This window comes from Ferruginibacter sp. HRS2-29 (genome assembly GCF_024343615.1).
Taxonomy (GTDB): Bacteria; Bacteroidota; Bacteroidia; order Chitinophagales; family Chitinophagaceae; genus Ferruginibacter.
Genome location: NZ_RJUB01000005.1, coordinates 57,672 through 115,342, shown reverse-complemented (window position 1 = coordinate 115,342; position 57,671 = coordinate 57,672). Strand labels below are relative to the sequence as shown.

53 protein-coding genes and 2 tRNA genes (1 of these 55 only partly in view) are annotated in these 57,671 nt (G+C 44.1%); 14 read left to right on the top strand and 41 right to left on the bottom strand.

Going from position 1 to position 57,671, the window contains the following annotated elements:
• The first annotated feature begins 761 nt into the window (after positions 1 to 761).
• The 4 genes from EGI32_RS03230 (at position 762) to EGI32_RS03215 (ending at position 5,553) form a co-directional block, all read left to right on the top strand.
• On the top strand, positions 762 to 2,051 hold the full coding sequence (locus tag EGI32_RS03230; RefSeq protein ID WP_255153928.1) for a DUF6538 domain-containing protein: 1,290 nt from the start codon (positions 762 to 764) through the stop codon (positions 2,049 to 2,051).
• Positions 2,015 to 3,202 (top strand): ABC-three component system protein, encoded by a 1,188-nt coding sequence (locus tag EGI32_RS03225; protein WP_255153927.1) that lies wholly within the window; start codon positions 2,015 to 2,017, stop codon positions 3,200 to 3,202. Before EGI32_RS03230 ends, EGI32_RS03225 begins: the two co-directional genes overlap by 37 nt.
• Positions 3,199 to 3,684 carry an ABC-three component system middle component 2 gene (locus EGI32_RS03220; RefSeq protein ID WP_255153926.1) on the top strand — a complete coding sequence of 162 codons (486 nt, stop codon included), beginning with the start codon at positions 3,199 to 3,201 and terminating at the stop codon, positions 3,682 to 3,684. The genes EGI32_RS03225 and EGI32_RS03220 overlap by 4 nt, the downstream gene beginning before the upstream one ends.
• Before the next feature lie 84 nt (positions 3,685 to 3,768).
• A complete protein-coding gene (locus EGI32_RS03215; protein ID WP_369681615.1) occupies positions 3,769 to 5,553 on the top strand; it encodes a hypothetical protein in 1,785 nt (594 codons plus the stop codon).
• 66 nt (positions 5,554 to 5,619) lie between these two features.
• On the opposite strand, the gene EGI32_RS03210 is transcribed toward EGI32_RS03215, so the two are convergent.
• From EGI32_RS03210 to EGI32_RS03165, 10 genes are all read right to left on the bottom strand, one after another.
• Positions 5,620 to 5,693, bottom strand: a tRNA-Lys gene (locus EGI32_RS03210).
• A 161-nt stretch (positions 5,694 to 5,854) separates the two neighbouring features.
• Entirely contained in the window at positions 5,855 to 6,241 is a 387-nt protein-coding gene (locus tag EGI32_RS03205) for a hypothetical protein (RefSeq protein WP_255153925.1), read from the bottom strand.
• Between the two features lie 5 nt (positions 6,242 to 6,246).
• Positions 6,247 to 6,549: a hypothetical protein gene (locus tag EGI32_RS03200; protein ID WP_255153924.1), complete on the bottom strand. Its 303-nt coding sequence runs from the start codon at positions 6,547 to 6,549 to the stop codon at positions 6,247 to 6,249.
• An 11-nt stretch (positions 6,550 to 6,560) separates the two neighbouring features.
• Positions 6,561 to 7,481: a transporter gene (locus EGI32_RS03195; RefSeq protein ID WP_255153923.1), complete on the bottom strand. Its 921-nt coding sequence runs from the start codon at positions 7,479 to 7,481 to the stop codon at positions 6,561 to 6,563.
• Between the two features lie 9 nt (positions 7,482 to 7,490).
• Entirely contained in the window at positions 7,491 to 8,522 is a 1,032-nt protein-coding gene (locus EGI32_RS03190; RefSeq protein ID WP_255153922.1) for a cytochrome-c peroxidase, read from the bottom strand.
• Positions 8,523 to 8,527: 5 nt separating this feature from the next.
• Positions 8,528 to 9,325, bottom strand: coding sequence for an MbnP family protein (locus EGI32_RS03185; protein WP_255153921.1), 798 nt, complete (start codon positions 9,323 to 9,325; stop codon positions 8,528 to 8,530).
• 45 nt (positions 9,326 to 9,370) lie between these two features.
• On the bottom strand, positions 9,371 to 10,441 hold the full coding sequence (locus tag EGI32_RS03180) for a cytochrome-c peroxidase (protein ID WP_255153920.1): 1,071 nt from the start codon (positions 10,439 to 10,441) through the stop codon (positions 9,371 to 9,373).
• Between the two features lie 9 nt (positions 10,442 to 10,450).
• On the bottom strand, positions 10,451 to 11,233 hold the full coding sequence (locus tag EGI32_RS03175; RefSeq protein WP_255153919.1) for an MbnP family protein: 783 nt from the start codon (positions 11,231 to 11,233) through the stop codon (positions 10,451 to 10,453).
• Positions 11,234 to 11,256: 23 nt separating this feature from the next.
• A complete protein-coding gene (locus EGI32_RS03170) occupies positions 11,257 to 11,406 on the bottom strand; it encodes a hypothetical protein (protein ID WP_255153918.1) in 150 nt (49 codons plus the stop codon).
• An 83-nt stretch (positions 11,407 to 11,489) separates the two neighbouring features.
• A complete protein-coding gene (locus tag EGI32_RS03165) occupies positions 11,490 to 11,939 on the bottom strand; it encodes a hypothetical protein (protein WP_255153917.1) in 450 nt (149 codons plus the stop codon).
• 41 nt (positions 11,940 to 11,980) lie between these two features.
• Here EGI32_RS03165 and EGI32_RS03160 point away from each other — a divergent pair, with 41 nt between their 5' ends.
• The 3 genes from EGI32_RS03160 to EGI32_RS03150 are packed head-to-tail and all read left to right on the top strand — an operon-like array spanning position 11,981 to position 14,839.
• Positions 11,981 to 13,339 carry an APC family permease gene (locus EGI32_RS03160; protein WP_255153916.1) on the top strand — a complete coding sequence of 453 codons (1,359 nt, stop codon included), beginning with the start codon at positions 11,981 to 11,983 and terminating at the stop codon, positions 13,337 to 13,339.
• Entirely contained in the window at positions 13,308 to 13,655 is a 348-nt protein-coding gene (locus tag EGI32_RS03155; RefSeq protein ID WP_255153915.1) for a VOC family protein, read from the top strand. The genes EGI32_RS03160 and EGI32_RS03155 overlap by 32 nt, the downstream gene beginning before the upstream one ends.
• Positions 13,656 to 13,669: 14 nt before the next feature.
• Positions 13,670 to 14,839, top strand: a complete 1,170-nt coding sequence (locus EGI32_RS03150) for a PLP-dependent aspartate aminotransferase family protein (RefSeq protein WP_255153914.1) — start codon at positions 13,670 to 13,672, stop codon at positions 14,837 to 14,839.
• A 189-nt stretch (positions 14,840 to 15,028) separates the two neighbouring features.
• On the opposite strand, the gene EGI32_RS03145 is transcribed toward EGI32_RS03150, so the two are convergent.
• Together EGI32_RS03145 and EGI32_RS03140 are read right to left on the bottom strand one after the other, a co-directional pair.
• A complete protein-coding gene (locus EGI32_RS03145) occupies positions 15,029 to 16,930 on the bottom strand; it encodes a DUF3857 domain-containing protein (RefSeq protein ID WP_255153913.1) in 1,902 nt (633 codons plus the stop codon).
• Positions 16,931 to 16,951: 21 nt separating this feature from the next.
• Positions 16,952 to 18,889, bottom strand: a complete 1,938-nt coding sequence (locus EGI32_RS03140) for a DUF3857 domain-containing protein (RefSeq protein WP_255153912.1) — start codon at positions 18,887 to 18,889, stop codon at positions 16,952 to 16,954.
• Positions 18,890 to 19,089: 200 nt separating this feature from the next.
• Between EGI32_RS03140 and EGI32_RS03135 the strand changes: the two genes are divergently transcribed.
• The 3 genes from EGI32_RS03135 (at position 19,090) to EGI32_RS03125 (ending at position 24,454) form a co-directional block, all read left to right on the top strand.
• Positions 19,090 to 20,520: a TolC family protein gene (locus tag EGI32_RS03135; RefSeq protein WP_255153911.1), complete on the top strand. Its 1,431-nt coding sequence runs from the start codon at positions 19,090 to 19,092 to the stop codon at positions 20,518 to 20,520.
• A gap of 116 nt (positions 20,521 to 20,636) precedes the next feature.
• The gene (locus EGI32_RS03130; RefSeq protein ID WP_255153910.1) at positions 20,637 to 21,977 is read left to right on the top strand and encodes an efflux RND transporter periplasmic adaptor subunit; all 1,341 of its coding nucleotides are present in this window, start codon (positions 20,637 to 20,639) and stop codon (positions 21,975 to 21,977) included.
• 74 nt (positions 21,978 to 22,051) lie between these two features.
• Positions 22,052 to 24,454 (top strand): outer membrane beta-barrel protein, encoded by a 2,403-nt coding sequence (locus tag EGI32_RS03125; RefSeq protein ID WP_255153909.1) that lies wholly within the window; start codon positions 22,052 to 22,054, stop codon positions 24,452 to 24,454.
• A 144-nt stretch (positions 24,455 to 24,598) separates the two neighbouring features.
• On the opposite strand, the gene EGI32_RS03120 is transcribed toward EGI32_RS03125, so the two are convergent.
• The 14 genes from EGI32_RS03120 to EGI32_RS03055 all read right to left on the bottom strand — a co-directional run bounded on the left by EGI32_RS03120 (position 24,599) and on the right by EGI32_RS03055 (position 39,199).
• Positions 24,599 to 25,372: a sugar phosphate nucleotidyltransferase gene (locus EGI32_RS03120; RefSeq protein WP_255153908.1), complete on the bottom strand. Its 774-nt coding sequence runs from the start codon at positions 25,370 to 25,372 to the stop codon at positions 24,599 to 24,601.
• Positions 25,373 to 25,428: 56 nt separating this feature from the next.
• Entirely contained in the window at positions 25,429 to 26,874 is a 1,446-nt protein-coding gene (locus tag EGI32_RS03115) for an RNase adapter RapZ (protein ID WP_255153907.1), read from the bottom strand.
• Positions 26,875 to 27,021: 147 nt separating this feature from the next.
• The gene (locus tag EGI32_RS03110; RefSeq protein ID WP_255153906.1) at positions 27,022 to 28,458 is read right to left on the bottom strand and encodes an RtcB family protein; all 1,437 of its coding nucleotides are present in this window, start codon (positions 28,456 to 28,458) and stop codon (positions 27,022 to 27,024) included.
• Between the two features lie 134 nt (positions 28,459 to 28,592).
• Positions 28,593 to 29,111, bottom strand: coding sequence for a 3'-5' exoribonuclease (locus tag EGI32_RS03105; protein WP_255153905.1), 519 nt, complete (start codon positions 29,109 to 29,111; stop codon positions 28,593 to 28,595).
• A gap of 134 nt (positions 29,112 to 29,245) precedes the next feature.
• Positions 29,246 to 30,340, bottom strand: a complete 1,095-nt coding sequence (locus tag EGI32_RS03100; protein WP_255153904.1) for a slipin family protein — start codon at positions 30,338 to 30,340, stop codon at positions 29,246 to 29,248.
• 660 nt (positions 30,341 to 31,000) lie between these two features.
• Entirely contained in the window at positions 31,001 to 32,152 is a 1,152-nt protein-coding gene (locus EGI32_RS03095) for an AAA family ATPase (protein WP_255153903.1), read from the bottom strand.
• 28 nt (positions 32,153 to 32,180) lie between these two features.
• Positions 32,181 to 32,666, bottom strand: coding sequence for a ribonuclease H-like YkuK family protein (locus EGI32_RS03090; protein WP_255153902.1), 486 nt, complete (start codon positions 32,664 to 32,666; stop codon positions 32,181 to 32,183).
• Between the two features lie 24 nt (positions 32,667 to 32,690).
• Positions 32,691 to 32,761: transfer RNA gene (locus EGI32_RS03085), tRNA-Phe, on the bottom strand.
• An 801-nt stretch (positions 32,762 to 33,562) separates the two neighbouring features.
• A complete protein-coding gene (locus EGI32_RS03080; protein ID WP_255153901.1) occupies positions 33,563 to 34,384 on the bottom strand; it encodes a hypothetical protein in 822 nt (273 codons plus the stop codon).
• A gap of 327 nt (positions 34,385 to 34,711) precedes the next feature.
• Positions 34,712 to 35,473 carry a TIGR03915 family putative DNA repair protein gene (locus EGI32_RS03075; protein WP_255153900.1) on the bottom strand — a complete coding sequence of 254 codons (762 nt, stop codon included), beginning with the start codon at positions 35,471 to 35,473 and terminating at the stop codon, positions 34,712 to 34,714.
• Positions 35,473 to 36,726, bottom strand: coding sequence for a putative DNA modification/repair radical SAM protein (locus tag EGI32_RS03070; protein ID WP_255153899.1), 1,254 nt, complete (start codon positions 36,724 to 36,726; stop codon positions 35,473 to 35,475). Before EGI32_RS03070 ends, EGI32_RS03075 begins: the two co-directional genes overlap by 1 nt.
• A gap of 160 nt (positions 36,727 to 36,886) precedes the next feature.
• On the bottom strand, positions 36,887 to 37,255 hold the full coding sequence (locus EGI32_RS03065) for a hypothetical protein (protein ID WP_255153898.1): 369 nt from the start codon (positions 37,253 to 37,255) through the stop codon (positions 36,887 to 36,889).
• Between the two features lie 40 nt (positions 37,256 to 37,295).
• Entirely contained in the window at positions 37,296 to 38,405 is a 1,110-nt protein-coding gene (locus EGI32_RS03060) for a PA0069 family radical SAM protein (protein WP_255153897.1), read from the bottom strand.
• Positions 38,406 to 38,584: 179 nt separating this feature from the next.
• The gene (locus EGI32_RS03055) at positions 38,585 to 39,199 is read right to left on the bottom strand and encodes a 2'-5' RNA ligase family protein (protein WP_255153896.1); all 615 of its coding nucleotides are present in this window, start codon (positions 39,197 to 39,199) and stop codon (positions 38,585 to 38,587) included.
• 79 nt (positions 39,200 to 39,278) lie between these two features.
• On the opposite strand from EGI32_RS03055, the gene EGI32_RS03050 reads away from it, so the two are divergent.
• The 4 genes from EGI32_RS03050 (at position 39,279) to EGI32_RS03035 (ending at position 42,151) form a co-directional block, all read left to right on the top strand.
• Positions 39,279 to 39,758, top strand: a complete 480-nt coding sequence (locus EGI32_RS03050) for a LexA family transcriptional regulator (protein WP_255153895.1) — start codon at positions 39,279 to 39,281, stop codon at positions 39,756 to 39,758.
• 165 nt (positions 39,759 to 39,923) lie between these two features.
• Complete coding sequence (locus EGI32_RS03045) at positions 39,924 to 41,216, top strand: Y-family DNA polymerase (RefSeq protein ID WP_255153894.1); 1,293 nt, start codon at positions 39,924 to 39,926, stop codon at positions 41,214 to 41,216.
• A gap of 87 nt (positions 41,217 to 41,303) precedes the next feature.
• Entirely contained in the window at positions 41,304 to 41,708 is a 405-nt protein-coding gene (locus tag EGI32_RS03040) for a hypothetical protein (protein ID WP_255153893.1), read from the top strand.
• 35 nt (positions 41,709 to 41,743) lie between these two features.
• Positions 41,744 to 42,151 (top strand): hypothetical protein, encoded by a 408-nt coding sequence (locus tag EGI32_RS03035; RefSeq protein WP_255153892.1) that lies wholly within the window; start codon positions 41,744 to 41,746, stop codon positions 42,149 to 42,151.
• An 88-nt stretch (positions 42,152 to 42,239) separates the two neighbouring features.
• Here the strand turns inward: EGI32_RS03035 and EGI32_RS03030 are convergent, their stop codons facing one another.
• From EGI32_RS03030 to kdpB, 15 genes are all read right to left on the bottom strand, one after another.
• Entirely contained in the window at positions 42,240 to 43,148 is a 909-nt protein-coding gene (locus EGI32_RS03030) for a DUF72 domain-containing protein (RefSeq protein ID WP_255153891.1), read from the bottom strand.
• A 17-nt stretch (positions 43,149 to 43,165) separates the two neighbouring features.
• Positions 43,166 to 43,858, bottom strand: a complete 693-nt coding sequence (locus EGI32_RS03025) for a lycopene cyclase domain-containing protein (RefSeq protein WP_255153890.1) — start codon at positions 43,856 to 43,858, stop codon at positions 43,166 to 43,168.
• A 166-nt stretch (positions 43,859 to 44,024) separates the two neighbouring features.
• Complete coding sequence (locus tag EGI32_RS03020) at positions 44,025 to 44,501, bottom strand: sterol desaturase family protein (RefSeq protein ID WP_255153889.1); 477 nt, start codon at positions 44,499 to 44,501, stop codon at positions 44,025 to 44,027.
• Positions 44,498 to 45,175 (bottom strand): carotenoid biosynthesis protein, encoded by a 678-nt coding sequence (locus tag EGI32_RS03015; RefSeq protein WP_255153888.1) that lies wholly within the window; start codon positions 45,173 to 45,175, stop codon positions 44,498 to 44,500. Before EGI32_RS03015 ends, EGI32_RS03020 begins: the two co-directional genes overlap by 4 nt.
• Before the next feature lie 105 nt (positions 45,176 to 45,280).
• Complete coding sequence (gene crtD / locus EGI32_RS03010) at positions 45,281 to 46,801, bottom strand: 1-hydroxycarotenoid 3,4-desaturase CrtD (protein ID WP_255153887.1); 1,521 nt, start codon at positions 46,799 to 46,801, stop codon at positions 45,281 to 45,283.
• Positions 46,798 to 47,328, bottom strand: a complete 531-nt coding sequence (idi, locus tag EGI32_RS03005; RefSeq protein WP_255153886.1) for an isopentenyl-diphosphate Delta-isomerase — start codon at positions 47,326 to 47,328, stop codon at positions 46,798 to 46,800. The genes crtD and idi overlap by 4 nt, the downstream gene beginning before the upstream one ends.
• 20 nt (positions 47,329 to 47,348) lie before the next feature.
• A complete protein-coding gene (locus EGI32_RS03000; protein ID WP_255153885.1) occupies positions 47,349 to 48,185 on the bottom strand; it encodes a phytoene/squalene synthase family protein in 837 nt (278 codons plus the stop codon).
• Complete coding sequence (locus EGI32_RS02995) at positions 48,182 to 49,672, bottom strand: phytoene desaturase family protein (protein WP_255153884.1); 1,491 nt, start codon at positions 49,670 to 49,672, stop codon at positions 48,182 to 48,184. The genes EGI32_RS03000 and EGI32_RS02995 overlap by 4 nt, the downstream gene beginning before the upstream one ends.
• A gap of 96 nt (positions 49,673 to 49,768) precedes the next feature.
• The gene (locus tag EGI32_RS02990; RefSeq protein WP_255153883.1) at positions 49,769 to 50,275 is read right to left on the bottom strand and encodes an RNA polymerase sigma factor; all 507 of its coding nucleotides are present in this window, start codon (positions 50,273 to 50,275) and stop codon (positions 49,769 to 49,771) included.
• A gap of 199 nt (positions 50,276 to 50,474) precedes the next feature.
• Entirely contained in the window at positions 50,475 to 51,353 is an 879-nt protein-coding gene (locus tag EGI32_RS02985) for a MerR family transcriptional regulator (RefSeq protein WP_255153882.1), read from the bottom strand.
• Positions 51,354 to 51,466: 113 nt separating this feature from the next.
• Complete coding sequence (locus EGI32_RS02980) at positions 51,467 to 53,155, bottom strand: ATP-binding protein (RefSeq protein ID WP_255153881.1); 1,689 nt, start codon at positions 53,153 to 53,155, stop codon at positions 51,467 to 51,469.
• Positions 53,156 to 53,215: 60 nt separating this feature from the next.
• Positions 53,216 to 54,331: a sensor protein KdpD gene (locus tag EGI32_RS02975; RefSeq protein ID WP_255153880.1), complete on the bottom strand. Its 1,116-nt coding sequence runs from the start codon at positions 54,329 to 54,331 to the stop codon at positions 53,216 to 53,218.
• A gap of 17 nt (positions 54,332 to 54,348) precedes the next feature.
• On the bottom strand, positions 54,349 to 55,437 hold the full coding sequence (locus EGI32_RS02970) for a porin (RefSeq protein ID WP_255153878.1): 1,089 nt from the start codon (positions 55,435 to 55,437) through the stop codon (positions 54,349 to 54,351).
• Between the two features lie 78 nt (positions 55,438 to 55,515).
• Entirely contained in the window at positions 55,516 to 56,070 is a 555-nt protein-coding gene (locus EGI32_RS02965) for a K(+)-transporting ATPase subunit C (protein ID WP_255153877.1), read from the bottom strand.
• A gap of 18 nt (positions 56,071 to 56,088) precedes the next feature.
• Positions 56,089 to 57,671: the 3' portion of a potassium-transporting ATPase subunit KdpB gene (gene kdpB, locus EGI32_RS02960; RefSeq protein ID WP_255153876.1), read on the bottom strand. It continues 457 nt past the right edge of the window; the window shows 1,583 of its 2,040 coding nt (coding positions 458–2,040); the start codon falls outside the window, past its right edge; it ends in the stop codon at positions 56,089 to 56,091.

Here is a 57,671-nt window from a genome sequence, read left to right as displayed (position 1 = left end):
ATATTTTAAGATGACAATATCTTTTTAGTGAATCGTATCGATGTGATGATTGCTGGTAATTCTTTAAGTCTGTGATCGGATGTTCTTTGATAGAAACATCCAGAGTGTCCAGACAATGAAATCGATCTTTAAAATATTCTTTAGCGTAAGGAAGATTGACGGTGTATGTTAGAGACTTTAATTTTTCTGTCTCCATAATAAAATTGATTTCCATTTTTAAAATTACAAATTTTAAAAAGATTAATAAGTCGAATGTTGTTGTTTTCGACATCTCAATCTGATATTCAACCTGCTCAATTTAGCAGGGGGTATAAATGAATAGCTATTCTTACGATGATATTTTTAAGAGAATAAAAATAGTTGCGAAGATTATTACTTTATATGGCGATAAGTATTTACCAATTTTCGAGCGTTTACAAAATGAACTCGAGAAAGCGAAAGAAAGAAAAAGAATTCTTGACTTGGCCAATGATCTTGCGGTAGATTAAATATGCGAATAGATAATGGGTTACAAAGTGCGATACATTTCTGCGCAACTGTTCAGTGTGTAATGAATCATTTTTCTATTAAGTTCAACCAATTGCCTAAAAATTAAGAAACAAGCAGATACGTTCCTTGGGGACGCCAAGACAGACCTACTATCGTATGCCTTGGCTCATTTAAATCGTTAATAACACGATTTTTATGTTTTTTCATAAGTAACGTAATTAAACCAGTCCGCTTGTTTCGCAATTTTGGCACACAAGTGAGGCTACAGTTTGATGAATTACATCGTAAAAAGACAAAAGACTTACTATTACTATCGCCGTACTCCCAGCTCCCTAAAGGCCTATGATCCGCGGCCTTTCATTAGAATATCGCTACGAACTGATTCCCCTGCATTAGCGGCGAAGCTTGCGCATGCCCGCAATCAAGAGATAGAGAACTATTGGCAGCAGTTAATAAAAACTGGCTCATTCCATAGCCTGGACAAGTTTAACGTGGCCGTCAAAACAGCCAGACTTTTTGGGTTTGGATATTACCCTGCGGCTGAATTGGCAAACATGCCCCTTTCCGAAATTTTCGTGCGTTTGGATCGCATCGAAAAATCTATAAAGGCGCCGCGACAGGTAGAGGCTTTGGCGGGTGGTGTTGCCAAGCCGTTAATTCTCTTAAGTGATTGTTTTTCTAAATATCTGGCCTGCTCCAAAAACCTTGTCATGAATAAAACCGGTGCTCAAATCCGAAAATGGCAAAACCCTCGCAAAAAAGCCATGCGAAACTTTATTGCCGTTGTAGGTGATAAGCCGCTCCACGAATTGACACGTTCAGATACTATAAAGGTTAAGGATGCTTTGATCGAAAGAGTGCAGCACGGAAAGATTATTCCTGTTTCTGCAAACAAAGAAATTGTTTTTGCGAAAACAATTATCGAAACGGTGTCAGATAATTTTCATCTTAATTTGGATATAAAACATTTGTTCAGAAAATTGATCCTCGACAAAGGCGAAGAAGGTAAACGACCGCCTTTTGAAACCAATTATATCATTAATACCCTTTTAAATGAAAAGAACCTTTCTGGCTTAAATGCTGAAGCAAAAGCCGCATTATTTGCCTTAGCTGAAACCGGCGCAGGGTTTTCTGAATTAACAGGTTTTCGAAAAGAAGATATCATAATCGATCACGACATTCCTCACATCATTATCACATCGCGAGAAAAGCATACTTTAAAAACGAAATATCGTCGGCGTGTCATTCCCCTTGTGGGCTTCGCGTTAGAAGCTTTTACGGCGTTTCCAAATGGATTTACATCTTACTTTGAAAAGCCTGATAATCTTTCGGCCACGGTGAATAAATATCTGAACGAACACAAACTTCTTCCTACAAAAAAACATACGGCTTACTCATTGCGCCATAGCTTTCAAGATCGGTTGTTAAGTGTTAATGCGCCGGATCGATTGCAAGCAGATTTAATGGGGCACAAATTGGGGAGACCATCGTATGGTGACGGTTCAAGCTTGCAGCAAAAATTAGAATGGTTGAAGAAAATAACCTTAAAGTGTATATTATAGTTACTTTCAATAAATGCACTAATATTTATATCTTTGATTACCTGAACTTCTGCATGAACAATTCCGAACCCATAAAATTTGTTGATATCGCTATTCCCAGCGATACTAAGACTTATACTTCTTCGCGAATATCTACTGGCCTTTTATTTTTACCGCAGCAGTTAATTCTTCTCTACCCTCCAGATGAATGGGAAAGATTTATTCAAGAATGGGTAACCGAACAACGATCTCAATACAAAAGTGTTGTGAGATTTTCAGGAGCAAATGATCTTGGTATTGATATTGCGGGTTTTGTTGATGACAAAAACCTAGAAGGTGTCTGGGATAATTTTCAATGTAAAAATTATGATGATCCCATTACCCCAAGCACCGCGGTTCTAGAGGTTGGTAAAATTCTTTGGTACTCTTTCAACAAACTTTATGCAGCACCGCGCAAATACTTTTTTATTGCACCGAAAGATTGTGGGATGAAGTTAAAAAAGCAGTTGCTGAATAAAACATTACTGAAAGATTACTTATTTGAGAACTGGGATAACTATTGCAAGACTGGAATAACGGCTTCTCAAGAAATTGATATGTCCGGCGAATTCAAAACCTATTGTGAAAATTTTGATTATTCAATTTTTACTATGCGACCTTGCATCGAAATAATAAATGAACATCGAAAAACTCCTTGGCACGCTATAAGGTTCGGGGGAGGTTTACCTGATAGACCAAATTCAGCTTCTCCTCCACTTGAAATTGCCGAAAATGAAAGTCGATATATTACCCAACTTTTTGAAGCTTATAGTGACGACAAAAAAATTGAGATTCAAAAGTTTGAAGATTTAGCACCATTGGCCAATCTTGAAGATCATTATAAACGCCAACGCGAGATGTTTTACCATGCTGAATCGTTGAGAAATTTTGCTCGTGATACTGTCCCGCCAGGAACTTTTGAAGATTTGCAAAATGAGTTATACGAAGGGGTTATTGATATTGCAGCAGCTAATCACAATAGTGCTTTGGATCGCTTAAATTCAGTAACGCAAGGAGCATCAATGCTTCAGCTGACATCCAATCCATTGATAACTGTAACCAAAATTCAAGATAGAAAAGGAATATGCCATCAGTTAGCGAATGAAGATAAATTAGTTTGGAAGAAACCATGAATAGTCAAATAACATTTACATTTAATAGTCCACTTGAATCCGGAATCAGATCTCTGGGGATTCTAACGCATGCTTATCCTGCAATGCTTGATATTCAGAGATTGGTAATATTTGATCATTTTGTTGTTCATACTGGCGATATTGGGGGGCCGGTAAGTTTACATCCTAAATTGCCATTAAGGTCTACAGAAATTTTAGTAAGAAGAAATTTGGTTGAAAGAGGCCTCATGCTTATGATGAGTCGTAATCTCATAAAACAAATAATAGATGTAAATGGAATTTTTTATCAAGCGGGAGAATTTTCGGAAACCTTCCTAAATTCATTAAGTGCTCCCTATCTTAAATCTTTGAGAGAAAGATCAGATTGGGTAGTGAATAATTATTCTAATACAGGTGATGATGTGCTTATGGAAATAATTGCAAAGAATTTTGGTGAATGGATTGAAGAATTTCATTCTATACAAAAAAGTCTAGGGAATTAAAATGAATAATAAAACGATTTTTTACGGCATCTGTCTTTTAGCGGTACAACAAAAGCACCGGCGACCCTAGAATTCACCAGTGGATTGAATGTTGTGTATGGGGCATCGGATACAGGAAAATCTTTTGTTGTAGAAGCTTTAGATTTTATGCTCGGTGGAAACACACAATTAAGAGATATTCCTGAAAGAATAGGATATGACAGAGTATTTCTTGGGTTAGAAATCGGGGGCGAACTAATTACATTGGTTAGGTCAACAAGTGGTGGAGCAATAAACAAATACGATGGGCTTATTACAGAAATTCCAACTTCCCTTAAACCGACAACACTAGCAGCTCGGCATAGTTCAAAGACCGATGATAATCTTTCCGCTTTCCTTTTAACTAAATTAGGATTAAACGATAAACTCGTAAAAACAAATGCACAGGGAAAATTACGTCCAATAAGTTTTAGGGATATTGCCCATTTATGCATCATTGATGAAACTAAAATTCAATCAAAAGTTTCTCCTATTGAAAGTGGACAATTTACACTAAAAACCAGCGAATATTCTGTTTTCAAACTTTTGTTAACAGGAATGGATGATTCCGCTTTTATCCCTGAAGTCAAAAAAGGCAAGAAGCAACAAAACCAAAATCCAAAAATAGAATTACTCGAAGAACTTTTGGTAACGTATAATAAACAACTTCCAAACAATTCCACAAAAGAAGAATTAGAAGATCAATTAGGGAAAATTGATGTGACATTAAATGGATTTCAGGGCGAATTGGAAACCATTGAAACATCTTATCAGGATCTATTAATTGCGCAAAACGCACTGATAAAGAAAATCGACGAAGCAACCACGAGGCGCAGTGAAATAGACGAAATAAAGGCAAGATTTACACTCTTGAATGGACACTATATATCTGACCTACAAAGATTAGAGGGCATAAGGGAAGCTGGCTCATTACTTGGTGCACTGGAGCCAAAATCTTGTCCACTATGTGGTGCGTCACCCGATCACCAACACCCTGAAGATTCTTCAGATAATTTAGAATTAATTGTTTCTGCTTGCCTTTCAGAGGAGAAAAAAATCAAAAAATTACAAGAAGAACTTTTATTGACCATTGATCAGTTAAATAAAGAATCAGTATTATTTGATAAAAGCATTCCTGAACTTGTTCAACATAAAACTTCTTCAGAAAATAATATCAATTCGCTGAGGACAAAATTATCAACTCAACGAAATGATTACTCTGAATTGGTTGAGAAACGTTCAGAAATTCGTCAAACAATTAACCTTCTTCGACAAATATCAGAACTTACAGTTTTAAAGATTGCAATAGAAAACGAAAGCAAAACAACTAAAAAAGATAACAAAGAAATTGAAAAAGTAGTCGATTTTTCAACTACCACTCTTACAGAATTTGAAATTGAAATTGAGAAAATTCTTAAAGATTGGAACTTCCCAGATAGTGATCGAGTGAAATTTGATGAAGGTACTAGAGATTTAATCATTTCTGGTAAGCATAGAGCAAGTAGAGGAAAAGGTATGCGTTCTATTACCAACTCAGCGTTTATCATAGGAATTTTGGAATTTTGCAAACTTAAGTCTCTCGTACATCCAGGGTTTATAGTTCTTGATTCTCCGTTGCTCGCATATAGAGAGCCTGAAGATGATAACCAGCCTGAAGAAGGTGACACAGATCTTGTGCGTGCAAACGTTCAAGATAAATTCTATGAATATTTATCAAAATGGGATGATCGACAAATAATAGTGATTGAAAACGTAACTCCCCCTATGAGCATTACTGACAAACCCTTCAGTGTAATGTTTAGCAAAAATGATAAAGTTGGCCGATATGGATATTTTCCATTCGTAAAATGACGTGCAAATTGCGTGCAAATAAAAAAGGGCTTCAAACGAAATCGCTGAAAACCCTTGTCTAGACTGTGACCCCTCAGGGACTCGAACCCTGGACCTACTGATTAAGAGTCAGTAGCTCTAACCAGCTGAGCTAAGGAGTCATCCTTTAAATGGGTTGCAAATATACAGTGCCTGTAGGTTTTGAGCAAAAAAAACATCAATATTTGCTTTTGCCGGTTCAAATCACCATAAAAATGCTGATAAAAGAATACATACTGCCGGCATATAAGCCTGTCTAATTCAGGTTACACCCCCGGAATAGCTATTCTTTCTTCCTGCACTCGCCGGAAATTTTGTGAAAGGTGTCGTGCGCTGAACTAATGATCTTTTTTAAATGATCATCCGGCATTTTTTCTTTTACCGCCATCCTGATGTGATCACATTGTTTGAGAAGTTCTTTTAAAGCAGCTTTTGTTTCAGCCTCTTTAAATCCCGGGGGGATCGGGGATTGCTTCCACAACTTAGCAGCTTTATAGAGACTATCGGCTTTTTGTTTCAAAGGTACCAGGTTGCCCTCTTCTGCAGGGTGAAATGTAGCAGACATCAGCGCATGGAAGTTATCCATTTGCACCCATGTGATTTTTGTTTGTCCCCATGTTAATAACGACATGAATACAAATACAACGGTCATTAAATGAACTTTTTTCATTGCTTTTATTTTTTTGAGTTTAGTGCCGCAAGGGGCGATTTTATAAATTCAGCTTTGCATTCGGGGCTGCAAAATCCATATATTTTGTTCCTGTAATGTGCCGTATCCGAAACCCCCGCTGTTACAGGCATTCCACAGATAAGGTCGTACTTATCGTCAAATACTACATTCTTATAAAGGTCCTCTGCAGCAGGCTTCCTGGCCATTGAAGTATCCACGCTCTTAGAGATGGCGGCTTCTTTTGCATTATTATTGCAGGCAGTAAAGCACAACAGTGCAAATACCAGCATTTTTGTATTGATTTTCATGTTTTAATTTTTTACAATAAAAAAGATAAGTGGATCATTGCCCTGTTACCGGACTTAACAATTCCCCTGGCAAGATCCTGTGACAAAGGTTTTTGAAAATTCCCCCCAAGGGTTATTTTCCTGAACGAAACTTCCAATCCTGCAGTACCCGATAAAACATTACCACCCGATATGTCCACAGGGATTTCGCCATCAACATCCTTCTTTGAATTTTCATACAAAACACCGGCATTGGGGGCAATCATCACCTTGTTGTTGATCCGGAACTTATAGTAAGCCTGGGCATTAATACTCGCTTTATTGCCGTAAGCGTAGTCGTATTTATTAGTGGTATTTAGCTTATAACTGGCGGCTACGTTTATACCGGCATCCTGCAAACGTATATCATACATGGCGTTCAAAGTAAAATCGGTGCTGGCCGTTCCCAGTTGAAACAAATTGGTATTTTGCGTCAGGCTTGTTTTGTCTGCAGGATTATATTTTCCTGTAGGTAATTTTACCCCTGCGCCAATCCAAAGGCTTTGTACCAACAGCTTTGAAGCACCAACGGGGTGTTTATTATTTACCAGCTGATAATACCCGGATACCGAAACATCGCCGATCCCGTTCTTACTGTTTGTGTTACCCTGGTTGACCCTTTCATTAAAACTGTAAGGGATGGAAGCCATTACCCTGAAATTTTTTCCCAGGTTCCAGCCTCCCCACAATTCTGCAGTGCGGTACACTTCTTTTGTGGTAAGATAGGTTATTGCCCCACCGGATCCTATATGTGTCTGCAAAGCATTGTAGCGGTAACGGATGCCCATAATATGACGATTGAATTCAGGCAGTATACCAATATAATTGCTTCCCACACCACAGCCACAGATATCACAGGCGTTTGCCTGGCCCATGATGAAAATCATCGAAAGGATGAATACTATTTTTTTCATTGGATGTAATTATTGTTCAGAAAATCTTTTGTCGGTCAAAAAAGAATGATCATTCAATGTTTGCAAAAATGCAATGAGCTTTACTCTTTCATCCGTTGTTAAAGGAATCCCGGGGCTGCTGCCTTGTTGCAATACCGGATCCAGGTTAGGAGTATACTGTACCTGCGAGGCATAATGGTCCAGCACAGCATCTACAGTAAAAAACCTGCCATCGTGCATGTATGGCGCCGTAAAAGAAAGATTCCGCAAACTGGGCACTTTGAATTTATATTTATCGGCATTATTTTGTGTGATCAGATAACGGCCTTCATCATTTACGCTGCTGATACTGATCCCGTTGTTGCGGAACGAATAATCGGTAAACATCGGTTCTTTATGGCAGGTATTGCATTTTTGTTTAAATATATCATAGCCTTGCTGCTCCTGTGTTGTAAACATTTTTCCCGGTTCGTTACGCATGATGCTGTCATACCGGCTGTTGCTGCTTACACACATCACCATAAATTGTGAAAGTGCTTTCAGGAAATCGCTGGTAGTGATCTCGTCGGAACCAAAGGCCTTTTTGAACAAGGCAGGATATTGGGATGAGTTGCGCAATTTGCTCAGGACATTTGGCATAGTTTCATCCATCTCCACATGGTTGGTAATGGGGGCGATGGATTGCAGATCAAGGTCCGCAATTCCTCCGTCCCACATAAAGCTGGTATTCCAGGCGAGGTTCATGATAGGTGGTGAATTGCGGGTACCCAACCTGTCGAGAATTCCATGACTGACCGTATGCCCATGATGCGTGAAAGCTGATGTCTGGATATGGCAACTTCCACAACTGATGGTATTATTGGCAGAAAGCAGGGTTTCATAAAATAATTTTCTCCCTAATTCGAACCCATCCTTTGATATCGTATTTGTGGAGAAATGATACACCGGCTGGGGGAAATTGGCCGGTTTCTCGAAGCTGACAAAAGTCTCTATCACTTCTTTTTCGCAGGCGTATAACCCTCCCACCAAAATAATAACCGCTATCCAATATTTTCTGTTCATTTTTATTAGTTTTCTGTGTGATCGTGCCTGAACATATTCGCATAATTATTAGCCAGCGGCACTCCGGGCAATGGGGAATGTATCATGGCTACAGCGGCAAAACTCATGTTGGTGCTGCCATTGAGAACCTTTAAGGCATCCACCATCAGGTGAATATTAGTGGTCTTATTCTGTTTTACTTTTGGGGTTCCCCTGGCAGTAAGATCAAGCGTGATCGTTTTAAGGTTGTTGGGAGTGGGAGTGCTATATCCACCAAAACCACCGGAATGATACATGAATACATGGTCGGCGGCAGCTACAGATGGAGATGTGCCTTCGAGCTTTAAGAAAATATACCCGCTGTTCCACCCCCAATACATATCGGCGGCAGCTCCTGCCGGGTCAAGCACTCCCGTACGCCTGCTGATATCCATGGTATTCCTCAGGCTATCTACGCCTACCACGAAGCTGATGGCGGTATATTCGCCTTCTGGAACATTCAGGATCGCTTCGTCATCCACGCCTTCTTCGATTAAAAAATAACTGCTGTCCTGCGGTACGGTGTAAATGGTTCCATCTGTTTTTGTAAGCTTAAAATTGCTCACATAGTATTTCATTTTTGTCACCTTAAAAGACTCTCCCACTGCATTGGTGTAAGTAGCTGTATTCAGCTGCAGGTCGGCCCCGCCAACGATGTTGTCAAATTCTACCGACAATTCAGCTTTTGCCGCACTATTGTAGGCAATGGGGCCATCCTTTTTACAGGAAGCGAACAGTAAAGCAAGCCCTATAGCTGCCCATACTTTTATTATATTTTTTTTCATGATTTTTATTTTAGCCGCATTCCTGCGGCGGATTTTTAATTTAATTTATGGCCCTGCCAATTGTGTATCATTTATAAACGTAGAATCGGTTAAGGCATGTAAAAAGGCCGTTATATCAGCTTTTTGCTGTGGCGTCAGGCTGATTCCGGGCAAGCCACCCGGATTTTGCTTTACCAGCGGATCCGTTGTGGCAGATACTTTGATGCCGTCAGAATAATGATCAAGTACCTGGCTGATAGTACTGAATCTGCCATCGTGCATATAAGGGCTTGTTAGCAGGATATTGCGAAGCGTGGGGGTTTTAAATTTCCCGAGATCGGCATTGTTGAATGTAACCCTTGCTCTTCCGAGGAATATCCCATCAAATGCCGTGTTACTAAAATCATCATCGATACCATTATTATGAAAGTCATTGTCAGTAAAAAGATCCCCCTGATGGCAGCTCTGGCATTTTTGCCGCACCAGTTGAAGGCCGTTTAATTCCGACGCCGAAAGTGTACCGCCCGTCTCGTGCCGGATGTATTTGTCATAACGGCTGTTTGCGGATATTAATGTTCGCTGGAATTGTGCCAGCGCTTTTACAATATTTGCAGAACTTATCCCGTCTTTAAAAATGAAATTGAACCTGCTTACATAATCAGGAACCGCCATTAATTCATCATTCAGCTGAAATAGATTCTGGTGCATTTCGTCTTCACTTGTCAACGGGCCAAAAGCCTGCGACTCAAGATTGGTCGAACCTCCGTCCCAGAACAGGCCATTATTTGCCCATGCCAGGTTAATCAGTGTCGGCGCAGAACGATGTAATAAATTCCCTGATGCCCCTATATTATTCAAGGCAACCCCATCACTGAAAGCAAGTTCCTGTTTATGGCAACTGCCGCACGACAACTGGTTATTTCCGGAAAGCCGTTTGTCGTAAAAAAGCCTTCGGCCCAGTTCTATCCCTTCTTTTGTCAGGGGATTCCCGGTATCAAATACAGGTATGGGAAAATTAGCGGGAACCAGCAGGCTGGCCACCTGTGGTTCCCGCATACGTACGTCATTCTTTTCACAGGAAACAACGATGCTTACCGTGATGAAAAATAGCAATGTTATTATAAAGGATTTCTTCAATGGATGCAGCTATTTGATTCCCATTACAGAAAATGCCTTGGTACCATAATTGGTGGCCAGTGTCGCCATTAGTGTCGACTGGGAAGCGCCCACCGTTGGATTGGCAAACAGATCGATACCATCCACTACTTTCGCTATATCCACTTTCACATTAACGCCTGTGGCTTTTGCAGAACTGATATGTATGGCCGAAGGAAGCTCAAGTGTAACTGTTTTATAATTAGTATTTAAACCTGTTTCGGCCTTGACATTTTTAGTAACTCCGCCATTGATTACTGTGCCTTGTATGCTGGTAAAAATGTAACTGGTGAGCCACATCCACGAAGAGTTGGTCATTCCGCTTAACTGAGAGAGTTCACCAGCCTGAAGGCTAAGGTTGTTATTGTGTGTTTCATCCACACCTACAGAAAACCGGATGCTCTTATAATCCCCTACGGGTATCCCTTTTATTACCACATCTTCTCTTTTTTTGGCAGGATAGGTAAAAGTTCCTTCCTGCACGTCTACCGCTTTGGTTTCTTCCACTAAATAATAAGAATTAGCAACCTTATATTCTGTGCCTTTGCTATCAATCAATGATACCCCGCTTATCCAGTAACGGAAATTAGAAAACTTAAACGTGTTTGCACCAATGGTAAAATTCTGGTCCAGGGCAAAATCATTTTCCCCGACTTTAGCATCAAAAGTAATGGTTGTCTGCCCTTCCGTTTCAGGAGTGACAATTACCTCATCTTTTTTACAGGAAGTGAAAAGTAGTGCGGCCGATATCGTTAAGAAAAATATATGTTTCATGATTGTTTTAGTTTTAGTAATGTTCAATTGTTTATTATATAGTTAAATCCTTTGATAAGCCATGCATGGTTCATGTACAGCAATAGGATCAGTATACCCCATAGAGCTACTGTGACACCTGTGCGCACACTGTTAAGCATGGATGGCTCGTCCATTTTTTTTTGGCGTACCATACATACCGTTTTTAATCGCTAATAAATAGTTGTAACGGGCACACCCTCTGCAAGGATGTGAAACTGTAGTTTAAATAGAAAACTCAGAAGGAGGGCGGGTGGAAAACCGAACGGGGCATTTGTATTTCATCCTTCCCGCTGAGAGAAGAGTATTGTTTGGCTATAGGCTCAAAAAAATCCACGATAATACCGGTAGCATAAAAAGACCTGGAAGAGAGCACCTCAACTTTACTTCCCATTTTACGCTCCTGTTCTTCCTGCTCTTTCTTTTCTTCGGCCTGGATCTTTTTCATCACCTGGCACTTACCATTACAATGCAGCATCGGGCGGGCTTTGTTCACGCAATTCCTTGCATAATCTGCCTGGTTGAAAAAGTAGTCCAGGCGTATGAACGGTGCACTGAACGTTTGGGCTACAAACGCCATCAATAGTACCGTTGCTGTTAATTTCCTGAACATCGCGGCAAAGATAATGGATAATGGATAATTAAATAATGGATAATAGTAGAAATCTACAGCGCCCGATATACTCATTATTTAATTATCCATTATAAATTGCTTCGTATCTTTTCATTATGCAAACAAAAAACCGGCTCAACCTTTTTTCTTTCACTATGATCGTGATCGGACTGGTAATTGGCATGGGCATTTTTCGCACGGCGGCTACCAGCGCAAAAGACGCGATAGACCCTTCCGTTTATTTCAATGCATGGATCATCGGCGGGTTAGTAGCATTGTGTGGCGCACTCACCTATGCGGAGATCGGCAGCCGCTATCCCGTTACGGGCGGCTATTACAAAGTGTTTGCAAAAGCTTATCATCCCAGCATCGCGTTTGCCATCAACTGCATCATCCTGGTGAGTAATGCCGCAAGCCTGAGCGGCGTAGCGCTGATCGGCAGCGGTTATCTCCTGAAATTATTTCCGGGAAATTTCAGCGACATCCACAAAGCATTGGTCAGCTGCGGCGCTATCGTGCTGTTTTATATCATCAACCTGATGGGGTTGAAAATGAGCTCGAAAACACAAAATGTGCTTATGCTGATCAAGATCGGCATGTTGCTTTTATTGATTGTGGCTTTATTCTTTCCGGAGAAATATGCGGTGCAAACGGATGTAGCGCCGGTTGATTCCGCTTTTACCTGGAGCGATTGGGTGAAGAGCCTGGGTGTAAGCCTGATCGCTGTATCCTTTACCTATGGCGGTTACCAGCAGACCATCAACTTTGGCAACGAAGTAAAACAGCCTTCCAAAAATATCCCGCGGGGCATTTTCATCGGCATCATTATCATCATCGCGGTATATCTTTTGGTCAATCTCAGCTATTATAAACTAATAGGGTTTCAACAGATGAAGGGGGAACGTGAGATCGCCTATGTGGTCGTCGATAAGATCTTCGGAAAGACCGGCGCCACTATCTTTTCAGGCTTTTTATTTCTGGGCGTGCTGGCTTATGTAAATGGATTGTTGCTCAGCAATCCGAGAGTGATGTATGCCATGGGCGATGACGGTGGCTTACCGAAAGTTTTTGCGCAGCAAAACCCAAAGACCGATGTGCTCACATTTTCACTTACTACCTTCGCCATCATCTGCATCATCATCCTTTTCTTTTCGCAGCAATTTGAGCGCATACTCACGTTCAGCATCTTCCTCGATTGTTTCGGGATGGTGCTCAGCAGCGCCACAATATTCTGGTTCCGCAAAAAAACGAAAGCCCTGGACAACACCGGTATCTATAAGATGAAATTGTTTCCGTTGCTACCCATCATCTTCATGCTCGCATATATTTTTGTAGGCTACAGCATTGCGGTAGCAGACCCCACAGCAGCACTCACCGGGCTCATAGTGCTGATCGCATTCATACTGATCTATTTTTTATTTCACAGAAAAAAACAATTACAGAATGTTACAGAAACTGAGAACGGTAATTTATAAAGTCGCCGATCTGCAAAAAGCAAAAGAGTGGTATACGGCATTGGCAGGTGCTGAACCCTATTTTGATGAACCATTTTATGTCGGGTTCAATATCGGCGGCTCCGAACTCGGGCTCGACCCGGATATGGAAAACACCACACCCGGCAACCAGAGTACGGCTTACTGGGCGGTAGCGGATATACACCAGGCGGTAGAAAAATCCTTGGCGCTCGGTGGCCAACTGGCGTCGCCCATCACCAATGTCGGCGGACCTATAGAAGTGGCAATCATTGCCGACCCGTTTGGTAATTTCATTGGCCTCATTGCAGGCGCTTAATCTTTCATTTCATCATGGACATTTCATACATCATCAACGAACTGGCGGAGGACCGCGAAAATTACTTCAATGCCGTTGCACCGCCGATTATGCAGAGCAGCAATTTTGCTTTCAAAAAAGTGAACGACATGCGACAGGCTTTTGCCGATGAATATTCTGCTTTTTTGTACAGCCGCGGACTGAACCCTACGGTGGATATCCTGCGAAAAAAGCTGGCAGCATTGGATGCCGCCGAAGATTGCCTGGTGTTCAACAGTGGCGTTGCAGCCATTTTTGCGGCCGTGCTGGCCAATGTAAAAGCCGGCGATCATATTGTGAGTGTAGACAAACCTTATGCGTGGGCGCAAAAAATGTTCAACGTGATATTGCCCCGCTTTGGCGTAACAACTTCGTATATCGATGGCCGTGAGATCGAAAATTTTGAGCGGGCGATATTGCCAAATACCACCGTGATCTATCTCGAAAGCCCCAACAGCTGGGATTATGCGTTGCAGGATCTGAGCGCCGTGGCAGAACTGGCCAGATCAAAAAACATCATCACCATTTGCGACAATAGTTATTGTACACCCATTTATCAGCGCCCGGTTGAAATGGGAATAGACCTTGTGCTGCAATCCGCCACAAAGTATATCAGCGGTCACAGCGATGTGGTAGCGGGCGTGCTCAGTGGCAGGAAAGAAATGATTACCAAGATATTCAACAGCGAATACATGAACATCGGCAGCGGTATACAGCCTTTCAATGCATGGCTGCTCATCCGCGGGCTCCGCACATTGCCGGTGAGGCTGGAGCATATCACCAAAACTACCCATACCGTTCTTTCATTTTTAAAAAAGCATCCACAGGTAGAATCAGTGATCTTTCCTTTTGATGAAGATTTTCCGCAGCTGGAACTGGCGAAAAAACAAATGAACGGCGTATGTGGATTGCTCACTTTTGTGATCAAAGCCGATAACGTATTGCAGGTAGAAAGATTTTGCGAAAACCTGCGGCACATCTTAATGGCGGTGAGTTGGGGCGGGCACGAAAGCCTGATCATTCCAAAATGTTCGGGAATGCAACGCTCTTTTTTTAAAGCAGAAAACCCCGATCATAGGATGTTGCGCCTATACGTGGGGCTGGAAGATGCAGACTACCTGATAAAAGATCTTGAAAGAGGTTTTGACTCAATGAATAACAGTTGATGTTTTTATAAACCCCGGAGGTTTTAAAAACCTCCGGGGTTTGCTGTTTGAAAAACTCCGGGATTTTTATTGAGTTACAATGTGTGAAAGAAGGTTTCATTTACCGCAGAGTACGGGAGAAAACAGAGTCTCGCAGAGAATGCTTCGCTCCCATTAAATAAACCCACAACCCGTCACCCGCACCCCCTATCATCCTTCTTTTTTCACTACTATTTTCTGGCTGATATCGTCGTCCACTTCTTTTTTGAAATTCATCAACCGCTCGTAGTCTTTGGCTTCTACCAGGTGCTTGATGATCTCGATGCTGGCATACACCGTTACTTTTCCGGTAACTTTATCCCATTCGTACCGGGAATTATATTTCGCAAAACCGTTGCTGATAGACTTTCCTTTCGGCAATTCTTCAACAAGGTATCCTTTGGGTAATGCAAAACTTACCGTATCCGTTTTTGTATAAGGAAAAGAAAAGAAATAATCCTGTTTGCGTTTTGTATTATCATTGATGGTTTCATCAAAGAAATTATATACCCTCGTCGGCAAAAACATTTTACTTCCCGCCTTAAAAATATAGAACTGGTTGTACTGCATTTTAGCGGTAGTGATGTACGGGGTTTCTTCGCGGTTACCAGCGGTGATCTCCGAGCGATCGGGTGTTTTCCAATCCAGGTCTTTGATAAAATATTTGCGCATTTCATCCGCACTTTTCTGATGGAGGTAATGCAGTTGTTCCTGCTTGAATTCTCCCGAACCTTTCAATATGGTAGCGAGGCTACCCGATCCGTCTTCTGAAACTTCCACATCGGTATGGCTCGAAAATATATTGGCCGAAGGACGGCTGGCCGGTGTAGACACCAGCACACCACCGTTTTCCGTTACCAGCAAGGCTTTCCTGTTTTCGGTAAAATCTCCCAGCACGCCAAAATCAGCTGTGTTGCTGGTACATTCCAGCCAGATGGTGTCGTTCTTTTGCGGAACGCATAAAATAGCATGATTGAAAGGGCTCGAAGGAAAATCTTCCATGGCAGGTGTGGCATTCGCATCTGCGTTGATGATGGCATAATAACTTTTTATACCCACTGTTTGCAAAGCGGCCTGCATGTAATTACTCAATGCCTTGCAATCGCCGTATTTTTTTTCCTGAACAAAATCTGCACTGAAAGGTTTCCACCCACCGATGCCGAGCTGTATGCTTACGTAACGCATATTCCGCTGCATGTAACGGTAGAGTATGCGCATTTTTTCTTCATCGCTTGTGGCATTCTTTACCAGGTCGCGGATGATAGCGGCAGATTTTTCCGACAACTGGTTATCCTTACCGATCAGGTTGTAAGACCACTGGCCAAAATTTTTCCAGCTTGTCATATCGCCATCATAACCCGCCATGCTGAACTTGTTGGGCGCCACACGGATGATGGGATAATAACGGTCTGTTGGCCCGCTATTGGCTTCACGCTTGATAGCTTTCAGATTTTTGATATCCCATGTATAAAGCGAAATATCCTTTTGCACTTCTTTGACAGGAGCGGCTGTGTAGTTCAAAACTTTATAACGCAAGCCCAGTTCTGTAGGCACTTCCACGCTGTATAAAAAATGTTCGGTGGCTACCCCGGGGCTCAATATGGAATTGTCCGGGTAATCCAGCAGGCCTTTGAACTTGATGGTATAAGTCTGTTCGATTGTGATTGGATAAACCGGTGCAGTTACGGTAAAATATGTAAGCTTGCCATCTTCTACCAATCCATCGCCATAAGCCACCGTACGCATTTCTTTTTTGCTGTACTTATTGAGTTCTTTGCCCATGGCATTGTAGACTTTTACTTCAGCATCGTCGAGCACGTGAAATTTATCGGACCATTCATAAAATGTCTGGTGCTCGCTGGCATTCTCGTTGAAGATCGTCACAACGGTATGCACTTCCATGGACGCATTGTCAATGCTTTTCACTTTGAATTTTCTATAGTCTTCCCTGATCACCGCGTCTGCATCTTTGCGCAGCGAATCGGGAATCGTGAAAGCACTATAGGAACCAAACTGGGCATTGGCGGCTCCGGAGAGCAGCAGCAGGCCGCTTAAAAGGATATTCGATCTCATGCCAGGATTTTATCGGTTAAATTATTTTTTCTTCTTTTTGATCACCACATGTTCGTTGAGGAATGCGAAGATCCTTTTGTACACTTCCTTTACATCCGGGTATTCTTCCGCGGTATAAACAGAACGCTGAAAATCGATGGTCACTTTAAAGTTTAAAATGTTGTCATTTTTCTGGATCAGCCTCGTCATCATGATGCTGCTATCCGGCAATATCATACGGATATTCTTGGGTAATTCTTCATATTCAAAATCAACCGGGATGGTGTAATTACCGATGATCGTGAACGACTGGTTGAATCCGAAATCGATGTCGGAAGAACGCTCTTCCGCAACAAAAGGATTTTTTGCCAGCCCGGTGAAAAGATTGTACGGAATGAACCCGTATTCGCCGGACTGCTGTATGTTGCCCGAGAAATAAACTTTTTGCAGAAGTGGAAGGCTGTCTTTCTGCTGATTTTGCACTTCCATAGAATCCACCGTTATTTTGATGCCTTCGTTATCTGCAAAGAATTTCCCCAGGTTATTATCATCATAGGTTTTCCTGCGGATATTTTTACCATATTCAAAACTGTTTACTGTAGCATTCCCTTCGATCTTGCCAGCTTCGTCTATCTGCATAAAAAGATTCACCACGTGTTTCAGCTTCTTCGACGGATCTTCAATCGATACTATCTGGGTGATATCTTTTCCAACCACCAGGGCAGAGGTCAACTGCACATCGTAAGGGTACATATCCGACGGGTTGTATTTATCCGCGGCATTCATCACCATCGGCTGCATGCCATCTCCCGGCTCTGCATATACATACACGCCATTGAACTGATCGAGGAACGGCAGCAGAGGATTTATTCTTCCGTTGTCGCGGGTGCTGATCAGAATCGGGTAAGCCTTGATCTTATTATCCAGCAAAAGGTTCAGCAATATCAGGTTGATATCGCCAGTACTGCCGCTTTTTTTATCCCACGCATCCTTTACCCCATCGAGAGATCCGTATGAGTTGTGACCATTCCAGCTCATGTTTGTCTGAACGAATTTATAGACCGCATCTATCTTTTGTTTTTGTGTACGGGCATTGGCCAGCAACGCTTTCAAAGGTGCCCCGGTGCCGGAGATGTTCTTTTTGAACTGCAGCCCAAACCATTCTCTCTCGAGAAGGTCTTCACCGAGTTTTTTCCAGGTACTCCTGAAATCGATCGTCATACTGTTTGGCGGGGTGATGGTAGATAATTGAAAATCTACCCGTTGCAGGTAATCCCTGAAACCGCTCATATAGGGTTCTTCTTTCAGGTGAGGGATATTGTGCATGATGAACCACTGGCCATCTTCGGGGCGCCTGGATTTATGAATATCGATCTCCTGCCTGCGGGTAACCTGGTATTGAAAATCGAAATACTCTGGCACCCTCAGGTTGTAAGCGCTGTAACGTACAGGAATATCCGATTGGAAATACCAGTCTTCAATATCGCTGACGCCATTCTTTTTGGTAACCCTGTACTTATATTCTATCACGCTACCCACTTTTACTTCCGGTATCGCAAAAGATACTTCCGAAAAACGGCTGTCTACTTTTTTATCATAGATCAGGTTCTTCTCCAGCTTTGTGGTGAGGATATTTCCGGCATCATCGAGATTATAGACATAAGCCCCTATATTGGTCACTTCCTCATAATTTTCCTTGCTGTAATAACGGATCTTGATATCGGCTTTTTTGTTGCCATCTTCCTTCAATATCTTGATGCGCTTGCGGAAATTGGTCTCTACATTTACTCCGCCGGGAGTGAAGTTGTAAGACACTTCGCCAAGGTCTATCAGGCAATAGGCAGATGCATCGGGGTCAAAATCGCAGGTTTTTAGTTCGAGGTCGGCTTTAGTGATCTTACCAAAATTGTCCAGTTTGTCCTGCGCTTGCAGACATGGCATTGCCATCATACAGGCAATTCCCAAAAGAATTGTTCTCATGCGTTATACGGTAGTTAGTTTTGAAAAATAAAGATATAGGATTTCTGTTGATACTCCCTAATCCGTCGCCGAAAATCAAAGCTGCGGACAGATATGAGAAATTTTTTTTATTATATTTATTTGAAATATAATATCGCAGGATAATACTACCATTCATAACTTTGTGGCACAACTTACCAATACAAATAATACATTTGCTCATGCGTATTGTAATATTGATTATAGGATTAACTGCAGCCTGTACCTCTGCCAATGCCCAGCAAAAATGGAATTTGCGTACAATCGTGGATTATGCCATGGCAAATAATATTACCGTCAGGCTTACAGATGTACAGACCAGACAGGCCGAACTTACCTACAAACAAAGTAAGATGTCGCGCTGGCCTTCACTGATCTTCAGCACCAATGGAGCGCTGAACAATGGTAGTTATCAGTCCCCTACCGATTTCAGCCGCGTTACGCAAACGAGTTTTACTTCTTCCACACAGCTTCAGAGCAGCGCCGACATATTCAATTTTTACAGTAAACGCAACACCATTGCCGCTAATGAATGGGAAGTGGAAGCAGCTAAAGCCAATGTAGACAAGGTAAAGAACGACATAGCCCTCACTGCCGCCAATGCTTACCTGCAGATCTTATTATCGGTAGAGCAGCAAAAGATCACCGTGGTACAGATACAGCAGACGCAGGCTCAACTGACCAACACATTAAAACTGGTGAAAGCCGGCTCACTGCCTGAACTCAATGCCACGCAACTGGAAGCACAGCTGGCGCTCGACAGTGTAAACTACATCACAGCAAAAGGGGCGGTAACACAGAATATTCTTACGTTGAAGTCTTACATGAACATCGATGCGGCCGCCGACTTCCAGGTGGATACACCACCGGTGGAAAGCATCCCGCTAGAATCCCTTGCCGACCTTGTGCCCGAAATGGTGTATGCCATGGCACTTCAGAATATGCCTTTGCAGCGCTACAACGAACTGAAGCTGAAAGCAGCTGAAAAAAATATTGCAGCCAATAAAGGTGCTATGTATCCCACATTATCCGCGTTTGGAAACCTGGGTACCAACTACCTTGATTCCCGAACGCCAGGCGTGGTTATTTCCGGCTACCAGAACAGCGCTGCAGTGGTAAATGTAGGTGGTACAAACTATCCGGTACTTACTCCGGAATTTGTGAAAGGCGGACCGGATGTAAGATCCGCCGCATTTGGAACACAGCTGAATGACAACTTCCGCCAAACGATAGGATTGAACCTGAGTGTGCCTATTTTCAGCGGGGGAACCTTACGTGCCAATTACCAACGCAGCAAACTCAACAGGGAAAGCCTGCTGATACAGAAAGAACAAGACAATCAAAAACTGAAACAGGATATATTTTCGGCGTACAACTCTGTGCTGATCGCTTTGGAAAAATTCAACGCCAGCGCCAAGTCTGTAGCCATGAATGAAAAGACATTCGGTTACGCACAAAAAAGATTTGATGTAGGCATGCTCAATACTTATGACCTCATCACCACGCAAAACAACCTGCTGAGGGCAAAACTGGAATACACCCTCAACCAGTTTGATTACGTGTTTAAAATGAAAGTGCTGGAATTTTATAAAGGGCTGGGATTGAAATTGTAATGGGTGAAAAGTGAATAGTGAAGGGGTAAACCTTCGAAGTGCTCACTTAAACTAAACTCCTAAACCTTCTAAACCTCCTAAACTTTCTAAACCATCAAACTCTCTAAACTTATACCATGAAGAAATCAACAAAATGGATCCTTATCATTCTTGGGATACTTGTAGTGCTCCTGATCGCCTTGAGCAAGATGGGTGTTTTTGGCAAGAATGAAGGCATCAAGGTTACGGCTGAAAAAGCGGAGAACCGTACCATCATTGAAGTTGTAAACGCCAGCGGAAAGATATATCCCGAAATTGAAGTGAAAATCAGTCCCGATATATCCGGTGAGATCACCGAGCTGACCGTTGCCGAAGGCGACACTGTAAAAAAAGGCCAATTGCTGGCGCGTATCTACGCCGACGTATATAATATACAAAAGAACCAGGCTGCAAGTGGCGTTGTGCAAAGCCAGGCACAGTCTGCCAATTCGATTGCCGCATTGGGTGCACTGAAAGCACAGATGGAGCAGGCAAAACGTACCTACGATATGCAGAAAAGCCTGTACGACGATAAGGTGATAAGCCTGAATGAATTTAATGTGGCCGATGCGAATTACAAAAGCGCCCTGGCAAATTATAATGCTGCCAATGCCGGATTGAAAGGCAACCAGGCTTCCATACAAAGTGCGCAGGCCAATCTTGCCAAAGCGAATACCGATCTTGGACGTACCTCTATCGTTGCACCGATGGATGGTGTGGTAAGTTTGTTAAGCGTGAAAAAAGGTGAAAAAGTAGCGGGCAACAGTTTCAATGTGGGAACAGAAATGTTGCGTATTGCCGATATGGATAAGATTGAGATACGCGTGGATGTGGGCGAAAACGATATCCCCAAAGTGAAGCTGGGAGACAGTGCCATTGTAAACATTGATGCCTATAGCGATCGTAAGTTCAAAGGGATCGTAACACAGATCGCCAGCAGTAACAACGGGGCGTCCGCACAAAGTTCACTGACGGGAACGAGCACCGATGTTACACAATATAAAGTGTATGTACGTTTGCTGCCTGAAAGTTATACCGATCTGCTTGGAAAAGGAACCTTCCCTTTCCGCCCGGGAATGAGCGCCAATGCAGATATCCAGACACGCACACAGGTGAATGTGCTGAGCGTACCGATCAACGCGGTAACCACCCGTGAAAAGCCCGACAGCCTGAAGCCTAAGACAGGCAACGATGGCGGAGCTGCTACCATGGATGACCTCGATATCCTGGTATTTGTAAAAAATGCTGAAAACAAAGTGAAGAAAGTAAAAGTGAAGATAGGAATACAGGACACAAAATACATCGAGATCACAAGCGGCCTCAAACCAGGCGAAGAAGTAATCACCGGGCCATACGACATAGTGAGCAAGACATTGAAAGAAGATGACAAAGTGAAGGTGGTAGATAAAAAAGAGCTCTTTGAGAAAAAGAAGGATTAAACTTTTATAGGCGAATTAACATCTATTGAAGGCACAGGATTCTGTGCCTTTATAATTTTACACAAATAAATATTTTGAAAACAAGACTGGCTGCACTTTTCCTGCTATATTTTTTATGCAACACGGCCATTGGCCAGGCGCCTCTGCAGCCGAAGGCGGAAGTAAAAGTAACATTGATCATACTGAATGAAAGGCAGGAACCGGTAACGGATGCAACCGTCACTATCAGTTCTGAATGGAAAGACAGCCTGGTAAGAAAGAAAGCAGCCAGCCAGGAAATATATTTTTGGCTCCCGGAAAATACCACTTACCGGTTTGAGATCAGCGCTGTTACTATTGTACCTTTTAAGGCATCGGTCAATATTGGAAATAATGATACTACCCTTTCATTTACCGTACGCACTTCGTCAAAAGAACTTACCAATGTAGTGGTGGTTTCCCGCAAACCTTTGATAAAACAGGATGATGATAAAACCGTGGTAGATGCTGAACTGCTTGCCAACAGCAGCACCAATGCTTATGAAGTGCTGGAGAAAACCCCGGGTGCCGTGGTCGATCAGGACGGCAATGTATACCTCAACAGCGCTACGCCGGCCCAGATACAGATCAACGGAAAGGAAGTGAAACTGAGTACTGCCGATGTGGCCTCGCTGCTTAAGAGCCTGCCTGCCAACAGTGTGGTGAAGATTGAAGTACTGAGATCACCTTCGGCAAAATACGATGCATCGGGCAGTGGCGGCATCATCAACATCGTGTTGAAAAAAGGCGTGAAGATCGGCACCAATGGAAATGTAAATGCCAGTTTTTTCCAGGGAAGGTTCAACACCAAAAGCATCGGCTTCAATCTTAACAGCAATGCCGGCAAAACGAGTTCGTATATTTCCTATCAATTTACAGATCGCAATAATTACGAAGAACTCAACAGCAACAGGTTCTTCAAAGACACCCTGGTGGCTCAGAGAGCTTATACCCGCTACCCGTCGTCCAACCATTACGCCAGCGGCGGTATAGAATACGAGGCTTCAAAAAAATGGATGCTGGGCTTCGATACAAGGTTATCGCTCAACAATAACAACAGCTATGCCACCAATGATGCGGATATTATTACCGTGCCCACAAGCACCATCACCACACAAACAAATTCGTTGATCACCAACAATGGCAGCTCCACTTATTTTGGTAACAGCATCAATGCAAAATACAAGATAGATTCCGCGGGCAGTGTATGGACTGCTTCAATGGATTATGACCGCTTCTCTAATAAGAACACACAACTGTACAACAATGCTTTTGTATTGCCCAGCCTGCCAACGATCAGCGGCGATGGAAAACTGAATAATAAAAAGAACATATTTGTAGCACAAACGGATCTTTTATTAAAAACAAAAAGCGGTTACATAGTAGAGTCTGGCGCCAAGTTCATTTACAGTGCCAGTAAAAACAATGCACTGTATTTCGTCGACAGCAGCCGGGGCCGCCAACAGGATAACAGGCAGACCAATCGGTTTCAATACAAAGAACAGATCGCTTCGGCTTACCTGCAGGTATCAAAAACGTTTTTCGGGCTTACCGTCAAACCTGGTCTGCGTATAGAAAATACCGATATCAACGGACGACAATTGTTTCCGCAAGACACTACGTTGAGCATCCGGCGCACCAATCTCTTTCCTTATGTGTACCTGCGTCACGATATCGCGAGGATCTTTGGCTTCATGCTCACAGGTAATGCTATCTACCGGCGCAGCATTACGAGGCCTTATTACGAAGCGTTGAACCCGTATCCCAAATATGTTGATCAATTCCTGTATGATATAGGAAATCCGCAGCTTCAGCCGCAATTCACCACCAACTACGAGTTCAATATCATGGCCGATCAGTTCCCCATTTTTTCTATCGGCCTCAATGATATAAAAGATATTTTTACCAATGTGACTTACCAGGATAGCACTACCAAGATCGCGTTCCGTACCTACGACAATCTTGGTCGTAACAAAGAGATGTACATGCGTGTAATTGGCGGCATCCCTCCCGGGAAAAAATATTTTTTCTACGCAGGGGCACAATACAATCATGTGGATTATACCGGTTTTTATCAGAATGGCACGTTGAATTACAAACGCGGCACCTGGACTTTTTTCATGTACCACAATTACAAGCCCACACAAAGTTTCAACATTGGTATAAATGCGTTTATGCGTTTACGCGGGTTACAAAATTTTTACGAGTTAAAATCCTTCGGGCAGTTGAACATCACCGCCAATCAGGCCATCCTGAAAAAGAAAATGAATGTGATACTTTCTGTAAACGACCTGCTGCGCACCAACAAATATTCGTTCGCATTGCAACAGGCTGATATCCGTGCCAATGGTTCCAGGGTAAATGATACACGCCGCATAGGGCTTACGTTGCGCTATAATTTTGGAATAAAACCGAAGGAAGAGAAGGCGGCTTTTGAAGCACCAAAAGACATTAATTAATTACGAATGGGCAATTACGAATTACGAATGGGTTCATTCAATGCAAAAGTTCTTACCGTCGGAAAACCTTAACTTGCAAATCCGAATATTTGTTCGTAATTCGTAATTCGTAATTCGTAATTCGTAATTCGTAATTCGTAATTGTCAATTGAAAAGCTGTTCCGCCTTTTCCACGCTTTCCGGTTTCCCCACATCCACAAACCTATCCCCGGTATGATCATATCCGGCAATAACATTATCAGCCGCCAGAGAAAGATAAGTATCTACGAGTGAGAATTTTCCGCGTTGCGGGATGAGCGCAAATACCGAAGGCTCAAACACTACCACACAGCTATACGACTTAGGTACCAGGTTTTCTTTTTGAATCGAGATCCTTTTTTCTCCTGAAACATTATTCTGCCATCCGCAAAGACGCTCGTGTTCGTCAAATAGAAAATTGCGGGACGATGGGCGATCTGTTACCCCAAAAGAGATCAGCGATTTTTTTTCGCGGTGATAGTTGATGAGATCGGTGATATTTAAGTCAGTGAGTATATCGGCATTGAGAGTGATGAAAGAATTTCCGTTGCTCAGCAATTCCTGTGCTTTCAACAATCCCCCGCCGGTTTCCAGCACTTCGTCTCGTTCGTCGCTGATAAGGATATTGCTTCCCCAGCCATCATTCTTTTCAATCGCCCGAATGATCTGATCAGGAAAATGATGCACATTCACCACTACATCGGTGATACCATATTGCTGCAGGTATTCAACATTGCGTTGCAACAACGATTTGCCATTTACCATCGCCAAAGCCTTGGGATGCTTGTCTGTCCAGGGTTTGAAACGGGTACCCAATCCTGCGCAAAAGATCATCGCGTTCATGTTGCCTTCGCCAACAGGAGGCTGTTCCAATTCTTCGGGATCTATATTTTCTTCCATACTTTTTAATTTATAAAGAATTTTCACTCTTTGACCTATTCACCCATTGACCTGATCTATTTCACCCAATTCTCTTTATTATTATGCCCCAGCTCAATCTTCACTCCAAACTTATTTTTCAAATGCCTTGCCAAAGCATCTGCCGCATACACACTGCGATGCTGGCCACCGGTACAACCAAAGTTGATCGACAGGTTTTCAAAACCCCGTTTGATATAATCTTCCACAGAAATATCTACCAGGTTGTAAACGCTGTTTAGAAAATCCGGCATTTTTGTCTGCTGCTCGAGGAAATCCTTTACGCGTTTATCCTGGCCGGATAATTTTTTATACTCGTCAAACCTCCCGGGATTCAATATTCCACGGCAATCGAATACAAATCCGCCACCGTTTTTAGTCTCGTCTTTCGGGTAGCCGGTTTTGAGGTAAGAGAAACTATTGATCCGCACCACCAGCGGTGTGTCCCCGGTTGCACGCACGTTGGTAAATTCCTGCACTACTTCATCGCTTACGCAAAGCTCCAGCACCTTTTTAAACTCCGGAACAGCAATGCCGATATTCTGATTCTGTAAAAAGCCGCGAAGATTCTGCAATGCCAACGGGATGCTGGTAAGAAAATGTGCTTTACGCTCAAACAATCCACGAAAGCCATAAGCGCCCAGCACCTGCAACATGCGTATCAGAACATATCCATTATATTGGCTCCGGAAGGCATCGCGATCGATCTGTTTTCCTACGATCTTTTCAAAATTATCCATGTAATCCTCCAGCAGCCGTTGTTTCCAGTCTTCTGTAAGATTGGCCCTCGCCTGCGACAACAGTGATGCCACGTCATATTGCGGAGCGCCTTTCATGCCGCCCTGGTAGTCGATGAAATGTACGTTGTTATCGGGTGTTACCATAATGTTCCTGCTTTGAAAATCGCGGAACATGAAATATTTATATTCGGTATGAGAAAGGTAATTACTGAGCGCTTCAAAATCGTCGATCAGTTTTTGCTTATCATATGGCCTGCGTAAGGCATCCAGGAAATAATATTTAAAATAAAGCAGGTCCGCCATGATGGCCTGTTTGCCAAATACCGCATTGGTAAGGCATTTGCTGTAATCCAATCCTTCATCACCTTTTATCTGCAGCAAAGCGATCTTCTCCAGGCTTTGTTTGTAAAGTGCATACACTTCTTCGGTAAACCCTTTCGATTCCAGGTGATCGAGTAATGATACATCACCAAAGTCGTCCTGTATATATATCTTCTTATCCCCGCTGATGTAAAATATTTCTGCCGTAGGCAAATTCTTTTTCCGGAAGTGTTCGGAAAAATAAATGAATGCTTCATTTTCCGGCACATTGGCGCCGTACGTAGCAATATACGTACGCTCTTCTGTACCGATGCGGTAATAATGGCGCTCGCTGCCCGCCTGTGGAAGCTTATCGAAAGAGGTGATCTTTTCCTTATTATGCTGCTGGAACACCCGCCTGATTTCGTCGATTTCGGACTGCATAGTTATTAATTAGTGGCGGTAAAAATACAAATAATAGGGTAATGGATAATGGTATAATGGATAATGGATAATAATACAATGGATAATGTTTTCAAACCGCCGGTCTTTCACTAATTCAAAAACACCTTCGGTTAGAAACATTATCCATTACCTTTTTTTGTTCCTCCAATCCTTATGTTTCGCCCCGTCCATCTGTACGATCTTTGGCAAAAATTTACCCAGCACATCCACCAATGCGGTCTGTCCTTTCATTACTTCATGGATGTCTTTGTAAGCAAATGGCGCTTCGTCGAGCCCGCCGCCGATCAGCTTTACGCCGTGTTCAGCCAACTCTTTTTTCAACGCTTCGTTGGTGATGTTGGCCAATGCTTTCGAACGGCTCATCTTACGGCCTGCACCATGGCTGGCCGAATTAACAGAAGAAGATTCGCCTTTACCTTTTACAATAAAACCCGGGGCCGTCATGCTTCCCGGAATAATTCCCAGCACATCCTTTCCCGCCGGAGTTGCACCTTTACGATGTACGATCACTTCTTTTCCTTCCCACAACTCTTTCCAGGCAAAGTTGTGATGGTTCTCCACCATGGCCACCGGCTTATGCCCGATCGCTTTGGCGATCTTCTGATGGATCGTGTGGTGGCAGGCGCTTGCGTAGTCTCCCGCAAGGTTCATCGAAAGCCAATATTCCATACCTGCTTCGGTATCCAGATCGAGCCAGGCAAGATGTTTGGCTTCCTGCGGCAATGGCGTTTCCATCATCGCTATCCGGGTGTAATACCCGGCAATCTGCGCCCCTAATCCACGGCTGCCGCTATGCGACAACAACCCCACGTATTTTCCCGGAGGAACATGGAATGGATTATAGGCATCAGTAATCTCCACTTCGCCGAACTCCACAAAGTGATTGCCGCTTCCGGAAGAGCCCAGCTGACGGGCAGCTTTGTGCTGCAGATTTTTTACAAAAGGAATTTCATCAAACACTTCACTCTCCAATATCCCATGGTCAGTGGTTTCTTTGAATTCCTGTCCGGCGCCAAACAGCGTATTGGCCACCAATTCGCGCTGATAATGGGAGGCCCGTTTTTCCAAGTCTTTTGCTTCAATGTCGAAAATGCTCAGGCACATACGGCAGCCGATATCCACGCCTACCGCGTAAGGGATGATGGCGTTATTAGTAGCCAATACACCACCGATCGGTAATCCGTAACCCTGGTGTGCATCGGGCATCAAGGCGCCTGCAACAGCCACCGGCAATTTTGCCGCCACAGCCATTTGTTTCAAAGCTCCCTCTTCAATCTGTTTGGCGCCAAATACCCGGTATTCAATTCCTGTTTCATTCAATGGGATCTGTACGGCATTTTCCGCTTCGGGCAGTACGATCAGCTTTTCGGCAATTTTACCCAGCACCGCATCTTCCGCATATGTTTCAGGCGCAGCCAGGATATCTTTTAAAATATCCAACGCCTGTTCCTCCGTATGATGTTTGAAGCTTGTACACATCACATGCATCGCGACGCTTACTACCGGCCCTTCGGGATAGCCGATGGCACGGATCTGTTTTCCTGTTAATGATAATTTGCTCATGTTGTTATTTTGAACTTGTGTCCTTTAGTAATTAATTTTTAGGTGTTAAATACCGGATATTGGATATCGTTTAGAAGAACAACGTAAAGTTCAGTCCTGACAAACATCCGGCACCCAATATCCTGCACCTTGTATTAGATCTTCAATCCCATTTCCCGCATCGCCAGCAATGCTTCCGCATTTCCTTTGGCGTCATTCACGGGATTGTGGTCGTGCCTGGTTTTGCGGTAAAGTCTCTTCCATTCTGAATTTAAGCCTGCGTCCATTTTCATGCCGCAATAAAGATCACCGATACGCCTGGCCGAAAAACCAAATGGGTTTTTACCAAAATAAGTATGAAAATACCAGTTGATCCATTGCCAGTCGAAAGCGGGGTTGTCACTGATGAAGACCGGCCTGTTTTTTGAATTGGCTTTAAGCCATGCGGCAAAATCGCTCATGACTTTTTCCGGCGCTTCATAACCTTCGTGCTCTGAGCGGGTGATCTCACTTACGGCTAAAGCTTCCGGTATCCATTCCTGCGATATTGGTTTCACTTTGCCATGAAATATTTTACTCAATGTCGGCTCCAGTACTACAGCGCCAAACGACACCATAGAATATTTATGTGGAATAGGGCCATCAGCTTCCACATCTACAATTATGTAACTCATTTTTAGTTTTTTTATTTTGAAATTTTAAAAATGTCAATGGGCAATAAGCGAAAGAGGCAAACCTCCGAAGGTTTTCATTAAAACCTTTTAATAATCATTCCCCTATTCACTCATTCACCCATTGACCTATTCCCTTACTTTGTAACGAACATCTGCTTCAGCTGATCCAGCAGCACGCCATTGCCGCTCACACTGATGTTGTTGATCTTTTCCGCGATCTTTTCTACATACTCCATCTCTTTCAGCTTCCACAACATCGCGTTATCTTCCATGAGTTGGGCGGTATTCAACAGGCTTCTTGTGCTGGCTGTTTCTTCCCGCCTCATGATGCTGTTGGCCTGCGCATTTTTTTCAGCGATCAGCACTTTGTTCATGATCTCCTTCACATCACCCGGCAGGATGATATCCCTGATACCGAAGCCTGTGACTTCAATACCCAATGCCGCCGCCTTTTCTTTCACGGCCTGCAGGATGAAAGGACCGATAGTTTCCTTGCCGGCCAGCAATTCATCAAAAGCATATCCACCGATATACTCCCTCAGCGCCAGCTGAAAGGCCACATACAGCTGCTTTTCGTACTCCTTGTTTTCCAGCAATGCCTTTTCTATATCCGTCACCCGGTATTGCGCATAACCGTTCACCCGCAAAGCGGCCTTATCTTTTGTAAGGATCTCCTGGCCATTGATCTCGAGTTGCTGTGCCCTTGTATCTGCTTTCCCTACGGTGATGGTGATGTTGTTCTTCCACCAGGTGTAACTCCCGCTTTCAAGAGTTTGCGCATATTTTCCATCCACAAACAATACAGCTTTTTCGTAGTTCTCTACATTGTACGTCCGGATGTAAGGCAACAGCAGCCTGTGCTGCAAAGTAACCCTGCTGATACTTTCGGTTATTTCGATCTTGCTGATATCCGCATACACGAATTCATTGACCACTACAGATCTCCAGAAAGTATACCTGCCTGGGGCAAGCACCTGCTTCAACAAACCGTTTTCGTAATGCAACGCGATCTCGTTCTCTTTCACGTTAACCACTTCCAAAGCCGCTGCCAGCAATGGATCCTGCAAAAGCAAATTCAATTCCATCGGTGCATAAAACGGTTGGGTAAGATCGTATTTTCTCACTTCTTCGTTCCACAACCAGTACTTTCCTTCTTTAAGGATACCCTGGTAAACCCCCTTTTTGAATACCAATGCCACCTCATATTTGTTTACAATTTCCTTTTTCATTTTTTTATTTTAATTCATTTAAAGTTTTAAAAAAAGCCGTCATTGTTTCCGCCCTGTGATCACGGAAGCCCTCTTGCTAAAACGCCTTTCCGGGTCTTCTGCCGAAAATGATAACGCAGCCTGGCTGCTCATGTCCGACCTGGGTGCCCGCTACTGGTTTCTATTCCCGAGAGCCTGCTGGTGTTCACCAGGCTTGCTTCGCAAATGCGGTTGCATCTGCCTGCAGGAAATCAATGACTGCTGTACAATTGGCCACCATTTTTTAAGAAGTGATGTACTTCTGCATCCGCAATTGTAAGTTGCGACTGACTGTTCCATCCATTGAACTACTACATCCTTAGTGTAGGGGGGGGATTCGAACCCCGATAAGTCTACTGCTCTACCAGCTGAGCTATCCCGCATGAAAACGGGAAGAGGATTCGAACCTCTGACAGGTAGGTTGGTGGGCAAAGCGCTATCACTGCAACAGCATACAGATCGTTACTACGGCTGCACTGCGATGTGTTGAAACATCCGCCTGGTTTGTGTGCGACAGGCCTTTACCAAGTTTTCGCGTAAGCGAATATTTTGAATGATGCCGGATGCCGGATATCACAGCGAAGAACTTCGCGAAATCCATCCATTATAAACATCCGGCATCTGGTATCCAGCATCGGCCTCTTAAGACGTTACATTTCTCCTGAACCCGATCTGCCCCCTGCTTTCAGGCTGCAAATCCGCTTCATGCTGGTTGGCGATCGCCGCTAATGTCATCGGTTCGTTTACCACGGTTTTAAATCCCAGGTGATCCGACAGTTTCTGTGATTTATTGATTCCCAGCTTCCCGAATTCATACTTCGCTATCAATCTTACCTTACGCAACAAGGCACTATCCACCATGTTAAGCTCACTGTTGAAAGTACAGATGATCTGCACATTCAGGCAATCGCTCAGCAAACCATCACTGATGTTGAGCAGATTACTCACAGTACTGCTGGAAGTCAGCTTCCTGTCCATGATGATGTTTTCGGCATCTTCAATGATCAGTACCGCGTTCGGATTGTCGATCAGCAGATCGATGAAATCAGGGTTTACCAGGTTTCCGGCTACGCCGGGAGAAACGAACAGCACTTTCTTTTTCAAGCCTCCTATCAGGTGGCGCAGGTAAGTCGTTTTGCCCGTTCCCGGTAAGCCATGCAGCAGGATGATGCCTTTATCATTTTCCTTCATCAGCCTTTCGCGGATCACCTTATCCACTGCTGCAAAGTCATCGTTGTAATACAACCCGATATCCAGTACCGTCGGTTTTATCTGCAGTTGCTTCAGCTCAAGTCCATGCTGATTGGCAGTGATGATGTTCATTTCAAAGGGCTGCTCCTTTTCCGGCTGCCTGAACCTTGCTAATGCTTCCACCAGGTTTTTCGTGTATTCGTACCTGTTATATCCATAGAAAATTTCCGCATTATCGTACCCGATCCGTATCAGCACCTTATTCTCCAGCTTGAAAATAGTGCTGGTGAATTCCTGGCCAGTCGCCTGCCAGTTAAACTGGTTGCGTTGCCATACAGCCAGCACTGTTCCTGCGTGTCCGTTGTTGATGTGATCAAACACCTGCTTCATATCCAGGCCGCTGATGTAGCTGATGTTGGGTATACTGTTGTACTCCTGCATGTACATAGCCTTTGCATCCACATAGTAGTGATCAAATACCGAGGCATCCCGTCTCTGGCGAAACAGGCCGCGAAGCCTTTCCAGCCCTCGTTTTACCAGCGGCATAAGTGATGGGGCTATCGCAGCCACCACAATCCCGAAAAATATAATTGCTCCAAACATTACTTTAAATTTTTAATTCTTAATTGTTTCACCGCACCATCTTATTGGCGCAGCTGCTGCTGGCAAAGGCCTGCGGCTTCGCTTTAAAACTGAAACCCATTCCGGTGATGTAGCCCATGGCATCCTTTAATGCTGTATTGCTCTTAAAAGCCGGGCTGGTATTGATATCCGCGTGTACTTCCATCGGCACGTTCTGCCCGGCAAATAAGTCGCACAGGTCATACGCCACATCTATACTTTTAGCCACTTCCGTCATCATCCTTTCTTTGATGTTCATCTTTTGCGTGGTGCGTTCATTGCACACATACATGAACCCCCCTTTGCCTTTGCGCACAAACACGATCACTGTAGCAAACCCGGTATTACTGTGTTTTACCTGGCTATCTGTACCGATGTATATTTTCACTTGGTTACCATTGGCGGTTTCCCGCTCCAGTGCCGCTTTAATTTCATCGTGCAACGGTTGGCCTATCGGTTCACCGTTCATCTTCGTCCATTTCCGAAACGTTTCCATCGCATTGTTTTTTTTATTGTTTAGCGGACAAAACAGGAGTCGAACCTATATTCCCGGTTCTTCACGCCGGCACTCTGCCATTGAGTTATTTGTCCTTATGGGTTGCCTACCCGCGGTAGTCTACTCCGGGTTGTCTACTCCCGGTTGTCTACTCCCGGTTGACTACCCATTTTACCGCTTACCAAGGTTCATTTTTTCTAAAATGATGATGGTGAACCTCGCCAAAATCACTACTACGATAAATTTCATTTTTTCAGTTTTTGCAACCGGCGCAAAACAAAAAGCCCGGTTAGATGATTCATCTGACCGGGCCTGCACGCTAAAAGGTTGATCCTCTTAGGTTGGGGAAATATCCGGTCGTTTATATTTTTCAAGATCACACATAGTACTGCCCTCAAAACCTGTAGGTGCCACCACACGTCCAATGGTTTTTATGATTAGTAAATGTGAATTGTAGTTGATCATTTTTGTTTAATAATTTATTTCTGAATTTGTTGCCTGGTGAATTTTCATTTATAAAAAAGCCCCAACTTATCGTCGGGGCCGTTGTAATAGACAGTAAGTTTGGTAACTACGATGTAATACTATTTGCCCCTGAAAACATACTTTCCTCCTGTAAAAGTGTATGCCCTTTGGTTGTTATATTTTTAAAACGAATGTTCATTTATTGCCGTTATATATTTTTTATTTGTGCTACAAAGATGAATTTATTTTTTTTGATTTACCAAATTTTTTTAACAAAAATTTTTGCTGCAATATTTCATATCACCCGAAACACCAGTAAAATCAACGGTTACAGCAGATCAAAAAAAATTTAAACACCGTTGTTTTTTCTTTGATTATTTTCTCAAGAAGAAAACGGGGTGCACCGATCTGTAAAACATCCGTGATAATTTTTATAGATCCAGTCCAACTATTTTCACAGCAATGATGTACCAGGCATCTCTTTCCTCCTCTTTTTCAAACTGTACTTCCCACGCCCCTTCCAGGATCAGCACCTCGGTTTCAAGCCTTACTTTTATTTTATACACCCCATTAACCCTGCATTCTTTTTCCGTGATATCACATCCGTCTTCACGAAGATCCAGAACATCGATGGATTGATATGCCGATTGAAAATCACTCACTTTTTTACGAAGCTCTTTCAATGAAATCCGGGGATGATCATTCAGCATGATCCCCGACTCCTTGAAATCATACAGCCACTCCAGCCCTTTTTTGCTGAAAAAACATGACATACAGTTTTCCAACGCTACGCGGGTATTTTCATATTTATGATCAGGATAATATTCATCGTAAATAAATCCGCATATCATCCCGCTGATGTTAGTGTCATCAATCTCTTTTTCAAAAAGTTCTTCTGTGGCAAACCTGTAAAGTTCCCGCGAATTTACATTGGGGCTACATACGTCGAGCTCGATCCCAAAGCTCTGCATATACCTATGCAGTTGCTCCCAGGCATTGTCCATTTCCGCATCAGGAATAGCCGTTACCGGTAGAAAATGTGCAGGCGAATCCAGTTTTTCAAAAACACGGATCTTTTTGCGGGCTGCAAACTGCCGTTCGAATTCGTCTATATTTTTCAGAAACTGGTTTTCGAGGTTCGGATCAAGGCCTTCCATGCCTTTACTGAAATCAGCCCCATGCTCAAGCATGAGCTTTAATTTTAAAAAATTGTTTTCATTTTGCAGGTCATTGTTTGAAGCATCTCTTTTCATAATAAGTGATTATTTGGTCAATAAAATAGCCACCTAAAAGTAGAAGCAGGGTTAGTCTAAACCATGGGTTTTTCACCAGGGAAAACGGGGATTTTTCGGAAAATATCCGGGGTAAAAAACTTTTTAAATGACTTGTAACCCCATCTTTTTTAACCTATTGCACTTCTTTACCGCATAATATTTACTTTTCGCCGATAAATATTATTAAAACTGCCAAGAATGTATTATTTTGCTACCTAGTTTTCATAGGGTACGGATTAAAACGGGGCATGGTTTTTACCATAAGCCCCTCTTTTTTTATAGAGACATCCCATTTTTTCGGGGTTTTTATTTCTTCTCCACCAGGTATTTCCAGTATCGTTTCGGCATATGTTGTATATGCAGTTTTGTATTTTTTCTCGCGGCGATATTCACGCTTTTAAAATATTGTTGCCAGAGGTGCTGGTAAAGCGATTCATGCTCATCATAAATTTCACTTACCGTGAATTCATTTTGCAGATCGGCAGTAAAGTTCAGCTGTACTTCTTCCACTTTTTCCAGGTCATAATATATCCCGTATTTCCGGGTAGCATCGTATATCAGCCAGCGCTGATCGGCATAGCGGGCCTTGAAATGCCTGGCTATCAGCGGCAGCACATTATGATCAGGCTGCACGATGGCATAATACAATTGATCTTTTGTAAGCTGAAAGCGCACAAAAGCTTCCATCCGGTGTTTTTCGCGATGTACTTTTCGGGATACCTGCTTTACCTGCAGGATATCCGGATGGCTGAAATCGTTTTCCATCGCCACTTTCGATGCCAATGAATAACGGATGTACCGCATCAATACATCTTCAACCCCTTTATCCTCACTCAAAAAACTATCGTACAATTGCCGGTATGCACCGGGGGTCAGCTTTTGCCTGAGCCGATCCCATACCCGTACCGCTTTTGCTTCATCGGTAAATACTTTGTGCGATGCCCCAAACAGGTTTGCAGGCGCAAACTTTTCGCCGCATATAACCGTATCGGCCAGGCGATATTCGTACACCTCAAAAACGGCGGTCAGAAACCCCTGCCAGCTGCCGTCGTATATCACCGTTGTCATCAGAAAAGGGTTATCTGCGGTGAAAAATCAGCTTTGTATTTACTCACGCCTTCTGATAAGATGAATTGTTTTATCTGCGCCGGTTGCCAGTCTTTTACTTCATAATCATTATCGGCCTGTATGAAATACCGGGCACGGTTAACTGAAATCCCGATCTTTTTAAGGTGCCCGTAACCGAGCCGCCTGAAGCGCCGGGCTGCCACTATCTTTTGTGCACTTTGTACACCGATGCCCGGCACACGCAGTATGAGCTGGTATTCGGCGGTATTGATATCGATAGGAAAACATTGCATGTTGCGCAACGCCCAACCCAGCTTGGGGTCTATTTCCATATCGAGCAGCGGATTGTTTTTATCTACAATTTCATCTACATTAAAACCGTAGAAACGCAGTAGCCAATCGGCCTGGTAGAGGCGGTTTTCACGCACGATGGGTACGGGTGTACCGATGGCCGGTAGGCGATTATCATTACTGATGGGTACATAGCCGGAGTAGTACACCCTGCGCATGTTCATCTTTTTGTAAAAGCCGTTGGCCAGGTATAATATTTCCAGGTCGGTCTCTGCCGTAGCGCCGATCACCATTTGGGTACTTTGTCCGGCAGGGGCAAAAACGGGCGTTTTTTTGAATAATTTCTTTTCTTCCTTGTTTTCAATGATCGCCTGTTTCAGCACTTTCATCGGCTGTATCATATCTTCCCGCTTTTTATCGGGGGCCAGTAATGCCAGGCTTTTTTCGGTTGGCATTTCTACATTTATGCTTAGCCTGTCGGCATACAACCCCGCTTCTTTGATGATCTCTTCGCTGGCACCGGGTATGCTTTTGATGTGAATGTAGCCGCTGAATTTATGTTCTGTGCGGAGTTTTTTTGCTATCAGCACCAGCCGTTCCATCGTATAATCGGCATTGGTAAATATGCCTGAGCTGATAAACAATCCTTCGATATAATTGCGGCGGTAAAAATTGATGGTGAGATCCACCACTTCCTGTACTGTAAACCCCGCCCGTTTGATATCGTTGCTCTTTCGGCTTACACAATAAGCGCAATCGTAAATGCATACATTGGTCAGTAATATTTTGAGCAGCGATACGCATCTCCCGTCTTCGGTGTAGGCATGACAAATGCCGTTGCCGGTAGTGCCCAGGCCTTTTTCTTTATTCTTCCTGTTGCTGCCGCTGCTGCTGCAGCTTACATCGTATTTGGCTGCGTCGGCAAGGATGGCAAGTTTTTCGGTGATGCGGTCGTGGTTCATTGGTCAGGTGGTTAATTGTTGTATTGATTGTTCTATTGTTTCTTGCTATATTATTAGGTTGCCAACTATTTCAATTTCGTTTACTTTTTTTACTGTCAGCCTGAGCTTGTCGAAGGCGTTTTCATCAACGCCTTCGACAAGCTCAGGCTGACAGTCGTTTTCAATACGGCAATGTCAACGACGCTCCTCCCTTCTTCAATCCATTGATATGCGCATCGCTCAAAAAATAATCGTTGCCATGCAGCCATTCAAAACTTTCGGCCCATTGGCGGGTACGTTTTAAAAACTCGAGTTCCCAGGCCTGGCTGATGATGATGGTAACTTCCGGGAGATTGCCTAACAGGAAATCTTTTACACTCACATCGAAGTAAGGAATGGTCTGGATGAAGTCGAGCAGTTCGGCATCGGTGGCACACGGAAAATTCTGATGCGCCAGGAAATTATTTTTAGAGGCACGATGCACTTCTATGTCTTTATTTACCTCCCGTAGCAGGATGTCGCCGAGGTATTCGTTGGTGATAGCGGTCATTGCAATTATAGTTTAGAGATTAGGGTTTAGGTTTAGGGGTTTAGAATAACGTGCCTTGTGCTCCCGGTCTTTTGAAACGGGACGTATCGAGGCTCCATTCTTCGGCATTCATATTATAGAGCTTTCCGTATTTGCGGTAGGTTTGGGCCACCATATCTGCTATTCCCCCTTCGCCCCGCATACGCACCCCCCAGCGGGTATCGTTCACTTTGCCATCGTGGCTCTGCTCTATGAGGTGCCATACTTTATCCGCATGATTCGGAAAATTCTTGTACAGCCAATCGTGAAATAAAAACTTGATGGCCCCATTCAACCTTATAAATGTATATGCTGTAAACGTGGCGCCATGATCTGCCGCGGCTTTCATGATCCTCTGCATTTCATGTTCGTTCAATCCGGGTATCATCGGCCCCATCATGATGCCCATGCGCACACCAGCCTTGCTGAGTTCTTCTATCACTTTCAGCTTCTGCTTTGCCGTAGTGGTACGTGGCTCCATGATGCGGCGCAGGTCTTCATTGAACGAAGTGATGCTCACCATAGCCGATACGATATTCTTTTTGGCCATTTCCTGCAGCACATCTTTATCTTTCAGTATCCACGAATTTTTGGTGAGGATACCCACGGGCTGATTGAACTCGTTGCACACTTCCAGCAAGCCACGGGTGAGGCGGTACTGCTGCTCGGCAGGCTGATAACAATCGGTATTGCCGCTGAGCATGATGGGCGCACATTCCCATTTGGGGTGCATCAAAAATTTGCGGAGCAGCTGTGGCGCATTTTTTTTGATGAGTATTTTCTGTTCAAAATCGAGCCCGGCGCTATAGCCCCAGTATTCATGTACGTTGCGGGCATAACAATAAATGCAGCCATGCTCGCATCCCGCATAAGGGTTCATGCTGTACCCCATACCTACATCTTTACTTTCTACCTTATTCACGATCGTTTTCGACAGCTGCTCTATGTATTGGGTTTTGAGGTTGGCCTCTTCCCAATCGTCGATGCCCTCTACATGCTCGCGGGTAGATTCGTTTTTGATAAAACGGTTCTTATAATTGAATTGCGCCCCACGGCCGGCCTTGTATTGCACCTGCCCGTCCTGGTTGGCAACGGATACTTTGTGGTGATCTTGCGGGAGGTTCTTGTCCATCATTTTATTACACGAATTTTTCGAATTACACGAATTACACTGCTTGCCCCGCAATCGGCGGGGAATTAGGGGAGATGATATTTAGTTCAAGGCACGATTTTTTCGAATTGGACAAATTAAACGAGGGTAAAAACAATTATATCACCTTCGCTAATTCGTGTAATTCGCTTTAATTCGTGTCATAAAAAAAGCGCCCCCTGCGTAGTATTCACCGGCAGGTTTTGAAACTCGAACCTTCCGGCTATCTGGTATTTCATTTCGCCTACGGGCCGCTTCAGCAGCAGCATGGCATCGGCTATGAAACGGCCGGTAAAGCTTTTGTGGCTATACTCGAGCCAGCCTTTTTCGTACTGCCATGGCTGCAGCTTGCGGGCGATGGTGAGGTGTGGTTCGAGGATGAAATGCGGCTTGTGGTCGTTGTTCAGTTTCATCAGCTGCTGCGCTTCGGACCGGATGGTTTTTACCAATCCCTGAATCGGCAGTTTGGAGATTACATTTATATAGATGGTATGCGATGGGAAACTACCATAATCCTTCAGCTCGATCTTTACGGGATGAAAGCCCATGCCGATGTTTTTCAGCCGGTTGATGATGCGCTCTTCCGCCATTTCGTATTGTACAAAATTTACAAGCGTAAGATGTGGTTTTCCATACAATGCCGAAGTGGATTTGTAACTATCATAAAAATCCTGCTTCACTTTCATGATCTTGTTACGCAATTCTTCGTGAGGATTTAATATCACTAAATATTCAAACATCCTGTAGCCTGGAATACTGTTGATAATATTTTTCATAAAAACGGTTTTAAAATTTGTCCGCCAAATTATTTAGCATAAATTTACTAAACTATTTAGTATTTCAAAAATAATTTTTATGGAAGTGGACAACTTTTCCGGCAGTAATTATAGAGGCACCAAAGATTTTACGCAGCACGATGTATCGTCTGCCAATGCCACCGGCTTTGGCGCCGCCGCCGACGATTATATGGAGCGGGGCATCGACCTCAACGAGCAACTGGTGATGAACAAACCCGCCACTTTTTTCTTCCGCATGAAGGGCGACGCCATGACGGAGGCGGGCATCTATAATAATAATGTACTCATTGTAGACCGGTCAGTAAAAGCCAGTCATGGTAAAATAGTAGTGGCCATTGTAGATGGCGAAATGATGGTGCGCCGCCTGCAAAAAACATTCAACAAAACCATCCTGCTGGCCGAGAATGAACGCTTCAAACCGATAGAACTCAATGAATTTACTACCTCGATGGTATGGGGTGTAGTGACGTGCAATATCAATATTGTGGATGATGTGCTTTGGATGTATCTCAACAACAGGAAGGTGAATGGTCAATAGTGAATAGTCAATAGTCAAATCTTCGAAGGCTACACTATTCATCAGGTATTTATTATCAGAAAATCAACATAAATGAAATACAAATTAAATACCCTTCAAGCAATGATAAAGAGTTTGAAGGTTTGACCATTCACTATTCACCATTCGCTATTCACTATTCACTGCATGAAGGCTATCATTGATTGCAACAGCTTCTACTGCTCCTGCGAGCGCCTCTACCGCCCCGACCTGGCGGACAAACCCGTAGTGGTGCTCAGCAACAACGACGGGTGCATCGTATCCCGCAGCGACGAAGCCAAAGCGCTGGGTGTGAAGATGGCAGGGCCGTATTTCCTGGCCAAAGACCTCATTGAGCAGCACCAGGTGGCCACTTTTTCTTCCAACTACAATCTGTATGGCGACCTCAGCTGGCGCGTGATGGAAACCCTGCGCATGATGCTGGGCGCCCACAATGTAGAAGTGTATTCGGTAGATGAGGCTTTTCTCAACCTCGATGAATACGAGCACAGCAACCTGCAGGAACTGGGCCTGCACATACGCCACACCGTAGAGCAATGGACGGGCATCAAAGTATCCATAGGCATTGCCCCCACCAAAGTGCTGAGCAAGGTAGCCAACCACCTGGCCAAAAAACACAAGGCCGTTACCGAATGCGTGGTGGTGCTTAATACAAAAGACCGCATCCACCGGGCGTTGCACGCCACGCCGGTAAACGAAGTGTGGGGCATCGGCCGAAAATATGCCGACAAGCTCAAAGAGATGAACGCCGTATACACCGCCTTCGACCTCAGCAAAAAAACACCCGAGTGGGCCCACAAAAACCTGGGCGGCGTGGTAGGCCTGCGCATGATAAAAGAACTCAATGGCGAGTGCGCCATTGAAATGGAAAAACCATTGACGGAGAAAAAAATGATAGCCACCACCCGCATGTTTGGCCATGCCGTGTACAGCAAAGAAGACATCAAGGAAGCCATTGCCACTTACACCAGCAAGGCTTCGGAGAAGCTGCGCCGCCAGCGCAGCGCCGCCTCGGGCATAGGCATATTTGTGGTGGCCCGGCCCGAAAAAAAACGCACCGCCGACAACAGGTACGATCAGGGCGACCACTTCAGCCGCCACATCACCCTGCCCATAGCCACTTCGGCTACCCACGAGCTCATAAAGCCCGCACTGGCCATGGTAGATACCATCTTCAGGCAAGGGCGTGCCTACAAAAAAGCCGGGGTAATGCTCAGCGGCCTGGTGCCCGACGCTACCATACAGGCCAACCTGTTTGTAGAAGAAAAACAAAATGGCAAGCGTATGCTCATGGGCATGCTCGACAATATCAACTTTGCCCTGCGCAACGATATACTCAAGTTTGCCGCCAGCGGCGTAAAAAAGGATTGGAAGATGCGGCAGGAAATGCGAAGCCCGAGGTATACGACGAGGTGGGAGGAGATGATGGTTATTGAGTAATTCGGAGTAATAATTTATCAATATTTCATATAGAAAATTATTCATTGTAGAACTTAAGCAAAAAGATTAATTTTATAAAAAAGTATCATGACAACAAATAAGAATTTTCTTTTCGCAATTATTGCATTCTTTTTTGTCAGCTGCAACTCTTCCAGAATGGGAAAAGCAACCGTGGGTAAAAATGGAGAAATTCAAAAAGGGTACATTACTTATAAATGCACACATCCACAAAAAACTTATACAAAGGCAATAGAAGCAAAGGTTAAAAATGGCATGGATTCTTTATCTCCTTTCTCAAAATCAAATCTGGAATTAGCGGTGACCCAAACTGTAACTAAGTTAAGTGAATATAGTTCCGATGGGCTTGACTTAGATTTAATATTATTTAGGCTTTGTGAAATTTCTATTAATAAAGGTTTAACAGCTGCCGAAACAGAGTCATTTTTAAAAATTGCAACTGACGCTTGGTCTAAAAAAAAAACTCAGCAGTAAATAATGTAGTAAATAATGGGATAAATAACGGCATTATGACGAATGTTCTTAATTTATCTAGTGCACCGATTGAATTTCCCAATAATTTTATTATACAATACGATCCAAATCTCGATACATCTTCAAAACGCATCAAAATTAACCTTAGTCCAAAAGTCGGAACTTGGACTAAAGCGTTTATTGGTATACCTCAAAATGAAGATTCTGTAGTTTCATACTATGTACGACCAACTAACTCAATTGTATATGGCAGTGAACATCGTGAGGTGACCCTTAATGGGGTACTATATCATATTCAAATTATTTCTTTTATTACAACCACTCCCGTTTCACCAATATCTATGTATTGCAACAATGAACCGAGCATGATGATTTTTGGTGATTTAGATGCCCCTTATAATCAATTTATAATCAAATTCCCTTTTCAAAATATTAAGAATTAAAACTTGAGATATAATTTTATTTTAGATCAAAGAAGTTCTAAATCCTATATCTCTTTTAGAAACTTCTTTTCAGATTAAAAACTATCCCTCAATCAAACAACCCCTTCTGCCCCATCACAAAAATCGGCTTGGTCAATTTCAATCCGCAAGCCTTATTCAATTTATCTACAATATCCACCGTCAACTCCGGCGAAGTAGCTTCATTGTGCATGTGCATGAAAAAATACAATTCCTTCAATCCATTGTCCAGCCAATGTTTGATACGTTTCACCCACAGGTCCATGCGTTTGTAATCGGATTCATGCAGGCTGTTGCCCACATAGCGGATGAAAGCTTTTGGAACGGTGAGGTACATGTGTGCACAATCGCGGCGGCCGGCGGTATCGGTGATCACGATGCCCATCTTTAACTTTTTGAGCGTAGCGCACAATTCTTCCATTTCTTTCTTTTCGAAAAAGCCGGGATGGCGCACTTCTACAAAAAACTGCAGATCGGTGGGTAATGTCTTCAGATAATCGAATAGTTCTTCTTTGCGGTTGGGTGAAAAACTTTCGCTCACCTGCACAAAGATGGGGCCCAGGTGCTTGTTGAATGCCAGCAGGCCTTTGAGAAATTCTGTAGTGATGAATTCTTTTCCTTTGAGGTTGCCGAAGTGGGTAACGCCTTTATACATTTTAGGGCAAAACAAAAAATCCTGCTTGCCTGCTTTATCTGCCCATTTTTTAATGGCATCCGCATCGTATATTTTGTAGTGCGTGGCATTGAGCTCTATACTGTTGTAATGATGCACATACTCGTTGAGAAAATCTTTTTCTTTGGTGCCGGGCGGATATATTTTGCCCACCCACTCCTTGCGCCCCCATTTGGCGCAGCCGAGGTATACTTTGGGCTTTTTGGCAGGCTCGCCGCTGAACACCGTTTTGTTGAACGCGGGATCTTTGGGCAGCGAAAAATCGACCATATCCAGTTCGGCCTCGGGCACTCGTCCAAATTCCATAATAAAAATTTTAGCGTTTATACAGCACTCCGGCTGCGTAGCTTTTCGAAGATAACAATGTTCATCAGTACCAGCAGCATGCCATAAAAAATATCTTCGGCGGGGATGGTGGTGATGCGCAGGCCAAGGTTTTGAGCATTGTTGTAAATAACCACGGGCAGGTAAGTAAGCACCCCGTTTACCGCCAGGAAAGGCAGAAGGATGATAATGTACGCTACCAAAAAAGCAGCGGTATTGAAAAACTTAAGCCTGCGGCGAAACAGGAAAATGAAAGCTATAAAAACGGCATTGAAAATAGCGGTGTAAAAAGTATAGGCCCTGTGGCTATAGAAGAATGCCGCCACCAGCAGGCCGGCCCCCACGGCAGCCAGCGCCATATCGCTGCCAAACGTACTCTTCAGCCGTGGAAAGTAACAGCGGATACACTCGTAAATGAACACACAGCAATAAGGCACCACAAAAAAGAACAACGCTTCTTCGAGCGGGATGGCGCTGAGGTAAATGCCGGTGATATAACCGGGATTGAAACTCCACACACCCTGCTTTGTAAAGATGATATCCCAGATTATGAAGAATGCCGCGGGAAGTATCATGGCAGGGAAGAGGTACCGCCATTGCCTGTAAAAAGCTACTTTTTTATCGAAGCTCAGCGCAAACGGCCCCACCAGTGAGAGAATTAATATAAGAAAGTAGGTATAATGAGCATTCATTTAAAATGTATGATGTGAGATCTATGATGTATGATCCATGATCTAATATATAATATTTTTGGTCTTGGAACTAAGATTAAAAATGATTGCTTTGTAATAGTATTAATGATAATTTATTTACCCGATGCAGTTCATAGATCATAGATCGCAGATCATAGATCGCAGATCATAGATTCTTCCGTTTCTTATCAGCCTGCACCTTCTTCCAATACTTCCTTGCTACCAGCAGCATCCCAAAGCTCTCCCCTTCTTCTTTGCCCAGGTGCTTGTGGTGCATCTTATGCGCCCAGCGGATGGTGCGTACATAGGTATTGTTGCTGCGGGTAAACCATTTGAACCGCTGATGAATGATGACTTCGTGCACGATGAAATACGCCAGGCCGTACAAGGCCACGCCAAACCCGATGGCGGCCACCCAATACACCTGGTGCTGCAGGCCCAGCATGATGCAAAGCCAGCTGGGAATGGCGAAAATCAGGAAGAAGGCATCGTTTTTTTCAAAAAAACCTGGTTCCGGCTGATGATGATCTTTGTGCAGGTACCAGAGGAAACCATGCATTACAAAGCGGTGCGTAAGCCAGGTGATACCCTCCATGGCCGCAAATGTGCCCAATACGATCGATATGAAAATTATCCAGTTCATAAAAATACCTCCACGAGTAAAAAAAACATTACCTGTATCAATAACAAATGTAAGGCGAATTTGTTGTGCCTGCCGAAGGGCAGCAATTGAAATATTGTTAATAAAAATGCACTCACTACAAACCAGCTGCTGTAGTTGAACAAGGGCACTTCGCCGCTACCCAGCCAGCGCCAGTAACCCAGCCTGATGGCGGCAGGCTCCAGGAACAGGTCTACCACAACGGCCAGCAAGGCCCCATCGAGCACCACCGACAGCCAGCGCATCCATTTGCTCTGCCTGATAGCTTGATCTTTGGTGGCAGCGGCCAGCCTGGTAAACAACATCTGTATACTGCACCCGCAGCAATACATGATGATGAACCAATTGATGCCAATGAGCAGCGGCACCTTCTTGTAACTATACCCCAGCGCTGTGCCATACTCGTAACTGCCAAAGAGTATGCCGGTAGATGTACCCAGCCACTCCACCAAAAAACCCGTAACAAAACACACGATAAAAAACAACAGGAAAGCCCAATTGATCTTCCGCTGTGTGTAAAACAGCAACCCTGCCATCAGCAGCAGGTGAAAAGGCGTGGCCTTCACAAACAGCTCCCTGCTTATAAATGCCATGCCCACCAGCCCAATGATGTGGAAGATGATGGCGATGAGGGTGGCTGTTTGGTTGCGTGTCAAAATGTGAATGGTGAATGGTGAATAGTGAATAGTGAAATCTTCTAAATTTTTATAATTATAAAAAATTCGAAATTCGAAATTCGTAATTCGTAATTTTTTAATTTTTTAATTCTTAATTCGTAATTGCTCTTTGATCAACCCGCTTACTATTTGCGCACTCTTGAAGCAAAGCGGTATACCTCCTCCCGGATGCACGCTGCCGCCGCAAAAATACAGTTGCCGGATCTTACGGTTGAAATTGGCATGGCGAAAAAAGGCGGCCATAGGCGAATTGGAACTGGTGCCGTACAACGAACCCTGGTAGCTGGCCGTAGCGGCTTCGATGCCTACCGGATCGAGGATGCGCTCCGTAGCGATGAGTGGTGTAATATCCTGCTGCAGCATCCGGCTGAGTTTTGTTATCACCGCTTCTCGGGCCTGCAACTTGAGTTGTTCCCAATCCTGCCCGGTGTTGGCCGGCACATTTATCATTACAAACCAGTTTTCGGTACCGGCCGGTGCATGATCCGTATCGTGCTTGCTGGTGATGTTGATATACACTGTAGGGTCGCCGAATAATTTTTTGCTGTTGAATATGGTATCGAATTCCTGCTGGTAATTCTTGCTGAAAAATATATTGTGGAGCCCCAGTTCATCAAACTTCCGGTTGATACCCCAGTAAAATATAAGGGCACTGCTGCTGCGTTCCTGCTTCAATACTTTTTGAGCCCTTACTGGTTTATGCAGCAAGCGCTGGTAAGTAAAGTACGCATCCACATTACTCACTACTATATCGTACAGTATATTTTTTCCATCCACTACTACCCCTCTTGCCGCCCCTTCCGTTTCTATGATACGCTCCACATTGCTGCCGAAATGAAATTTCACGCCCTTCTTTACCGCCAGCCGGTGGAGTGCATTTGCAATACTGATCATTCCGCCGTGCGGATAATATGTTCCCTGGTTTAGCTCAAGGTGTGGAATAAGGCTCAGCATGGCAGGCGCCTGATAAGGGCTGCTTCCATTGTACGTGGCATACCGGTTGAACAACTGCGTTGTTTCTGCCGAAGCAAATTTCTTTTTGTTGTAATTGTTCAACGTACCAAAAAGATACGCAGGCTTTACCGACGCCAATGCCCGTATAACATGCCTGTGCAGCCATGTGCGCCGCTTGTGCAGCGAATGGTTAAGAAAAATGCTGCCGATATCGTCATACAATTTCCGGGAATCAGACAGGTACGCAGTAACAACCTGCTCGTTTTCACCCAGCTTTTCGTGCAGCTCTGCAGCCAGTTTTTGCGAGCCGGTATAGGCCGTTACCTGCCGGCCATTTTCGTAAAAATAGTTGCAGGAAACGTCGCACTTTTTGTAGGTGAAATATTGTTCGATGGGTTCGCCGGCAAGCTCAAATAATTGCTCTATATTTTCCGGCTGGGTAAAGAGTGAGGGCCCCGCATCAAAGCGATAGCCTTCCTGTTCAAATACGGAAAGCTTGCCGCCAGGGTTTGCATTTTTTTCGTACACCGTTACTTCCATGCCCTGCACCGCCAACCGTATGGCCGCTGCCATACCTGCTATACCACTGCCAATCACTACTGCCGATGGCCGATGTGCTGCGTGGTGCGATGATTGCTCTTGTGTATTCATGCTGATGAATTGCCGGCTGCAAGATACTCTTCCAGTTTTGGAAAAGCAATTTTGAACCAACTGGTGTATTTCTGCGGATGTGAAGTGATGGCATCGCGGATGGCCTCAAACGTCATAAAACAATAATCTTTTACTTCCCGCGCATCGGGATGTATATCGCCATCGTACATACCGGTATACACATGATCGAGTTCGTGCTCGGTAAGCCCGTTGTCGAATTCGGTTTTGTAGGTAAATGTAAATGCCCTGGTAAGTTTTGTGGTAAACCCCATTTCTTCGTGCAGCCTGCGCACCACCGCCGCTTCTATATTGGTATCAGACGCCTGTGGATGGCTGCAGCAGGCATTGGTCCAAAGGCCGGCACTGTGGTATTTATTGTCGGCACGTTGCTGCAGCAGCATTTCGCCTTTTGAGTTAAATATAAAAATACTGAATGCCCGGTGCAGCAAACCCTTTTGATGCACTTCCATTTTTTCCATGAAGCCAATGGCTTCGTCGTTGGCATTCACTAGTATGAGATCTGTCAAAATATGTTTGCTTGTACTGATTATAAAATATTGAACTGCCTGCGTAATCCTGCCCGTACCACTATGAATGCCTTGGAATAATTGGGTATGCGGATACGACAGGATAAGAGTGCGGATGGCTCGGTGCGTTTTATTTTTTTAAACAACGACATATAATATTTATAGGCTACATACACCCCAAACCTTGCCTTGATGGGCAATTGCCCGATGCCTTTGTAGGCAGCATGAAAATCGGCAGCGATATCTTTTTCTATCTGCGCTTTTGTATCTGCTGTAAAATTCTTAAAGTCAACTTCAGGAAAATAAGTGCGGTTAAGCTCTTTATAATCCGCTTTGAGATCGCGAAGGAAATTTACTTTTTGAAATGCTGCACCCAACGATTGTGCGGCAGGCTTCAGCTGTTCGAACAACTGCCGGTTTCCTTCGCAAAAAATATACAGGCACATAAGCCCCACCACTTCGGCGCTGCCGTAAATATATTCTTCGTATCCGGCGGTGTCATATTTGGTTTTACCGAGATCCATTTCCATACTGTTGAAAAATGCATGGATCAGGTTGTGGTCGATACCATATTGATTGACGGTTAGCTGAAAACTTTGGAGGATAGGGTTGATGCTGATGCCACGCCCTATGGCGATGAATGTTTCGCTGCGAAATTCTGCCAGCAGCGATTGTTTGTCGTGTTCATGAAACGTATCTACGATCTCATCCGCGAAGCGAACAAAACCATAAATATTGTAGATAGGCTTGCGCAGATCGCGATGCAGTAACTTTATAGCACTGCTGAACGATGTGCTGTACCGCTCTGTAGTGATGCGGCTGCATTCCTGGCTTACCGTATGAAAAAGATGCATCATGTATTAAGGTTCAGTTCTTTTATTATTTCTTTGGCCACCACTTCGCCGCTGATGAGCGATGGCGGCACGCCCGGCCCCGGTACAGTAAGCTGGCCGGTGTAAAACAGGTTACCCACTTTTTTGCTTTTCAGGGAAGGCTTCAGTATGGCCGTTTGCATCAGCGTATTGGCCAGCCCGTAAGCGTTTCCTTTGAAAGCATTGTAATCATCTACGAAATCGGATACCGCATAAGTTCTTTTATAAACAATATTTTCGAGGATGTTGTGCCCCGTATGCGCTTCAAAACGGGTCAACATCTTATCAAAATATCTTTCCCTCAGCTCTTCTGTATCGCCCTGCAGCCCTGTAGCTACGGGTATCAGAAAAAAAAGGTTTTCATTGCCTGCAGGCGACACGCTATCGTCCGTTACCGAAGTGGCGCTCACATAAAACAACGGCGCTGATGGCCACTGTGGCTCATCGTAAATTTCTTTGCCATGCCTGTCGAAATCCACATCAAAAAAAAGGCTATGGTGCGTAAGCCCGGGCAATTTTTTGTTTACCCCTACATAATACAACAAACAGGATGGCGCCATTATCCGTTTGTTCCAATAATTTTCACTGTAGCTGCGTTGCCCTTCGGGCAATAACTTGGTTTCTACAAAATGATAATCCGCGGCACCTATCACTACATCTGCTTCATACAATTGTTGTGCTCCGCGATGCATTGTAGTCACACTTTCAGCTTTTCCGTTTTTTATATTTATGCCAAGGGCTTCTTCTTCAAACCTGAACTGTACGCCCAGTTCTGTTGCCAGCCGGTACATACCTTCCACTATCTTATACATTCCGCCCTGCGGGTACCAGGTGCCTAGTTTTATATCGGCATAATTCATCAGGCTGTACAATGCCGGAATTTTTTCGGGCAACGCCCCGAGAAACAATACCGGGAACTCCAGCAACTGAACCAGCTTCGGATGGCTGAAAAATTTTCTTACATGTTTTTTCATGGAAGTAAATACATCCAGCTTCAGCACTCCTCTGGCAAGATCCATATCAATAAATTCAGTGAGCGAACGCCCTGGTTTGTGCACCAGCTTGTTAATACCCACTTCGTATTTATAAGCCGCTTCGCTCATGAACTGATCAAGCTTCGCGGCAGCTCCTTTTTCTGTTTTTTCAAATAGCTCTTTCAACTCCTCATAACCTGCAGGTATGTCTGTAAAGCCCTCCGGCCAATAGATGCGGTAAGATGGGTCGAGCCGCTGTAGCTGATAATAATCGGCTACTTTCTTTCCGAAGCAATTGAAATAACGCTCAAATATGTCGGGCATCCAGTACCAGCTTGGGCCCATATCGAACGTGAAGCCTTCGGCTGAAAATTGCCTGGCCCTGCCTCCCGGCAACGATTGCTTTTCTATCACCGTAACCTGCCATCCCGCTTTTGCCAGGAACGATGCCGCCGATAACCCCGAAAACCCACTACCAATTATTACTGCTTTTTTCACGCGTGTAAGATAATTACAAATTACGAGTTACGAATTATGAATGGGGACTACTGAAAAGTACACCCATTCATATTCGTATTTACTACAAACTCACGGTTATTCATAATTCATTCGCAGTTCCTCCTGTAACAACTTTCTCGAAAAGTGGATCCTGCTTTTTATCGTACCCAGCGGAATGGTGAGCACATCTGCTATCTCATTATATTTATACCCTTCGTAATACAACTGAAACGGGTGGCGAAAAATATCAGGCAGCGAATAGATCGCCTTCTGAATTTCTTTCCATTGCAATTTCCCGATCGCCTGGTTGTTGGTAGTGTCCGAATGCTGATCGATCAGGAATTCGTTGCCCGCTATTACCGACACGGTAGCGTATTTGTGCCTGCGCCTGTAATCGTTGATGAAAATATTCCTCATGATGGTATATATCCACGCTTTTATATTAGTACCCACATGGTATTTATCCTTATTTACCAATGCCCTGCAAAGCGTATCCTGTACGAGGTCCTGTGCGGCTTCACTATCTCGCGTAAGTGTAAAAGCATAAGGCCGGAGGTAATCCGCATTCGAAACGAGCATTTCGTTGAATTCCTGGCTTGACATATTGTTTAATTTATTATACCCTAAAGTTAAACAATAAAAACCATACCAGAGAAATAAGTAATAAGAAAATATTTAGTGAGGAATAAGTAAATGGGGAGGATTCGGGGAGAAATGCTATAACATTCAGATAAAACAAAAAAGTGGCTTCAACCTAATGAACCCACTTTTAAATGATTATTCTTATTAATTATTTCTTATTTCAAAGGCTATTTACAAACCCCAATACTTCCGAAAAAGTCTTTTTGAAGATCACGGAGCTTTTGATCTTTTTCTCATAGGTGTTGGTCAGCTGCCCGGAAACCACCAGGGTCAGCTTTGGAAAAGCTTTCGTGATCGAAACGAGGAATTTTTCAAAGCTAAAACTTCTGGCTACCGTGGTAAGGTGGGTATAAAGAAAATCGGGCTTCTGCAGTTTTACCACATATTCCACATCTGCCAGCGGAATATTGGCGCCGAGGTATACCACTTTCACTCCGTGGCTTTTGAGCAGGTAATGCATGAAAAGCAGCCCCAGTTCGTGGTGTTCGCCCTCCGGTAGAAAAAGCAGCAAGGATTTTTTGATGGATGCGGGGCTTTTTAAAGACTCTATCCCAACGATGAGTTTCTGCCGGATGATGTTACTCACCAGGTGTTCCTGCGCCGGGTTGATGTGATTGGTGAGCCACAATATGCCCACTTTTTCGAGGAAAGGAAAAATGATCTGTGTGATGGTACGTTCTACACCACGCTGACGGATATACGTATCCAGCACATTTTCAAACGCTTCCATATCGATATCCACCATCGATTTCACGAGTTCGTTGACCATGCGCTCCAGCTGGGCATCGGTATTGGCAAGCGCCAGTACATGTTCGTTGCGCTCGGCATCGCTCATCTTATCTATATGCGAAACCTTAAAACCATATTTATTCAGTAAGGCGATGTTGAGGATCACCTTCAGTTCATGCGTGCTGTAGTAGCGGATATTGGTGTAGGTTCTTTCCGGTTTCAGAAAGCTGTATCGCTGCTCCCAGATACGCAATGTATGGGCTTTTATACCCGAAAGGTTCTCGAGGTCTTTGATTGTAAATGAATTCATTGAAATGGTTTCTGACTATGAATACAAATTAACGCAAAAAAAGTTCAATGAGATATTGCAAAAAGCTGGCAAAGGTTAAACAAGATAAAAATGCGGCTGTATTTTTCCAGTCATCAGGAAGCAATCCCCAGCGAAAAGCTGATAGCAGTGCCTTTGCCCGGTTCGCTCCGTACCGCTACCGTACCTCCCTGGGCTTCAATAAATTCTTTGGAAATGGCCAGCCCGAGGCCGGTACTGTTGTGCCCGCTTCCCGATGGCATTTTGAAATAACGGTCGAAAACACGGGATACATATTTTTCTTCTATCCCGATTCCCTTATCCGTGACTTCAAAGAATACACGGTCATTTTTGCGATATACATGAATATCTACCAGAGAACGCTCGCTGGAATACCGGATGGCATTGGTAAGAAAATTGATGAGCACCCACGAAGTTTTTTCAGCATCGGCATTCACCTCCGGCAGGTTCTCTTCGAAGTGCGATTCAACAAGAATACTTTTTTGTTTTGCATTAAAATCTGTTGCTGAAACAGCCGCCTCCACAATCGCCGAAGGCTTTGATGGCTGAATCTTCAGCTGTATGTTGCCCGTTTCGGCCTGGCTCAGGTTGAGCAGTTCGCTGGTGATCTTGAGCAACCTGTCGGAATCGTCGGCGATGCTTTTAATCAGGCTTACCTGTTCTTCATTGACCGCACCCACACGGCTGTCGCTAAGCAATTTTGCGCTCATCTTGATGGAAGAGATCGGTGTTTTTAATTCATGAGAAATGGTGGCAATGAAATTCGTTTTGGCTTCACTGCGCTCGTGAAAGGGGGTGATGTTCTTGAGTACTATCAACTGCCCGATGATGTTGCCATTGCTGGTTACATGCAAAAGATCTTTATCAAAATAACTTTCTTTATTATCCGCGAATATTTTCAGTTCACCTTTTGCTTCACTCAATAATGTTTTCATCAGGTCGTTTTGCCGGGCAACATCAGCAGCAGCTTTACCTGCTATCTCAAATTCCTTCAGGCCCAGCAGGCGCTCCGCCACTGCATTCAGAAAGAGGATATTATGTTTATCATCCAGCCCAATCACCGCATCCCGCATCTGGTTGATGATGGTTTCGATACGGCTTTTTTCAAAGCGCAGCTGGGCCAGGTTGCTGTGTTCGTACTCATCCAGTTTTTCGGCCATGCTGTTGAAGGAAGCGGCCAGTTCGCCAAACTCATCTTTTTGTTCGAGGAAGATCCGCTTCTTATAATTTTTACCGGCAATCTCTTTAATTCCTTCCGACAATTTGGTGACAGGCGTAGCGATCACCGATGGAAAATTGAGGATGAATGTAATGCCCGCGATCATCAGGGTACAGAATATGGCCGTGAGCCAGAATTTTGCATGGGCCGCATTGGCCTGTGCGATACTGTTTTTAGTAAGTATGGCAGATTGGTTGAGGTCGTTTATCTTTTGCAATCCCTGTCGAAGACGGATATAATTACCGGTGGGCCTTTTATCGGACAGCAGTTGTGTAAAATCTTTCCGCAGGGCGATGGTAGCGGCATCTTCACCGGGCTCGGTCACATTTTTTTCCTGTAGCTGAAGATTATCGTCAAATATTTTTTCGGCAGAACTATCTGCAGGGATGTCTTCCAGCGCTTTCAGCATATTGTTGCAATACACCAGCGACTCGTGGTTGTTGCGCAGCACTTTTGCAGAATCGCTGCTCAGCCGGTTGATATAAAAAATACCGAGGATCCCAAACGCCAGGATGATGGCGAAGAGGAAGGAAAGGCCCAGCGATAATTTTGTTTTGAGTTTCATGTATTTGTGTTTTCGAGTTGACAACTCCGGTGAGTTGTCAACTCATAGGAGTAGACTACTCTAAGATAAAATTACAATATCAATATCTGCCGCCGATAATTTATTGAGTAATTGATTAAATACAGTTGTGCTCAATATGATATTCAACAGGCTCAGATGCGGCTTGCCGATACAAATGGTAGTAACCGCATGCTGCTCCGCCACGTTGATGATGCCCCTGGAGATATTGGTGTGTTTTACCCGTAACACTTCTGCACCCAGTTCCGTAGCCAGTTTCAGGTTGTTGATAAGGTGCCGCTGCGCTGCCAGCCCTATCTTATCTGCATTCTCCCTCGGCGTTTGCACATACAGCACCATCCATTTTGAATTGTAATACGAAGAAAGCCTCGCCGTTTTGCGGATCACTTTCCGGGCAATGTTATGGTTACTGCTGATGCAGGCAAGGAAACGCTCAGGTTTCAGATGCGCATTTCGTGGAAGTTCGCTATCGATCTTGCGTTCTACCTGCGATGCCACTTCTTTGAGGGCGAGCTCACGCAGTTGCAATATTTTTTCGGCCTGAAAAAAGTTTTGCAGCGATCGCTGGATCTTATCTGAGGAATAAATTTTCCCATCTTTGAGTCTTGTTATCAGTTCATCGGCTGTAAGATCGATATTCACCACTTCATCGGCCATGCGCAGCACCCGGTCGGGCACACGTTCCGCCACATCCACACCGGTGATCTCTTTTATTTCCTGGTGCAGACTTTCAATATGTTGTATGTTGATGGCAGAGATCACGCTGATACCGGCTTCAAGTATATCCAGTACATCCTGCCAGCGTTTGGCGTTTTTGCTGCCTTCGATATTGGTGTGCGCCAGTTCATCCACAATCACTACTTCGGGGTGCAGGTTCATGATGGCCTGTACATCCAGTTCTTCCAGCTGTTTGCCTTTGTAAAAAAGTGTTCGTCTGGGGATCACCGGTAGTCCATCGAGCAGCGCTTCTGTTTCTCTGCGGCCGTGCGTTTCCACATAACCGATCTTTACATCCACCCCGTTTTTCAGCAATGCCGCGGCTTCTTGCAGTATGCGGTAAGTCTTGCCCACACCGGCACTCATGCCAATATACACTTTGAAACGCCCGCGCCTGCTGGTACGGATGAGATCGAGAAAATGATCAGAAGCCGTTGACATTTTTTTTACTTTTTTTATTAAAAGCTTACCGCAACCGAGGCGGTGATAAAACTATTGTTATCCTTATTGGTAAACCCTTTAGTGAAAATTGCATCCTTACTTTTCAATGTCCTCGCTTCCAGCCGGACAACGGCATTGCTCACGGGTGCATAATCCACGTTGAGGGAAAATCCGGTGGTCTTAAAACCATCGGGAGTAGCGCTGGAAATGATGACACCATTTTTATCTGCATAATACTCCACCCTGGCCGCCACCGCCCATTGATCATTCAGGGCATATTTTACAATGACCACCGGCGAATACCATACATGGAAACTTTTACTTCCCTTTGATCGCTGTTCACTCCCGATGTCGAAACCAGCGGTAAGACCAAGTTTGCTACTGAGGCTAAATATGCCGTAAATATTATGAAAATACCGCATAAGCCGCACGCTGTCTGGTTTGTCTGTGCCGATAAATGTGCTGTAATTGATGAGCGCTTTTGACGAAGGCTTGAATTGTACCTGGCTACCAAAGCTCATCATTGAATTTCCATCCACCCGGCGGATGCGTTGCCAGCCGTTGAGTACCAGACCGCTGAAAAGCCACTTATTATTATCGGTGGTATAAGTGAGTTTGGCGCCGCTTTCAAAATACGGACTGTTATCTGCCAATATACTTCTTGTAAGCGTCCAGCAATCTTTCGAAACAGCACTTTCAAAACCGATATGGGATGAAAAGATCCCTGCATCGAGCCACAGATTTTTTTTACGGCTGATCTTTACTCCGGCATTTGCTTCATAAATATTTTTGATGGTGCCCGGCTCGGCCGAATAATTGGCATTCATATATGTTCCTGCACCAATGGCCAGGTTGGCCCTCACTTTATCGTTGTTATAAGCAGCTTTAATGAATCCAAGATTGAGGTTAAATTCATTGTGCCGGTTATGGCTGTAGAAAAATCCGGGCCTATCATTACCCGAAGGTTTGTTGAAATCATAAGTGTAATATGTTTCTACATAGCCGCTGAAACTAAGAACAGGCAACGGCTTCACGGCACTGTCTGTTTGTGCAAATCCATTTATAATTGTGAATGCGAATGCAGCACTGAGGAATATTTTTTTCATACGTTTTTCAGGTTTCTATGTTTTTGAATTACTTTTTTGGAAAGGATGCTTTTACCGCAGAGAATTAAAACCACAACTTTATTTTAGCTGATCCAGCTGAATATTAATTGCCAGCACATTTACCTTTTCCATCCCCAATACAGGCCGTTTTACCGAGGTATCAACCAACGCACGTATTTTTTCTTCAGGAATATTTCTTGCTTTTGCAATTCTTGCTACCTGCACATAAGCGGCCTGGGGCGTAATATCCGGATCGAGCCCGCTGCCGGATGCAGTAACGAGATCCGCAGGAATTTCATTCCTTTTTACAGTTGGATTATGTACAAGAAAGCTATCGATCCTTTCTTCTACCTGTTTCAGGTAATCGGGGTTAGACGGGGCTTTATTGGACCCTGCGGAACCCGCCGCATTGTAATCCACCGCGGATGGGCGACCCTGGAAATATTTATCATCGGTAAATTTTTGCCCGATGTTTTTATAGCCCACCACTTTTCCGTTTACCGAAACGGTTTCGCCTTTGCCTCCCCCGGGTGACAGTTTTGCGGTAGCGGCAATCAGCAAGGGATAAAGCACCGAGCAGATGATGATGAACACCAGTGTCAGTTTGAGCGAAGGCAGAATATATTTTTTCATGATGAATGATTTTATTTTTTAGATGAATAAAGCAACAAGCATGTCAATCAGTTTGATGCCGATAAAAGGAACGATGATACCGCCAACACCATACAGCAGCAGGTTTCGCCTTAACAGCGCACTGGCGCCAATGGGTTTGTAAGCCACTCCTTTCAATGCAAGCGGAATAAGTAATGGAATGATGATGGCATTGAAGATCACCGCCGACAGGATGGCGCTTTCGGGGCTATGCAGCCGCATGATGTTGAGCGCCTGCAGCGCCGGAATGGAAGTGATGAACAATGCGGGAACGATCGCGAAATACTTTGCCACATCATTGGCGATGGAAAAAGTGGTGAGTGTTCCCCGGGTCATCAGCAACTGTTTACCGATCTCCACTATCTCTATCAGTTTGGTAGGGTCGTTATCAAGATCCACCATATTACCGGCTTCTTTGGCAGCCGCGGTTCCGCTGTTCATCGCCACTCCTACATCTGCCTGGGCCAGTGCGGGCGCATCATTGGTACCATCCCCCATCATGGCCACCAGCTTTCCGCCCTGCTGTTCTTTTTTGATATAGTTCATTTTATCTTCGGGTTTGGCTTCGGCGATGAAGTCATCTACACCTGCTTTCTCTGCAATGAATTTTGCCGTCAGCGGGTTGTCCCCGGTTACCATCACCGTTTTCACCCCCATTTTACGCAGCCTTGCAAAACGTTCCTGTATGCCGGGTTTGATGATATCCTGCAATTCTATCACCCCCAATGCGATGTTGTTGCGGCTTACCACCAGCGGGGTTCCGCCATTGGAAGAAATATTTCTTACACATTCAGCAGTTTCTTCAGGAAACGGATTACCTGCTTTGGTGACCATATTTTTTATAGCATCGAAAGCGCCTTTGCGGATCTTTACGCCGCCGGGAAGATCGATTCCGCTGCTTCTTGTTTCGGCTGTAAACTCAATGAAAGTTGCGGAATTGGTATCGAACCCGTTTACATTGATATTCGCCAGTTCGATAATGGACTTACCTTCGGGTGTTTCATCGGCGAGAGACGATAATGCGCAGGCTTCGGTAAAAGTGCCCGCATCTACTCCGTTGGCCGGATAAAAATGAGTGGCTTTCCGGTTGCCGATGGTGATGGTACCGGTTTTGTCCAGCAGCAAAGTATCCAGGTCACCTGCTGTTTCTACTGCCTTCCCGCTTTTTGTGATCACATTCGCCCGCAGGGCACGATCCATGCCTGCTATACCGATGGCACTCAGCAACCCCCCGATGGTAGTAGGGATGAGGCATACATACAATGATACAAATGCGGCGATGGTGATAGGCGTGTTGGCATAATCCGCAAATGGCTTAAGCGTTACACATACGATCAGGAAGATGAGCGTGAAACTCGCCAGTAAAATAGTGAGGGCTATTTCGTTGGGCGTTTTTTGTCGCGAAGCGCCTTCTACCAGAGCGATCATTTTATCCAGGAAACTTTCGCCGGGTTCAGTGGTAACGCGAACTTTGATGCGATCCGATAAAACTTTTGTTCCGCCGGTCACCGAAGATTTATCACCACCGCTTTCCCTTATCACAGGTGCACTTTCGCCGGTGATGGCGCTTTCGTCGATAGTGG

Bases quoted from the DNA above. Each gene is read 5' to 3' on its own strand.
- EGI32_RS03050 (WP_255153895.1), top strand. From the start codon at position 39,279: ATGGAAGTGGACAACTTTTCCGGCAGTAATTATAGAGGCACCAAAGAT.
- EGI32_RS02970 (WP_255153878.1), bottom strand. From the start codon at position 55,437: ATGAAAAAAATATTCCTCAGTGCTGCATTCGCATTCACAATTATAAAT.
- EGI32_RS03025 (WP_255153890.1), bottom strand. From the start codon at position 43,858: ATGAATGCTCATTATACCTACTTTCTTATATTAATTCTCTCACTGGTG.
- EGI32_RS03175 (WP_255153919.1), bottom strand. From the start codon at position 11,233: ATGAAACATATATTTTTCTTAACGATATCGGCCGCACTACTTTTCACT.
- EGI32_RS03140 (WP_255153912.1), bottom strand. From the start codon at position 18,889: ATGAGAACAATTCTTTTGGGAATTGCCTGTATGATGGCAATGCCATGT.
- EGI32_RS03075 (WP_255153900.1), bottom strand. From the start codon at position 35,473: ATGACAACGGTGATATACGACGGCAGCTGGCAGGGGTTTCTGACCGCC.
- EGI32_RS02965 (WP_255153877.1), bottom strand. From the start codon at position 56,070: ATGAAAAAATATATTCTGCCTTCGCTCAAACTGACACTGGTGTTCATC.
- crtD (WP_255153887.1), bottom strand. From the start codon at position 46,801: ATGAATACACAAGAGCAATCATCGCACCACGCAGCACATCGGCCATCG.
- EGI32_RS02985 (WP_255153882.1), bottom strand. From the start codon at position 51,353: ATGAATTCATTTACAATCAAAGACCTCGAGAACCTTTCGGGTATAAAA.
- EGI32_RS03115 (WP_255153907.1), bottom strand. From the start codon at position 26,874: ATGCAGTCCGAAATCGACGAAATCAGGCGGGTGTTCCAGCAGCATAAT.
- EGI32_RS03195 (WP_255153923.1), bottom strand. From the start codon at position 7,481: ATGAAAAAAATAGTATTCATCCTTTCGATGATTTTCATCATGGGCCAG.
- EGI32_RS03035 (WP_255153892.1), top strand. From the start codon at position 41,744: ATGACGAATGTTCTTAATTTATCTAGTGCACCGATTGAATTTCCCAAT.
- EGI32_RS02975 (WP_255153880.1), bottom strand. From the start codon at position 54,331: ATGTCAACGGCTTCTGATCATTTTCTCGATCTCATCCGTACCAGCAGG.
- EGI32_RS03225 (WP_255153927.1), top strand. From the start codon at position 2,015: ATGGTTGAAGAAAATAACCTTAAAGTGTATATTATAGTTACTTTCAAT.
- EGI32_RS03205 (WP_255153925.1), bottom strand. From the start codon at position 6,241: ATGAAAAAAGTTCATTTAATGACCGTTGTATTTGTATTCATGTCGTTA.
- EGI32_RS03065 (WP_255153898.1), bottom strand. From the start codon at position 37,255: ATGACCGCTATCACCAACGAATACCTCGGCGACATCCTGCTACGGGAG.
- EGI32_RS03045 (WP_255153894.1), top strand. From the start codon at position 39,924: ATGAAGGCTATCATTGATTGCAACAGCTTCTACTGCTCCTGCGAGCGC.
- EGI32_RS03090 (WP_255153902.1), bottom strand. From the start codon at position 32,666: ATGGAAACGTTTCGGAAATGGACGAAGATGAACGGTGAACCGATAGGC.
- EGI32_RS03105 (WP_255153905.1), bottom strand. From the start codon at position 29,111: ATGAGTTACATAATTGTAGATGTGGAAGCTGATGGCCCTATTCCACAT.
- EGI32_RS03000 (WP_255153885.1), bottom strand. From the start codon at position 48,185: ATGATGCATCTTTTTCATACGGTAAGCCAGGAATGCAGCCGCATCACT.
- EGI32_RS03165 (WP_255153917.1), bottom strand. From the start codon at position 11,939: ATGAGTATATCGGGCGCTGTAGATTTCTACTATTATCCATTATTTAAT.
- EGI32_RS03095 (WP_255153903.1), bottom strand. From the start codon at position 32,152: ATGTTTGGAGCAATTATATTTTTCGGGATTGTGGTGGCTGCGATAGCC.
- EGI32_RS03145 (WP_255153913.1), bottom strand. From the start codon at position 16,930: ATGAGATCGAATATCCTTTTAAGCGGCCTGCTGCTGCTCTCCGGAGCC.
- EGI32_RS03120 (WP_255153908.1), bottom strand. From the start codon at position 25,372: ATGGAAGAAAATATAGATCCCGAAGAATTGGAACAGCCTCCTGTTGGC.
- EGI32_RS03030 (WP_255153891.1), bottom strand. From the start codon at position 43,148: ATGGAATTTGGACGAGTGCCCGAGGCCGAACTGGATATGGTCGATTTT.
- EGI32_RS03040 (WP_255153893.1), top strand. From the start codon at position 41,304: ATGACAACAAATAAGAATTTTCTTTTCGCAATTATTGCATTCTTTTTT.
- EGI32_RS03135 (WP_255153911.1), top strand. From the start codon at position 19,090: ATGCGTATTGTAATATTGATTATAGGATTAACTGCAGCCTGTACCTCT.
- EGI32_RS02980 (WP_255153881.1), bottom strand. From the start codon at position 53,155: ATGAAACTCAAAACAAAATTATCGCTGGGCCTTTCCTTCCTCTTCGCC.
- EGI32_RS03230 (WP_255153928.1), top strand. From the start codon at position 762: ATGAATTACATCGTAAAAAGACAAAAGACTTACTATTACTATCGCCGT.
- EGI32_RS03060 (WP_255153897.1), bottom strand. From the start codon at position 38,405: ATGGACAAGAACCTCCCGCAAGATCACCACAAAGTATCCGTTGCCAAC.
- EGI32_RS03190 (WP_255153922.1), bottom strand. From the start codon at position 8,522: ATGAACAGAAAATATTGGATAGCGGTTATTATTTTGGTGGGAGGGTTA.
- EGI32_RS03080 (WP_255153901.1), bottom strand. From the start codon at position 34,384: ATGAAAAGAGATGCTTCAAACAATGACCTGCAAAATGAAAACAATTTT.
- EGI32_RS03130 (WP_255153910.1), top strand. From the start codon at position 20,637: ATGAAGAAATCAACAAAATGGATCCTTATCATTCTTGGGATACTTGTA.
- EGI32_RS03150 (WP_255153914.1), top strand. From the start codon at position 13,670: ATGGACATTTCATACATCATCAACGAACTGGCGGAGGACCGCGAAAAT.
- EGI32_RS03100 (WP_255153904.1), bottom strand. From the start codon at position 30,340: ATGAAAAAGGAAATTGTAAACAAATATGAGGTGGCATTGGTATTCAAA.
- EGI32_RS03170 (WP_255153918.1), bottom strand. From the start codon at position 11,406: ATGGTACGCCAAAAAAAAATGGACGAGCCATCCATGCTTAACAGTGTG.
- EGI32_RS03160 (WP_255153916.1), top strand. From the start codon at position 11,981: ATGCAAACAAAAAACCGGCTCAACCTTTTTTCTTTCACTATGATCGTG.
- EGI32_RS03155 (WP_255153915.1), top strand. From the start codon at position 13,308: ATGTTACAGAAACTGAGAACGGTAATTTATAAAGTCGCCGATCTGCAA.
- EGI32_RS03055 (WP_255153896.1), bottom strand. From the start codon at position 39,199: ATGAAAAATATTATCAACAGTATTCCAGGCTACAGGATGTTTGAATAT.
- EGI32_RS03070 (WP_255153899.1), bottom strand. From the start codon at position 36,726: ATGAACCACGACCGCATCACCGAAAAACTTGCCATCCTTGCCGACGCA.
- EGI32_RS03020 (WP_255153889.1), bottom strand. From the start codon at position 44,501: ATGAACTGGATAATTTTCATATCGATCGTATTGGGCACATTTGCGGCC.
- EGI32_RS03185 (WP_255153921.1), bottom strand. From the start codon at position 9,325: ATGAAAAAAAATATAATAAAAGTATGGGCAGCTATAGGGCTTGCTTTA.
- EGI32_RS03220 (WP_255153926.1), top strand. From the start codon at position 3,199: ATGAATAGTCAAATAACATTTACATTTAATAGTCCACTTGAATCCGGA.
- EGI32_RS02990 (WP_255153883.1), bottom strand. From the start codon at position 50,275: ATGTCAAGCCAGGAATTCAACGAAATGCTCGTTTCGAATGCGGATTAC.
- EGI32_RS03200 (WP_255153924.1), bottom strand. From the start codon at position 6,549: ATGAAAATCAATACAAAAATGCTGGTATTTGCACTGTTGTGCTTTACT.
- EGI32_RS03110 (WP_255153906.1), bottom strand. From the start codon at position 28,458: ATGAGCAAATTATCATTAACAGGAAAACAGATCCGTGCCATCGGCTAT.